Here is a 57,671-nt window from a genome sequence, read left to right on the forward strand (position 1 = left end):
AGGGATTCTAAGCGCGGATCTCAGGGCCTGCCTGCAGTCGGAGGAGGCAAATTTTGACGCGTGTGCTATTTTGCCCGGACCTCGGCTGCGCGTCGCACCGCAGTCTCTGTCGGGTGGTGGACGATTCAGCAATCCGGGGGCAGTGCGGTCGGAATCGCCCTAAGTGTTTGCCGTTAGCCTACCGGCCATTAACCATGGCGGCAGGACGTGGCAACCGCTCGCGCTGCTGGTCGAGCGCCCTGGGCGGCATGGCGTGGGCGCAGCAAGAATGCGTACTTCTTTGCTGTTAACCCACTGTTGGGTTAGGCGGCAAGCAGCATCGCGAGAATCGCGGTATCAGGGTGGCTGATGGGGTCCACGCCGACCCTGCTGACCATCGATGTGATGGTGCCGTCCGCTTCGGCTTCAACCCAGGCGGCCCGGTGGTCGAGTCCCAGGTAAGGAAGTCCGGGTAGGAGTAGGCAGCCGGATGCGGCACCGCGGCACTCCGGGAGGGAAGGTGTCGTCTCGGCGGGCGGATGGAGCATCAGCAGTGCCGTCGGCTGGTGGTCGGCGAAGTATCCGGGTGGCACCGCGGCTTCGCCAACAACGGGGCCTTCGGCGAGAACCAGGCCGACCGTTCCCGGCTGTGGATGTTCTGGAAGTTCTTCGCGCGCCCCGAAGATGGTGGTGGTTGCCAGCAAGCCGGGCAGTGAGGCCACCCGCACGGCGACCATCAGTAGCTGGGCCCATTCCTTGGTGGAATCCGGCCACCGCCCGGAGACCACGAACCCCTTCAGTGCGCCGCCGGAATGGAACGGGGCAATTTCGACCGCTTGACCAGACCCGCTGTCCATGGCTGCCTCCGGGTGCTCAAACAACAATCCATCGATACGACAGTGGATCGCTGGTTCCAGGGTGCGGCAGTGGCGGGTTAGCACGCAAGAGTGCCCGAGTGCCAGAAGTGTCACGTGAGCCGAAAGTGGATTTCGGCTCGCGCAGCCGAAGTTCCGGTGGTAACGAGAACGGGGCGCCGCGCACAAGCGCGACGCCCCGTTGCCTTCAAACGCGAGATCAGCCGAAGATCAGACCATTGGTCTTCGTGGTGGCAGCAGCGAAGCGCTCCTGCACGTCGGCCCAGTTGACGACGTTCCAGAAGGCCTTGACGTAGTCCGCCTTGACGTTCTTGTACTGCAGGTAGAAGGCGTGCTCCCACATGTCGACCTGCAGCAGCGGGATGATGCCGAGCGGCACGTTGGCCTGCTGGTCGTACAGCTGGAAGGTCAGCAGCCGGCCGCCGAGGCTGTCGTAGCCGAGCACTGCCCAGCCCGAGCCCTGCAGGCCGTTGGCGGCCGCGGTGAACTGCGCGCGGAACTTGTCGAACGAACCGAACTGATCGTCGATCGCCTGTGCGAGCTCGCCCGTCGGCTTGTCGCCACCGTTGGGGGACAGGTTCTTCCACCAGATCGAGTGGTTGACGTGGCCGCCGAGGTGGAAGGCCAGGTTCTTCTCGTTCAGGAAGATCGCGGCGTGGTCGTCTCCGGCCCGCGCCTCCTCGAGCTTGGCCACCGCATCGTTGACGCCCTTGACGTAGGCCGCGTGGTGCTTGCTGTGGTGGATTTCGTTGATCTGACCGGAGATGTGCGGCTCCAGAGCGCCGTAGTCGTAGTCCAGTTCCGGCAAGGTGTACTCAGCCACAGGATTCCTTCCTTAGATGATCGCGTGCGGGATCAACGACCCTAGTCGGGGTTCGTCCACAGATCCGAGACCACATTGCTCCATCGCTGCGCGCACCGCAAGGACACCCCCGTAACAGGGGTGGGATCGACGCCCGTTGGGGCTTTAGACCAGAACGATCAGAACAAGCACCAGCAGCAGGACCAGCGAGATGATGCCGGCGCGGATGCAGGCGACCAGTTGGCTGTTGGTGCGGGATGGGAAAGCGGAATGCCACTCCGGCGATGCGCCCGAACCTGGACGCAACGGATGTGCCGCCATTGCATGCTCCCTGACCTGCCAGAACAATCCTGAGTTCCCGACTTCGAGCGGAGTGAGGATTGTCACAACCGGATGTTGTGACGCCGATCATAACCATTTGCCGGCGGGACGGGGAAATCGGGCGCCATCGGCGGCGGGTCGGGTCCGCGGCTCCAAAAGTACTTAGCTCGACAAGCTTTTTCGCTCAGTCAGCGTGTCGGCCTGTTGATCAATCGGGTGGAGCGGCCACTCGTTTATCCCCAGTCAATTACGGGTTTGGTGCGCTACCGCCGGTACGGGCGTCCGCGGGCGGGCCGCTGCCCTGTGGATGAACCTGTGGAAACTGTGGATAGTTCGGCGATTGCTGTGGTGGCGTGCCGTGGTGGCGTGAGTGCCGCCCATGCCAGCATGTACCCATGGACGATGTGCACGTGCCACAGATTGACGTCGATCAGTTGCCCGCCGAGTTCGACTCGACCGCGGTCCTGCTCGACGTACGCGAAGACGACGAGTGGGCCCGTGGCCATGCCTCCGGGGCGCAGCACATCCCGATGAGCGAGGTGCCTGCCCGATTGGGCGAGATCGACGGTGACGCCACGCTGTACGTCATCTGCCACGCCGGTGGCCGATCGCTGAAGGTCTCGCACTACCTGGCGCGCAACGGGTTCGAACCGACGAACGTCAGCGGCGGGATGCTGGCCTGGGCCGGGTCCGGTCGCACCGTTGTCACCGACGACGGCGCCCCCGGCGCCGTCTGACGGCCCGTAGGCTGGTCCCGTGATCCAGGTCTGTTCCCGGTGCTCGACGCGTTGGAACGTGCGTGATCGCCAGCGCCAGTGGTGCCCGCGCTGCCGCGGCCCGCTGTTGGCGCCTGTCGCGCAACTGCCGGCCGCCGGGCAGGCGAAGTCGGCGCGCGGATACCGCTGGATCGCGGTGCGGCCCGGCCCGGCGCCGAAGCCGCGGCGGCACCAACCGCCGTTGGGGCCGACGCCCCATTACGACCACATCCCGCGCTGGGGCCTGACCGACGAGTTCACCGAACAGGACCCTGGGCAAGCCGTTGGGCCGGACGCATCGCATCGCGGACCGTCGACCGCGGTGGTGCAGACGGTCGCGGCCGTCACGATGATCGCGCTCGGGGCGGCGGCGCTGATGCACGTCGTGCGCTACATCCTGCTGCTGATCAACCGCACCGTGCTGCTCAATCCGTGGGTCGCGATCGCGGGCAGTTGGCTCGGCGTCGCGGCGAGCGTCGTCGCGTTGTTCACGGTGCTGGCGATGGCCATCGTGTTCACCAACTGGCTGATCGCCCGCCGCTCGGCGGCCTATCACCGGGCGGGCACTTCCGAGCCACGCCGGCGCTGGGTGCTGTGGGTGGGCTGCCTCGTCCCGGTGGTGAACATGTTCCTCGCGCCGGTGTTCGTCACCGAGATGGCGACGGCCGAGAACCGCATGAACACGTTGCGTCGCCCGATCGGCATCTGGTGGGCGATCTGGGCCGTTTCCGGTCTCGTCGTCGCGTGGTCCATCTGGGGCATGTTCGCGACCGATCCGCAGGGCATCGCCGACAGCACCGAGGTGACGATCATCGCGTACCTGATGGGCATGCTGGCGCTGGCGATGGTCCTGCGCGTCTATCACGCCTTCGAGCGGACGCAGGCCGACGCACCCGCACGGCGCTGGGTCGTCGCGGGCGCCGAGGAAATCGTCGGGAAAGCGGAGGCATCGGCCGCGGATTCGTCCGTTCCGGTTGAGGCCGCGCCGGAGGAACCGGCAGCATAGGACCATGGCCTCGGACGGGCAGGACGGCACACTCGGTCACCCATTCGTGGTGGCACACCGTGGCGCGTCGGCCGAGCGGCCCGAGCACACGCTGGCGGCCTATCAGCTGGCCCTGAGCCAGGGCGCGGACGGCCTCGAATGCGATGTCCGGCTGACCCGCGACGGGCACCTGGTGTGTGTGCACGACCGCAAGGTGGATCGCACGTCCAACGGCACCGGGCTGGTGAGCGAGATGAGCCTGGCGCAGCTTCGCGAATTGGATTACGGCGCATGGCATTCGAGCCGGGCCGACGGCGGTCAGAGTTCGGCCGGCCTGCTCACCCTCGACGAGCTGATCCGGCTGGCGCTGGACTGGGCCCGCCCGGTGAAGCTGTTCATCGAGACGAAGCATCCGGTGCGGTACGGCGCGCTGGTCGAGAGCAAGGTGCTTGCCCTGCTGCACCGGTACGGCATCGCCGCGCCGGCCTCCGCGGATCTCGCTCGCGCCGTGGTGATCTCGTTCTCGGCGGCCGCGGTATGGCGGATCCGCCGCGCCGCGCCGATGCTGCCGACGGTGTTACTCGGCGAGACGTCGCGGTACTTGGGTGGCAGCGCGGCGACGACCGTCGGCGCGACGGCGGTGGGGCCGTCGATCACGACGCTGCGCGAGCATCCCGAACTGGTCGACCACGCCGCCGCGCACGGGCGTGCGCTGTACTGCTGGACCGTCGACCACTACGAGGACGTGCGCTATTGCGCGGATCTCGGCGTCGGCTGGATCGCCACCAATCACCCGGGCCGGACCAAGGACTGGTTGCAGAACGGGCTGACGGGCGCGGGCCGGGACGCCGGCCAGGACGCCGAAGGCTAGAGATTGCCGCCGGCGGCTTCGGGAGCGGTCGGGTCGACGGCGCCGGCACCGGCGAGCTCGCGGGCGACGAAATCCTCGAGGTTGAACAGGTTGTCGCCGGCCCGGTCGGCGATCTTCACCAGCGTGGTGATGGTCGCGACCTCTTCGACCTGCTCCTTGAGGAACCACTGCATGAACTGCTCGCCGAGGTAGTCGCCCTCTTCGCGGGCCACGCTGGCCAGCCGGCTGATCTGCTCGGTGACGACGCGTTCCTGCGCCAGGGCGAGCTTGAGGGCGTCGGTCGGCGACGTGAAGGCGTTGCGCACCGGATCGACGCCGGGAATCTCGACCTCGATGTCGCGGTCGAGCAGATACTTCACCAGCATCATGGCGTGATTGCGCTCCTCGACGGCCTGCGCATAGAAGTGCTTGGCCAGCTGCGGGAGGTCTTCTCCATCGAAGTAAACAGCGACCGCAATGTATTGCTGAGAGGCGCCGAATTCGCTCCGGATCTGTTCCTGGAGGAGTTGGTGGAATTTCGTCTCGAGGCGCGTCACTTCGGTCATGGAATTCAAGATAATGCAGGTCAAAGGGCCTTGTCATGCAAGGTCAACCTAATTCAGGAAAGGATATCCTTACCCGGTGTGACGGGCGCAATATATTCAAATTCGAATTGCTGAATAGGAATAAAGGTAAGCCTTGGCTGGCGTCGGCGGAATTACGGTGAGTGCAGCCAGCCCAGATGGCGCGCCGCCAATGCGTAGCCGACGAATGCCACCGTGTCGATCACGCCGTGCCCGATGATGAGCGGCCACAACCGGCCGGTGCGCCGCCAGGTGTACCCGAACACCAGCCCCATCACGATGTTCCCGAGTCCGGCGCCGAACCCCTGGTACAGGTGATAGCAGCCGCGCAGCAGCGCCGACAGCGCCAGCGACTTGGTCGCCGAGACGTCCAATTGGCGCAATCGGGTCAGCAGGAATCCGACGACGATGATCTCCTCGGCCCAGGCGTTGGCGAACGCCATGAGCAGCAGCACCGGAATGCGCCACCAGGTGTCGCCGAGCGTGCTCGGCACGACGTCGACGCCGATGCCCAGGGCCCGGCCGACCACGTACAGCCCGAGTCCGGGCAGGCCGATCAGCGCGGCGAGCCCCAGGCCGCCCAGCAGATCGGGGCGCCACCGGAAACGACCAAGCCCGATCGCCGCGGGCCGGAAGCCGGTGCGCCACAACAGATACAGGGCCAGGGCGCCCCAGCCGACCAAGGTGAAGACCGGGCTGAGATTGAGCAGGAAGTCGATGAAGTCGATCGGGGAGCGCCGGTGGTTGAGCGCCACCTTCTGCCCGGACAGCCCGAGGATGACGGCCTCGGCCAGGCTGACCACGGCCGTGTAGGCCGACAGCCCGAACGTCACCGCCAGGACCACGGCGACCTCGATGCGCAGTGCGCGTCGTTCGGTGTGGTCCTGCTGCGGTCCGGTCATCGCAGCAACGGTAACCGCGCTTGTCTAATGCTCTTCGCGCAAGCGGCTCATCGGTGCGCTCAGAGCTTGCGCGCGCGCAGCCCGTTGAGGAATGGGCAGCCCATCAGTGTGCGGATGGCCTGGCTGAGGCCGGTGACGTCGTCGACGGGCTTGCTGAACGGCAGCCGGACGTCGTGGTCGCCGTCTTCGCGTTCGATGCGCAGCTGTACGCCGTAGCGGTCCAGGCCCAGCGGGCGCACGTGGCCGTGGCGCAGGGTGATCGGCAGCCGGCTGGCGAGCCGGTCGACCATGTCGCGGTGTGCGCTTTCCATGTGTTGCACCCAGTGCGATTCCATGGCGCAGAACGGATCGGGACGAGCGTCCAGGAGTGCGCCGACGGGCACGGATTCGGCGCCGGTGGCGTCGGCCACCACGACGGACTCGATCTCGAGACGGACCAACACGTACGGCGTGTCGGTTTCATCGTGGCCGGCGCCATTTACCTGGAGCAAGGCGGGATGAGGGTTCTCGGAGGCGACCAGGTCGAGCATGGCCGGGACGCGTGCCGCGGGTACGTCGTAGAGGCGACCGCGGAACCAGACCAGGGAGCGCACCCGTTCGCGCAGCGGCAGGGCGGCCAGGTCGGTCAGCTCCAGCATGGCGGCGACCCCGCCGGCTCCAGCGGCGGTGACGGTGGCGGCGAGCAGTCCGGTGGCGGGCACGGTCAGGACGACGGAGCCGTCGGCCAGCAGGTGGTGCACCGGTGCGGTCGTCGGGGTGACGCCGTCGGCGGCCAGCGTCGCGTCGGCGGCCCGGGTGCACGCGCTGCGGACACGTTCGGCCGTGGTCGGTGCTGCGATTGTCGTCGTGAGGTCGCGCATGTCCCGCCTTCGCTAGTAAGTGAGGTAAGCCTAAGTTAACCATCGGCGGGTGTTGGCGCAAGGCCTATCGAAAGGCCCGCGTCGCGGGCTCTGGCGGGCGGGCAGCCAGTAGGGTTGCGGCGTGGCACGCATCGCCTATCTCGGGCCGCAAGGCACTTTCACTGAAGCGGCCATGCTGCAGCTGGTCGCCGGCGACCCGGATTTCGAACCGATCGCCTGTGACAGTTCGAGCGCGGCAGTGGAAGCCGTTCGCATGGGGGCCGCGGATTACGCGTGCGTGCCGATCGAGAACTCCATCGAGGGTTCGGTGCTGCCGACCATGGACAGCCTGTCGTCGGGCAGTGGAGTGCAGATCTTCGCCGAGCACACGCTCGACGTCTCGTTCAGCATCGTCGTCCGTCCGGGTGTGGCCGCCGACGCGGTGTCGACCGTCGCGGCGTTCCCCGTGGCCGCGGCCCAGGTGCGCCGCTGGCTGGCTGAACGGCTGCCGCACGTCACCCTGGTGCCCGCGATCTCGAATGCCGGTGCAGCGCAGCAGGTTTCCGAAGGTCTGGTGGATGCCGGGGTGAGCACCGCGCTGGCCGCCGTGCGGTGGGGGCTGGATTCGCTGGCCGACGGCGTGGTCGACGAACCCAATGCCAGAACACGTTTCGTGCTCGTCGGCCGTCCCGGCCCGCCGCCGCCGCGCACCGGTGCCGACCGGACGTCCGTCGTGCTGCGGCTGCGCAATGAACCGGGTGCCCTGGTGTCCGCGATGACCGAGTTCTCGATCCGGGACATCGATCTGACCCGCATCGAATCTCGGCCCACCAGAACGGAATTGGGCACCTACATCTTCTTCCTGGACTGCGTCGGGCACATCGACGACATACCGGTCGCCGAGGCGCTGAAGGCGCTGCACCGGCGGGTGGCCGAGGTGCGGTACCTGGGGTCGTGGCCGACCGGGGTGGCCGCCGGTGCCGCGCCGCCGGTCACCGATGAGGCGACACAGTGGTTGGCGGGGTTGAGAGAGGGGAACCGCGGATGAGCGGGCGCTTGGTATTGGTGCGGCACGGGCAGTCGGAGGCGAACGTCGCCAAACGGTTGGACACCCGGCCGCCGGGGGCGCCGCTGACGCAACTCGGTCATCAGCAGGCCCGCGATTTCGGGATCGACTGGGCGCATCCCGTTGGGCTGGTGGTGCATTCGGTGGCGGAGCGGGCCGTGCAGACGGCCGCCGACATCGCCGACGGCCTGGGTCTGGACCCGGTCGAGGTCCACGGCATCCACGAGGTGCAGGTGGGCGACCTGGAAGACCGGAGTGACGCCGACGCCATCGCGCAGTTCGACGCCGTCTACGACGAGTGGCAGCGCGGTGTTCTTGATGTCGCCATGCCGGGCGGTGAGACCGGTCTCGAAGTGCTGGACCGGTATCTGCCGGTGCTGACGCATCTGCGGGTGCGGTATCTGGACGACCGCGAGTGGGCGGGCGACATCCTGGTGGTGGGCCACGGTGCGGCCATCCGGCTGGTGGCCGCCCAAATGGCCGGTGTGGACGCCGATTTCGCGTCGGAGCATCATCTCGCCAATGCCGAGTGCGTGGTGCTGAGCCCGATCACCGACGGCCGGTGGAGCTGCGTGCAGTGGGGCTCGGTGCTGCCGCCGTTCTATCCGGGGCACGACCCCGAGGCGCCCGTCGCGGCCGACCCGATGGGCTGACTATCCCGCGGCGCGCAGGCCCACCGCGGGTTGTGCGCAGCCGCACGAGACCACGTCGCAATCGATGCGCAAAGTGTGCTCGGACTCCGGTAGCGCGCACGTCTCGTCGGTGCATTCGGCCGGCAGACCGGCGTGCACGATGACCGTGCCGTGGCAGTGCGCCAGCCCGTCCACGCAGTTGCGGCAGGCGGTGCTCATGGACTCTGTTGTAACACCGCGGTCCGACAAATTCGCGGTGCCGCGCTGTTCAGCCCCAGCCCAGCTCGTGCAATCGTTCGTCGTCGATGCCGAAGTGGTGGGCGATCTCGTGGATCACCGTGATGGCGACCTCATCGACGACCTGCTCCTCGGAGTCGCACATGTCGAGCAGGGCGTCGCGGTAGATCGAGATGGTATCGGGCAGTGCGCCCGCGTAGAAGGAATCCCGCTCGGTGAGCGCGACCCCTTCGTACAGCCCGAGGATGTCGGGGTCGTCCGGATTGCGCGGTTGCACCAGCACCACGACGTTGTCGAGCGCCGCGGCGAGCCGGGGCGGGATGAGATCGAGCGCGTCGGACACCAGCTCCTCGAACCGCTGCTGCCCCATGCGTACCGGCATGGCTACGGCGCGGCGGGTGCCGGCGCGGCCGGTCCAGGCGGCGCACCCGCGCCCACCGGTCCGGCCGGTGCCGCCGGCGCGGCGGGCTCGTCCTCGATCGGACCCTCCAGGGGAGCGCCGCTGCCGGGCACCGGCGGAGCGGGCGGCGGACCGTTGAGGAAGGTGTTGCCCTGCTGCTGTTGAGGCGTGCCAGGGGTGGTGTTGCCGTGCTGGTTCGAGGTGTCGGGCTGGCCCGGCATGTGCTGGTTGCCCTGCGGCGTCTGCGAGGTCTGCTGGCCGCGCTGGTTCTGCCCGGACTGATCGGACTGACCGGACTGCGAACCCTGCGACGACGACGATGACGACGATGACGACGAGCCCTGCGACGACGTGTCCACCGGCGGCTCGATGACCGGGATCGGCGGGAGGTTCAGCCGTTCCTCCGGGATGGCCGGCGGCGCGACGGGCGACTGCCCGTTGACCATCAGCGGTCCCTTGGCACTGTTGATCAGCGTCGACCAGCCGCCGTTGCCGAGCGACGTGCCGATACTGCACGACACCTGCCGGCTGCCGGCCGTCCAGCTGGGCAGCGCGATCGAGCTGTAGATCAGGGTCAGGGTGGTGCCCCGCAGCTGGACCGGAGCCAGGTAGGCATCGGTGGCCTTGGTGCACGCGTCCTTGATGTACCCCAGCTGGTCGGGCTCGGCGGGCAGAGCGTCGTGGTACTTGTCGGCCAGGTTGACCGCGCCGGTGACCTCCATGGCGTGCGGCGCCGAGCAGTCGACCGGGATGTCGATGGGCTGGTTGGTCGCCGGGTCGATGCCGAGGCAGGTGCCGGCCGGCCACACCTTCGACTGGTCGACGTCCGCGACCTTGCCCTTGTAGGCCAGTTGCTGGCTGTTCGGGCCGAGCAGCTGCAGACCGCACAGCATGCGGCGCTGCCCCTTGGTCTTCCAGGCCTTGTCGCCCGACCAGACCAGGCTCACCGCGAACTTGCCGTTCGGGTCGAAGCGCGGGCCGAGGTAGTCGCGCGCCGCGTTCTGGCACTGCTCCTGGCTGATCTGCTTGATCCGGGAGTCCGACGGCGGCGCCGCGTTGGGGCCGTATTCACTGCCCGGGAACGTCCGCATGTCCAGGGACTCGGCGACCTCGAAGCGGTGTTCGTTCTTGCAGTCGACGATCTCGACGGCGTCCGGCGAGCGCTCCGGCCAGTTCAGGCAGTCGCCGGGCTTGGCGTGGTCGAGGGTGTCGCTGACGCGGCCGGCGTTGACGCGTCCGGTGCTGAAGCCGAGCCCCGTCGGGCCGAGGGAGCCTTCGGGCAGGACGGTGAGGACGCCGGCGATGAGCAGTCCGCCGAGCGCGGTGAGGACGAGCGCACGTTGAGTCCCGGTGACATGCATGCCGTGCATGCGTTGTCGCCAGGTGGTCGTCGTCTTCGGCGCGTCTGGGGGTGTGTCCAGTCCCAGTTCGACCGCCGCGGGTGCGTCCAACATCGGTTCTATTGTGACAGCCGCTGCTGGACCTGTGACAAGAGTTGCAGTTGTACTGTTATGTGGTTGTGGCCGGGCCCAGCTAATGGCCCTCGACATTCCACGGTCGCGGTGAGAAAAGTAGTCTGACGCCCGTGATCGACCTCAAGCTGTTGCGCGAAGATCCAGACCGGGTGCGGGCATCGCAGCGGTCCCGTGGCGAAGACCCTGGCCTGGTGGATGCGCTGCTGGATGCTGACGCGGCCCGGCGCGCCGCCATCGCCGAGGCCGACACGGCGCGGGCCAACCAGAAAGCGGCGAGCAAGCTCGTCGGTGCGGCCTCTGCCGAAGAGCGGCCCGCCCTGTTGGAGAAGGCCAAGGAACTCTCCGCGGCGATCAAGGCCATCGAGGCCCGGCAGGCCGAGATGGAGGCGGCGTTCACCGCCGCGCACATGGCGATCGGCAACGTCATCATCGACGGCGTGCCCGCCGGCGGCGAGAGCGACTTCGAGGTGCTGGACATCGTCGGCACCCCGACGGCCATCGAGAACCCCAAGGACCACCTGGAACTGGGCGAGGCCATCGGCCTGCTCGACATGGAGCGCGGCGCCAAGGTGTCCGGCTCGCGGTTCTACTTCCTGACGGGCCAGGGCGCCCTGCTACAGCTCGGGCTGCTGCAGCTCGCCGTCCGGCTGGCCACCGAGAACGGGTTCACGCTGATGATCCCGCCGGTGCTGGTGCGCCCAGAAATCATGCGCGGCACCGGATTCCTGGGCGCGCACGCCGATGAGATCTACCGCCTCGAAGCCGACGACATGTACCTCGTCGGGACCTCGGAGGTGCCGTTGGCCGGTTACCACTCCGACGAGATCCTCGACCTGTCCGAGGGGCCGCTGCGGTACGCCGGCTGGTCGTCGTGCTTCCGCCGGGAAGCCGGCAGCTACGGCAAGGACACCCGCGGCATCATCCGCGTGCACCAGTTCGACAAGGTCGAGGCCTTCATCTACTGCAAGCCCGAAGACGCCGAGGCCGAGCACCAGAAGCTGCTCGCCTGGCAGCGTCAGATGCTGGCCATGATCGAGGTGCCCTACCGCGTGATCGACGTCGCGGCAGGCGATCTCGGCTCGTCGGCAGCGCGTAAGTACGACTGCGAGGCGTGGGTGCCGACGCAGCAGGCCTACCGCGAGCTGACGTCGACCTCGAACTGCACCACGTTCCAGGCCCGGCGGCTCTCGACCCGCTACCGCGACGAGAACGGCAAGCCGCAGACGGCGGCCACCCTCAACGGCACCCTCGCCACCACCCGCTGGCTGGTGGCGATCCTGGAGAACCACCAGCAGCCCGACGGCAGCGTCCGGGTACCCGAAGCCCTGGTGCCGTACGTCGGCACTTCGGTGTTACAGCCGAAGTAGAAACCACGTCGGCGGGGGCATGACGGTGGAATACCCGGTGCGGGTGGCGGTGCTCGGTCCGGTGCAGGCGTGGGTCGGTGACGATCCGGTGGACCTGGGTGCGCGGATGCAGCGGGCGCTGCTGGCCCGGTTGGTCGCCGCGCGCGGCCACACGGTGTCCGTCGACCGGCTCATCCACGACCTCTGGGAAGGCGAACCGCCACCGAAGGCACTGTCGGCGTTGCAGGTCTACGTCTCGCATCTGCGCCGCGTGCTCGAACCCGGCCGGCAGCGCCGGGCGCCGGCCCGCATCCTGGTCAGCGCCGCGCCCGGGTACTGCCTGCGGTTGCCGGACAACGCCGTCGACTCCTGGCGTTTCGAAGCGAAAGTCACTGCCGCACAAGAGGAATCGGATTCAAGAAACCGTGTGCAACTGCTCGACGAGGCACTCGCGGGCTGGGCGGGCGAGCCGTTCGCGGGGGCCGGTGACGCCCTGTGGGCGGCGCCGGAGGTCTCGCGGCTGACCGAACTCCGGCTGGCGGCGGTGGAAAGCCAGGCCGCCGCACTCGTCGACCTCGCCCGGTACAGCAGCGCCATCGCGGCGCTGGAAGGGCACGTCGCCGAGCATCCGGGGCGCGAAGGGGCCGCCGCAGTCCTGGCGACCGGGCTGTACCGGACCGGGCGGCAGGCGAATGCGCTCGAAGTGCTGCGGCGCACCCGCGAGCACCTCATCGACGAGCTCGGTCTCGAACCGGGCCGGGCCCTGCGCGATCTCGAGCGCGACATCCTGCGCCAGGCCGATCATCTGGAACCGTCGCGGCCCGCGCCGGTGCGGTCGACGACGCCGGCGGCCCCGGAGACCGCGCCGCGTGCACCCGTGGGTCACGTCGCGTACGGCCGGGCCGAAGAGCTCGCGGCGATCGCCGCCACCGCCCGTGGCGTCGCCGCGGGTGCCAGTGCGGTGCTGTGGATCGGCGGCGAAGCGGGCTCCGGGAAGACCACGCTGGCAGCGGCCGCCGCGGCCCGGTTGCGGGCGGCCGGCTGGCGGACGGTGCACGGCCGGTGCCAGGAGGTCCATGGCGCGCCCGCAGGCTGGGCGTGGACCGAGGTGCTCCGCGAGCTGGTTGATTCGACCGACCACGACCGGCAGGCGCTGGCTCCGCTGCTGCACGACGGGGCCGCCGCCGAGCAGGGCACGTTCTGGCTGGGACAGGCGGTGGCCGACGCGCTCGGCACCGTCGCCGACGACCAGCCCCTGGCCGTCGTACTCGATGACCTGCACCGCACCGACGGCCTGACGCTGGAGCTGCTGCGGCTGGTGGCCGACCGTATTCAGGACCGCCGCGTGCTGGTCATGGCGACGTACCGCCCGTCGGAGGATCGCGGCGAGCTGGAGGTGGCCCGGGCGGCTCTGACGGTGCATACGTCCGCGCATCTGATCCTCGGCGGTTTGGACGCCGCGGCCACCGCTGCCGTCGCCGCCGATTGCGGACTGACGACCAGCGGCGAGGCCCTGCGCCTGCTGCGGGAACGCACCGGTGGCAATCCATTGTTCGTGCGCGAACTGGCCCGGCTGATGGCCGCCGAGGGGCCGGACGCGGTGTGGGCGTCGGTGCCGGTGGGGGTGCGCGACGTGCTGCGGCGCCGGCTGGCCCGGTTGCCCGGCCCGACGGTCACCGCCCTGCGGCAGGCCGCCGTGCTGGGCCGCGACATCGACGTCGAGCTGCTGGCCGAGCTGGGTCGCAGCGACCCCGACGATCTGCTCGACGCGCTGGAACCGGCCGTCCTGCTGGGCCTGCTCGACGAGCCGTCGCCGGGCCGGCTGCAATTCGCGCACGGGCTGGTCCGCGACACCCTCTACGAGGACACCTCGAAGCTGCGCCGGTCCCGGTTGCACGGCGCCGCGCTGGAGCTGCTGCGCGCACCCGGCCGCTCGGTCGACCAAGCTGCCCTGGCTCACCACGCCGTCGCCTCGGCGACTGCCGAAACCGCCTCGGCGGCAGCAGATTTTGCCACCGCCGCGGCGCGGGACGCCGGTTCGGTCGGGGCCCACGCGGAAGCCGCCCGGCAGTGGCGCGCCGCGGTCCAGATGCGCGAACTCGCGGCCAGCCGACAGCTGGCGCCGAGCGTGGCAATGCTGGATCAGGACATCGAGGTCCGCTGCGGACTGATCGCCGCGCTGGCGCAGTCCGGCGACGCCGTCACCGCGCGCAGCGAGATGAAGTGCGCGCTGCAGCTGGTCTCCGGCCGGTCGCGCGACGACCTGGTGGTGCGCATCCTGACCGCGTGGGACACCCCGCTCGTGTGGCGCGACCGCGAGTACGACGAATCCGACGGTCAGATGATCGGACTGTTGCGCCACGTGCTGGCCGGCGACGTTGCCGCCGCGGACCGCATCCGGCTGCTCAAAGCGCTCTACGTCGAGTTGGAGGGCAGCGACCCGGACGGTGCGCTGGCGGCCAGCACCGAGATGCTTGCGCTGGCGCGGCAGGTGTACGCCGACGATCCCGGGGCGGGCCGCCTGCTGTGCACGGCGCTCAACGTCCACGCGTTCTGTGCCCTCGGACCCGACCTCGACACCGAGCGCGACGTGCTCGCCGCCGAACTGCTGCAGACCGCCGAAGCCGCCGAGCAGGCCGACTACCAGGCGGTGGCGCACTGGCTGCTGTCGCTGGCGGCCGGCAACCGCTGCGATCTGGCGACGGCCAAGCGCCACGTCGACCTCGCGGTGGCGCGCGCGAGCACCGGTCAGCTGGTCCACCTGCTGGGCGTGCTGGGCCTGTTCCGCGCCCGGATGTACCTGCTGGCCGGCCGCCTGGACGAGGCGGTGAGCGCCTACACCGACCTGGCCGCACGCATGGCCGAGAACGGCGCCGCCAACGGCGCCAAGCTGGCCATGGTGGGCCGGACGACGGGCGAATTCTGCCTCGGCGACCTCGGCACACTGGCCGACGAATTGCTGTTCTTCTACCGGGAGATTTCCGTCGCCGCGCTGGACGCGGCGGTGCTGGCGCTGGTCGCGCGGGGCCGCGAGGCCGAGGCCCGGGAGCTGTGGCCGGACCGAAAGCCCATCGAGCGGGCCTATTTCTGGGTGCCGTTCACCGTGCTGCGGGTCAATGCCGCGGTGGCGATGGGTGACATTGACGAGGTGCGGGCCCGCTCGGCCGAACTGGCGCGCTACTCCGGCAGCATCGCCGGGCTCGGGGTCGACGGGTTGATGGTCGGCCCCGTCGACGACGCGCTGGCCGCGGCCGCCGACGTGCTGGACCGGCCCGACGAGGCCCGCGACTTCCGCAAGGCCGCCGAAACGCTGCGGGACCGGCTGGCGGCCGAAGCCCGCAGCTTCATCGACTAGTCAGCCAGGGCCTCGAGTCGGCTCTCTGCGAGGTCGCCGAAGACCGCGCGCATCACGCGCCGGTGCCGCAGCGCCAGCACCGCCAGGAATGCCCGCAGCCCGATGCCCAGTTGTCCTGCCATCGAGGCCCGTTCGTCGTCGGTCATCACCGCGAGCGAACGCGGACCGTCGAACGACATCCGGCTGCCGGCGCGCGCGGCCGCCTCCACCGCTTCCCAGTCCGCGACCGACACGTGCTCGGTGATCAGCGGGAACAGGTCCAGTTCCTCGTCGTTGATGTGCTCGGTCAGCAGCGCGGTGAGTTCCGCCAGCTCGAAGGCCATCAAGAACGCGACCTTGCGGTCACCGTTCGACAGCCGGAACGCGGCGGCGCGGGCACGCAGCTGGTCCAGGCGCGGGTCGAGCGCGGCGTGGTCGTCGGTGAGCTCGCTCAGGTCCAGGTGATCGCCCACGCTGGCCTGGATCACCGGCCACAGCACGGTGTCCTCGGTGCTGTGATGGTGATGGATGGAGTCGCACAACATCTCGATGTACTGCGAGATGGCGCGGGCCCGGGCGGGCGTGCAGATCACGTCCCGGTCGCGCACCGCCTTGGCCAGCTCGGTGAGACGGACCAGGTCGACGAGCATGGCGCGGTGCGCCAGCGTGATGCCCAGCAGATCGGGCTTGGGTTCGTCGGGTTGGCGGGGTGCGACGGTGACGGTACGGACGGAGGTGGGCACAGCGGACTCCTTGTGATCAGGTTGGTGCACAGCCTGGTGCCCGTGACTTAAGCGCGACTTGGTTGTGGCTTGTCGGGGCTGGTCGCGGCCGAAGTAGGGTGGCTGCCATGATCGATCTCGACCTGGACGACATGCGTGGCTGGTTCGGCTTCGGGGTGGCGGGCAACTTCGCCGGGCACCTCGAACAGGCCGGGGAGGCAGTCGATTTCGTCAACGTCAGGTCGGAGGGCGGGGCGCCCAAGGGCATTTTCCCGTGGTACGCGCCGGGCAGTGACACGTTCCTCGGTGAGTTCCCGCTGTCGACGGACGCCGTCCAGCTGCCCGTCAGTGACACCCCGCTGAATCTGCAGATCGAACCCGAGGTCGGGCTGGCGTGTGAGGTGTCATGGTCGGGCGACCGGGTGGTCGGGCTGCGGCCGTTCGCGCTGGGCGCGTTCAACGACTGCTCGATCCGCCGGCCCAATGCCCCGAAGATCAGTCACAAGAAGAACTGGGGTCCGGCGTCCAAGGGCGTGGCCCCGCAGTTCTTCGAGATCAGCGACCTGAGCCCCGACGGCCCGACGTCGTCGCTGCGGCTGGCCAGCTTCCTGGACGACGGCACCGGCACTGAGCACGCGTACGGCCAGGACAGCCCGTTGCTGGGCTACTCCTACTACGGCACGCAGCTGCTGGACTGGATCGTCGACCGGCTGGCCAACCAGAAGGGTTCCGACGACACGCCTCTGGAGGATGTGGGCGCCCTGATGGTGGCCAGCGGGCACCCGACGCGCCTGCTCGTCGGCATCGGCGCGACGCGCTACACCGAGCTGGGGGAGTCCACCTACCTCAAGCCGGGCGACCAGGCCATCGTGCGCGTGTACGACACCGCCTCCGACGACGCCTCGGTGCTGCGGCAGACGGTGCGGGCCGCGCAGTAGCTCGGTTTACCGTCCCGAATTGGGCGTAGCATTGGTGCACGTCGGGGCCATCGGCCGGAGGTATCCATGATGCTCAACTCGACCCGCTCGTTCGTCATCACGTCGGCGGCAATTCTGGCGTTCAGCGGCAGCAGTGCTGTCGCCGCAGCCGATCCCCCCGCTCCAGGTACCCCGTGCGGCGGGGACAAGGTGATCACGTCCATCAACACCTGCGAGCCGCTCAACTCGTCCTGCACCGGCTACGACGGGATGCTCATCGGCCGCGTCGCCGCCGACGGGCGGTGCGTGATTCCCGGGCTCGCCGGCACCAGCTGGTAACGGCGACTGTCAGCGGCCTGCTTGTTCCTTCAGCAACACGTCGAGCGTCGCCAGAAACTCCCTGGGTCGCAACGGGGTACAGGCCGGCGCCGGAGTGGTGCCGACGACGTCGAGGGTCACCAGCGTCGACTTGATGGGCCGCCAGATGTCCAGCGGCAGCCAGCGCCGCGGATCGGTGCCGCCCCAGATCAGGAACCGATCCATGATGAATCCGAGTGATTCGGACTTGTATCCGCGGATCGCGCTCAGTGGGATGATCTTCGACGTGCCCGATGGGAAGTGGTAGCGGCGCAACGTGATCGCCTGCCGGTCCAGGAAAATCTGGCCGTCGTCGTAGTGCGCGTCCGAGCGAGCGCCGGAGTGGGCGCTGGTCACCGTTTGGCGCTCCGCAATTCGTGACCCTTGGAGGTCAGGCAGCGGCCGTTGTCGAGGTTCCACTGCCAGCCATGCAGGTTGCAGGTCAGGGTGTTGCCCTCGACGATGCCGAACTTCGACAGGTCGGCCTTCAGGTGCGGACAGCGGCGCTGAATCTCGTAGCCGCCCAGGTCGATTGACGCCGATGTGTCGTGCGCCTCGGCGAACCAGCCGTCGGCGTAGGCGATGCGCTCGTCGGTCAGGCACTTGAAGAACGTGTAGAGGTATTCGTTGTAGCCGCCGACTCGCCACGCCTGGAAGCGGGTGGACAGGAAGATGGTGTTGACCCAGTCCGGTTCGTCATCGCGCAGCACGGTCCGCACCAGCTCGGGCGCGATGCCGAAGCCGTAGCGGAACTTCTCGTCCGGAATTGCTTCCCGCACAGCGCGTTTCGGAAAGTCCAGGACGACGGTCTCGGTACCGATTCGCAATTCCACGGGGTAGCCGATGCCGTCGCAGATCTGGTCGCTCTGCACCATGATCGGCTCGAACTTGGCCCGCAGCGGCTCCAGCAGCGAATCGCCGGAAGCCGGTGCCCACGCAGCCTTTTCGGCGGCCAGCACCGGTGCCATGCGCTGGGCGTAGGCCTCGATGTACTCGGCCTTGCCGGTGGTGAAGATCGCTTCGGCCTCGGCGTCGGGGATCGGGTGCGTCAGCGAGTCCAGCGTCGAACCGGTGAACGAGGCCACCGTGCCCGGGATCATCAGCAGCCCGCGGTCGTGGCCGTGCCGGCGCAGCTGGTCCAGGAACACCGCCTGGTCCGGGAAGATGTTGGCCGGATCGTCGTGATCGTCGTTGAGCCAACGCAATTCGGGATCCAGGAAGCACGGCGGACCGGCCGACGGCACCACCCAGGTGGCCCCGACCTGCGCGATGTACTGGCGGGAGCGGTCCATCTGCCGCTGCCGCTTCTGGGTGCCGAAGGCCTCCTTGGCCCGGGCCGGCATGTCGTAGACCATCGGGTACCAGATGGCGCCCGAGTACTGCAGCATGTGCACGTCGACGTCGCCGAACTCGGCGGCCACCATGTCCAGGTCGATCGGGCGGGCGTCGTTCATGTTGAACGCGACGGTCTCGCCGTCGGAGACCACCAGGCCCGAGTCGCCGATCGGGCCGTCCGCGGGGGCGCGCAGGGCGATGATCATCACGTCCAGGTCGCCCTTCGGGCCGCTGACGCGGTGCTTCACCGAATCGGTGGTCTCGTAGAACGTGTGGAAGCCGAGGGCCTCGAGCTCACGGCGCAGGTCCGGCACCGGGTAGTCCGGCAGCAGCACCGTCGCGTCCTTGTTGACGTGGGCGCGCAGGTGCTCCGGATCGAAGTGGTCCTTGTGCAGGTGGCTGACGTACAGGTAGTCGCAGTCGCCGAGCGCGTCCCAGTCCAGCCGGCTGTTGTCCGGGAACGGGAACCACGACGCGAAGTAGGCAGGGTTCACCCACGGGTCGCACAGAATGCTGCCCGCAGCGGTATCGATCCGAAATCCGGCGTGTCCAACGCTTGTGACCTGCACAAATGCCCCTTTTGGCGGTGGAGAGTTCGCCAGCGAGTCTAACTGGATTCCGGCGCGTCCCAGAGCGCGCGGTAGTAGTCGATGCGTGCGTCGTCCCGCGTCACCCCGTAGGCGTCCAGCAGGGCGGCCTCGTAGTTGCCGGGGTAGTTCCAGTCCAGGGACATGGTGGCGATGGCCAGGTCGGCCCACCGGTCGGCCACCCCGAGGTCCCCGATGTCGACGTGCCCGACGAAGGCGCCGTCGTCGCTGATCAGGGTGTTCGGTGAGCAGGCGTCACCGTGGCAGACCACGAGCCGGTCCGGATCGGGGACGTCCACGACCCAGGACGGACGTCCGAAGGGGCAGTCCTCGACCGGCAGCGCGTCGTGCATGGCGCGCAGGCCCGCGCCGATCGCGCGGGCCGCGGTCTCGGGATCGTCGGACCACCGCGGGTCGACGGCGGAGCGACCGGGCAGGCCCGCGGTGTGCAGCCAGCCCGCGCCCTCGCCGAGCACGATCGGCACTGCGATGTACTTCCCGGCCCAGCGCAGCCGGACCGCTTCGTCGGTCAGCAGCGGCGCGTGCTCGGCCGGGTAGGTCTTCACGTACTCGTCGCCGGCGCCGATGGCGAACGTCACGCCACCGAGTTCGTTCTCCCACACCGCGGTCACGGGACGGCCGACGGCTAGCGTGTCGACGACGTCGGGAATCGGTACGGGGCCGCTCGGGAAGGTCACCCCTACAGCCTGGCCTACCTTTGTAGGCGCGGTACCGACGGTCCGCACTAGGCTGATGCTCGTGGAACCGGTATATGGCACGGCAATCAAGCTGGCGCGCACGGTGTGGCGCGTGCAGGGCTTGAAGTTCACCGTCACGGGCACAGAGAACCTGCCGGTCAGTGGCGGTGCGGTGGTCGCCATCAACCACACCAGCTACTTCGACTTCACCTTCGCCGGGTTGCCCGCAGTCCTGCAGAAGCGGGGCCGCAAGGTGCGGTTCATGGCGAAGAAGGAAGTCTTCGACAACAAGTACGGCGGATGGCTGATGCGCAAGATGCGCCACATCCCCGTCGACCGCGGCAGTGGCGCCGACTCGTACTCCGAGGCGGTCAAGCAACTCAAACTCGGCGAGCTCGTGGGCGTTTATCCGGAAGCCACGATCAGCCGCAGCTTCGAGATCAAGGCATTCAAATCGGGCGCGGCGCGGATGGCCATCGAGGCCGACGTGCCGATCGTGCCGCACATCATCTGGGGTGCCCAGCGGATCTGGACCAAGGGCCATCCGCGCAACATGCGCCGCCCCAAGGTGCCCATCCACATCCATGTCGGTGAGCCCATCTATCCGACGCTGCCCGCGGCCGAGTTGACCGCGCTGCTGCACGCCCGCATGCAGCACCTGCTGTCGGAAGTTCAGGACGCGTACGGAGAGCACCCGGCCGGCGAATTCTGGGTGCCGCACCGGTTGGGTGGCGGGGCGCCGACGCTGGCCGAGGCCGACCAGATGGATCTCGACGAAGCCCGCGAGAAAGCGGCCCGCCGGGCGGCGCGGCAGGCGGAAGGGGCGCCGGAGTAGCGCCATGGAGCCAGTCTTCCGCGGCATCGAGATTGCCGCCAAGGCGGCGGTTGCCGCCACCGGGACTCGGATCACTTACCAAGGGCTGGAACACATTCCGGACACCGGTGGCGCGGTGATCGCGATCAACCACACCGGTTACGTCGACTTCCTGCCGGTAGGGCTGGCCGCCACGCATCGGAAGCGCCGGGTTCGCTTCATGCTCAAGGCCGAGGTGCAGCAGGTGCCGATGGGCAATTTCCTGGTCAAACGGGCAGGGCTCATCCCGGTCGACCGCAGTTCCGGCGGTGACGCGTATCCGGTCGCCGTGGAGCGGCTGCGCGCCGGGGAACTGGTCGGGGTGTATCCGGAAGCCACGATCAGCCGCAGTTTCGAGCTCAAGGAGTTCAAGACCGGGGTGGCGCGGATGGCGCTCGATGCGCAGGTGCCGATCATTCCCGTGATCGTCTGGGGCGTGCACCGGGTGTGGACCAAGGACCACCCGAAGCGGTTGGGACGCAAGAAGATTCCGGTCATCGTTCGGGTGGGTGCGCCGATCCTGGCGACCGGTCCGGTCGCCGAGGTGATGGCGATACTGCAGCAGACCATGACCGATCAGCTGCACACGGCGCAGGAGGAATACCCGCACCCCGAAGGTGCGTATTGGGTGCCGCGCCGACTGGGCGGCAGCGCCCCGACGCCTGAGGAGGCCGAATTGCTGGAGAAGGCCGAACGGGCCCGTCGGGAAGCCGAGGGCCGGTGATGCTGCCCGCTCTGATCGCCACCGACGTCGACGGCACCCTGCTCGACACCCATGAGCGGGTGACGCCGCGGACCCGCGCCGCCGTGCAGGCCGCGGTCGCGAACGGGGCCCGATTCGTGCTCGCCACCGGCCGGCCGCCGCGCTGGATTCCGCCGGTGGTGGAGGGCCTCGGGTTTGCCCCGATGGCGGTGTGCGCCAACGGTGCCGTGGTCTACGACGCCGCGACCGATCGCGTCGTCTCGGCGCACACCCTGTCGCCGGACGCGCTGGGCGAGCTGGCCGAAATCGCCGCCCGGGTGATCCCGGGCGTCGGGCTGGCGGTCGAGCGCGTGGGCCGTACCGCATTCGACGAGTCGATACCCCAGTTCGCGAGTTCGCCTGGCTACGAACACGCCTGGCACAACCCCGACAACACCGAGGTCTCGGTCGAGGACATGCTGAGCGTGCCCGCGGTGAAGCTGTTGATCCGCAAGGCCGGCGCGCACAGCGCCGATCTGGCGGCGGCGCTGGCGCCGCACGTCGGCCTCGCCGGCGACCTGACCTACTCGACCAACAACGGGCTCATCGAAGTGGTGCCGCTGGGTGTCAGCAAGGCCACCGGCGTCGCCGAGGTCATCCGCCCGCTGGGGATCACCGCCGAGGACGTCGTGACCTTCGGCGACATGCCCAATGACGTCCCGATGCTGACCTGGGCCGGGCTCGGGGTGGCGATGGGCAATGCGCATCCGGAAGCCAAGGCGGCCGCCGACGAGGTCACCACGACCAACAGCGACGACGGCGTCGCGCGGGTGCTCGAACGCTGGTGGCTGTAGCCCTAGCTCTGCATCTCGATCCGGCTGAACCGCTCGAGCTGCACCGGCTCCTGCTGCGGTAGCGACGGAAGTTCTTGTGGCACACCGTCGATGACGCGGGTGACGGTCCCGTGCTCGCGGTCGAAGTTGAGGGTGCCGTGCTGGAAGTTCTGCACGATCCACTGCGGTTCGGGAATCTCCCCGCTGGTCGGCAGTCCGAGGGCGCCGCGTTCGAAACCCAGTGCGCCCCAGGCGTCGTAGAGGGATCCGGTCAGCGGCTGGGCGCCGGTGGCGGGCGACCAGTACATGGCGCCGTGGTCGAAGGTCGCGTAGCGGGTGTGGCCGTCGGCCGCGGCCTCCGGTGAGGTGGCGACGCCGAGGGGGCTGGCCGCCCCGCCCATGGCCTGCCACTTGTCGAAGATGGCGCCGCCGCGCAGCATGTCCATGGCGCTCAGGGCACCCGGTGGGGCGGTGACAGATGCTGCGATGTCCCGCAATTCGCCCATGGCGGCGTAGGCGGCGTTGCCCGGGCAGTCGGTGTTGCCGACGTCGCGGTGGGTGAAGATGGTCGGCAGGGTCGGCGTCGCGCCTGCGGGGAAGTGGGTGAAGGTGCCGCCGCCCGAGGTCAGCACCACGCTGCCCAGGGGATTGACGTGGTCCAGACTCAGCCGCCAGCCGATCAGCCGGCCGGTCATCTTCAGCTGCAGCGGGGTCGGGGGCACGACGTCGAAGTCACCGAGCATGGCCACGCCCCAGGTGTCCACGTTGAATCCGCCGGTGTGCGACCCCTCGACGGGCCTCGTCATCCCGCCGAAGCGGCCTTCGAAAACCTGACCGTATTTGTCGACGAGCGCGTTGTAAGCGATGTCGCACCAACCCAATTCGCGGGTGTGGTACTCGTAGATCGAGCGGACGATACCCGCAGAATCCTCCGGTGCGTAGTCGTTGCTGCCGGCGGTGTGGTGCACGATCGCGGCACGCACGCCCGGGTCGTACACCGGCTGGCCGCAGCGGACGCCCTCGTTGGCGCCCCACTGAGCGCGGCTGATGATGTTCGGCGGCTGGTTCGGTGCCGACACCGCGGTCGGCTGGAACTGGACGTCGGCCGGCGCCTCCGGCGGGCTGATGAGCACCGCTTTCATGCTGGGGCCCAACGGCTTTTCGACATCGACGGGGCGGTACCCCAGTCCGGGACCCTGCGGTCGGTTGGCGTCCGGCGGTGTGGCGGCCGCTTCGGCGGGCCGGGTCACCGCGATCTGGACGGTTGTGGTGCGGCCGACGAACACGGGCTCGGTGCCGCGAGTGGTGGCGCGGGCCTCGCCGACGCCGTCAGGTGCCTCGACTTCGTACCAGGGCCCCCAGGACCCGTCGGCTTTCTGGGCGCGCACGCGGGCCGAGGTGCCGGTGAAGTCCGATGCGGTGAGCGCGACCAGGGAGAACGGGGTGTCCTGATGGATTTCCCGGACGGTCTGTCCGCCTCCGACACCGGCCAGTGGCTGCGTGCGCAGCTCCGGCGCCGACGGCTTGTCGTCCGTCAGGCCCGGGATGCCGGGGATACCGCTGACGGCCAACGGCACCATCACGACGGTCGCCGCCAGGGCGGACAACAGTATTGACGGTGCGGGTCGACGGCGCGGCACAGCGCGAATGTTACGTATGTGCCGGGTGTTACCAGTGTTTCGACACGGGTTACTGGGCTGTCAATTCTCTGCGATGCGCCGCAACGGCACCGCAGAGCCGTGGGGCTTCTGCGGTGCCGTCTTGGTTACAGGTCTTCAGTTGTGTGACGGGATGTCAGACCGCGGGGGCCGGCAATGCCGGTGCGGCCGCTGCGGCTGCCGCGGGGGCGGCCTGAGCGGACTTCACCGCGGAGGTGATGGCCGGCATGACCATGCCCTTGAGCAGGTCGATCGCCTGGGTCGCGCCCAGCTGGTTGGCCGCGCTGGTCAGATCGCTGATCAGCCCGCCGCCGCCGCTGCTCGGAGCTGCGCCGAGGCCGAGGCCGTCGCCGCCACCCAGTCCGACGGACGGGTCACCGAGGATCGGGTAGCTGCCGCCCAGTCCCTGGCCCGGACCGAGGCCCAGGCTGGCGTTGGGATCGGTCATCGGCATCCCTGCCGTGCCGAGCCCTGCCGGGTTCGCGCTGATCGACGGCGTCGTCAGGCCGGTGGCGTTGAGACCGGGAGCCGTCAGCCCGGGCGTGCTCACGCTCGGGAGGGTGGCGCCCTGGGTCGTCAGGCCGGCGCTGGGCAGGCCGCCCAGTCCCGGGGTCAGCGCTGACGGGCTGGTGGTGCCCAGGCCGGCAGGCGGGGTGAGGCCCGGTGCGGTCAGTCCGGTCGGCGGGGTCAGACCAGGTGCGGTCAGTCCGGTCGACGGGGTGGTGCCCAGGCCAGGGGTCAGGCCGGCCGGCGCCGTGAGCCCACCCGGCGCCGTGAGGCCGGCCGGCGGCGTCAGGCCCGGGGTGCTCAGGCCGGGGGTCAGGCCCGGAGAGCTCAGTCCCGGGGTCAGGCTGGTCTGCGGCGACAGTCCGGTCAGGGGGCTGGTGGAGGCGCCGGCGCCACCCATGAGGTTCGGCAGGTTGACGCCGAACTGGGACAGGCCCTGCGACAGCGCGGACATGACCTCGTTGGGGAGGTCGGTGACCAGCGCAGCCTGGACGAATTCGCGGTGCTGCGGAGTCGGGGTTGCCGGGGTCATCTGGGCGACCGCCACGAGTGCGATCGGACTTGCGACGGCCACGGCGGCGACTGCGCTCATGGCTGTCGAGAGCTTGCGTCGACGTCGGTTAGGCACGGAAGTCTCCTCGGGTCGTGTGGGGCACGGCTCGAGCTGGCTTGCCGAGTCGTCGGTACTGACGGATTCGATGTTAAAGCTGTGATTGGTGGGATTAGAGTGACGATGCGGAATCGTGAGCGAATTGCGACCGGCCCGCGCACTGGCTGGGCCGACAGGGTGTTTTCGGGCCGAACGGCCTCTGTCGGATACCCTGAACGCCGATGACCTCCGCTGATTCCCGGGGCGCTGTGACCCAGTCCTCCGGCCCATATGACCTCATCGTCGTCGGCTCCGGATTCTTCGGCCTGACGATTGCCGAGCGCGCGGCAACCCAACTCGACAAGCGGGTGCTGGTCGTCGAGCGCCGGCACCACCTCGGCGGCAACGCCTACTCAGAAGCCGAGCCGGAAACCGGCATCGAGGTGCACAAGTACGGTGCCCATCTGTTCCACAACTCCAATCAGCGGGTGTGGGACTACGTGCGGCAGTTCACCGACTTCACCGGCTACCAGCACCGCGTCTTTGCCATGTACGACGGCCAGGCCTACCAGTTCCCGATGGGGCTGGGTCTGGTGTCGCAGTTCTTCGGGCGCTACTTCAGCCCGGAGCAGGCCCGCGCCCTGATCGCCGAGCAGTCCGCCGAGATCAACACCGACGATGCGCAGAACCTTGAAGAGAAGGCCATCTCGCTCATCGGCCGGCCGCTCTACGAGGCCTTCGTCAAGGGCTACACGGCCAAGCAGTGGCAGACCGATCCGAAGGACCTGCCCGCGTCGATCATCAGCCGCCTGCCGGTGCGCTACAACTTCGACAACCGCTACTTCAACGACACCTACGAGGGTCTGCCGGTCGACGGCTACACCGCCTGGCTGCAGAACATGGCCGCCGACGAGCGCATCGACGTGGTGCTGAACACCGACTGGTTCGACGTGCGGGACTCGCTGCGCGCCGAGAGCCCCGACGCCCCGGTGCTGTACACGGGTCCGCTCGACCGTTACTTCGACTACTCCGAGGGCCGGCTGGGCTGGCGCACCTTGGACTTCGAGATGGAAGTCCTGCCCATCGGTGACTTCCAGGGCACCCCGGTGATGAACTACAACGACCCCGACGTGCCGTTCACCCGGATCCACGAGTTCCGGCACTTCCACCCCGAGCGGGAGTACCCGACCGACAAGACCGTCATCATGCGGGAGTTCTCGCGCTTTGCGGGCGACGACGACGAGCCGTACTACCCGATCAACACCGATTCGGATCGCGCGATCCTGGCCGCCTACCGCGCCAGGGCCAAGGCCGAGACCGATGAGAACCGCGTGCTGTTCGGTGGCCGCCTCGGCACCTACCAATACCTCGACATGCACATGGCCATCGCCAGTGCGCTGAACATGTACGACAACGTCCTGATGCCGCACCTGCGTGACGGCGCGGCCCTCGGCGACGCCGTTGCAGAAAGTAGCTGAAAAACCATGAGCGACATTCCGTCCGGCGCGCTGGCGTCGGGACAGTCCCGCGCCGTGAGCCTGCTGTCTCGGGTCATCCTGCCCCGGCCGGGTGAGCCCCTCGACGTCCGCAAGCTGTACATCGAGGAGTCGTCCACCAACGCCCGGCGCGCGCACGCCCCGACCCGCACCACGCTGGAAATCGGTGGGGAGTCCGAGGTTTCGTTCGCCACCTATTTCAACGCCTTCCCGGCCAGCTACTGGCGCCGCTGGTCGATCCTGACCTCGGTGGTGCTGCGCGTCGAGCTGACCGGCAGCGCCCGCGTCGACGTCTACCGGTCGAAGGCGACCGGCGCGCGAATCACCGTGGGCGGCAGTGAAATTGCCAGTGGCGAGGACGGCCTCCCGGCAGTGGTCGAGTTCGAGATCGGCTTGGAGCCGTTCGAGGACGGTGGCTGGATCTGGTTCGACATCACCACCGACAGTGCGGTGACGGTGCACAACGCCGGGTGGTACGCACCGGTGGAAGCACCCGGGCGGGCGAACATCACGATCGGCATCCCCACCTTCAACCGCCCGGCGGACGCCGTCAACGCACTCGCGGCGCTGACCTCGGATCCGTTGGTGGACCAGGTGATCGGTGCGGTCATCGTGTCCGATCAGGGCGCCAACAAGGTCAAGGACCACCCCGACTTCGCGACCGCGGCAGCCCCGCTGGCCGACCGGTTGTCCATCCACAACCAGCCGAACCTCGGTGGCTCCGGCGGCTACAGCCGGGTGATGTACGAGGCGCTGAAACACACTGACTGCGAACAGATTCTGTTCATGGACGACGACATCCGCGTCGAGCCCGACTCCATCCTGCGGGCGCTGGCGTTCAACCGGTTCGCCAAGACGCCGACCCTGGTCGGCGGCCAGATGCTCAACCTGCAGGAGCCCTCGCACCTGCACGTCATGGGTGAGATGGTCGACGCGGCGAACTTCATGTGGACGCACGCCATCAATGCCGAGTACGACCACAACTTCGCGAAGTACCCTCTCGCCGACGAGGAGGAGTACCGCAGCAAGATCCTGCACCGCCGCATCGACGTCGACTACAACGGCTGGTGGATGTGCATGATCCCGCGCGCGGTGGCCGAGGAACTCGGCCAGCCGTTGCCGCTCTTCATCAAGTGGGACGACGCGGATTACGGGCTGCGCGCGGGTGAGCACGGCTACCCGACGGTGACCCTCCCCGGCGCGGCGATCTGGCACATGGCGTGGAGCGACAAGGACGACGCCATCGACTGGCAGGCGTACTTCCACCTGCGCAACCGCCTCGTGGTCGCGGCGCTGCACTGGGACGGCAACATCCGTGGCCTGGTTGCGAGCCACTTCAAGGCGACTGTCAAACACCTTCTGTGCCTTGAGTATTCGACGGTGGCGATCCAGAACCGGGCCATGGACGACTTCCTCGCCGGGCCGGACAACCTGTTCACCATCCTCGAGTCCGCGCTGCCCGAGGTGCGCGCCATGCGTGCCGAGTACCCGGACGCGGTGGTGCTGGAAAGCGCGACCACGCTGCCCGCGCCGTCGGACAAGAAGTGGCGCCGGAAGGTCAAGATTCCCACCAGCTTGCCCGCCATCGCGGTCCGGCTGACCCGCGGTGTCGTGAACCAGCTCAAGCCGCACGATCCGGAACACCATGTGCGGCCGCAGATCAACGTTGCGACGCAGGATGCGCGCTGGTTCTCGCTGTGCATGGTCGACGGTGTCACCGTCACCACCGCCGACGGCCGCGGCGTGGTCTACCGGCAGCGCGACCGCGAGAAGATGTTCGAGTTGCTGCGTGAGTCGCTCAAGCGCCAGGTGCTGTTGGCCCGCAAGTTCAACCGCATGCGTCGGGTGTACCGCAACGCACTGCCGGAGCTGACGAGCAAGGAGCGGTGGGAGTCCGTGCTGCTGGCCTCGCAAACCGAATCGGCCGGTGTCAGATGAGCCTCGAAGGTATCGAGGGCGATGACGCCCCTGGTGCTCCGCACGGTGAGGACGCGATCCTGGTCGGCGTGCAGTCAGCGCTGACCGGGCGTCCCGGGGTGCTCGCCGGCGCCCGCGTGCTGTCGTACTTCGGTGAGCACAGCCTCGGCTGGTTCGCCGTCTGCGGCCTGGGCGCGGTGCTGCAGCCGCAGCGTCGCCGGGCCTGGGTGACGGCCGGTGTCGGCACCTTCCTGGCCCATGCGGCCGCCGTGCTGATCAAACGCGTGGTCAAGCGGGAGCGCCCGCAGCACCCGGCCATCGCCGTCAACGTCGGCACCCCGAGCCGGCTGAGCTTCCCGTCGGCGCATGCGACGTCGACCGCTGCGGCCGCGATCCTCATCGGCCGGGCCACGGGCCTGCCGCTGCCGTGGTTCCTGGTGCCACCGATGGCGTTGTCGCGGCTGGTGCTCGGCGTGCACTATCCCACTGACGTGCTGACCGGTGTCGTGGTGGGAACCGCGGTCGCCGAATCAGTTGGCGCGATTTCCGAGCGAACTGCAAAGCGCGAACCAAAGGCTGGGGCATGACCGAAGTGACGCAGGAGCTGGGGCCGCCGAAGAACCTGGCCGCCGGCCTCGTCAAGGCGCTGCGGCCGCGCCAGTGGGTGAAGAACGTCCTGGTGTTGGTCGCACCTCTGGCGGCCCTTGGCGGCGGGGCGCACTACAGCTACGCCGATGTGCTCAAGCACGTCGGCGTCGCGTTCGTGGTGTTCTGCATGGCCGCGTCGTGCATCTACCTGATCAACGATGCCCGCGATGTGGAAGCAGACCGCCTGCACCCGACCAAGCAGTACCGGCCGATCGCGGCCGGTGTGGTTCCGGTGACCATGGCCTATGGACTGGCCGCGGCACTGGGTGTGGGCTCGCTGGCCATCTCGTGGTGGCTCACGCCCAGCCTGGCGATCGTCATGGCGGTCTATATCGCGTCCCAGCTGGCCTACTGCTTCGGCCTGAAACATCAAGCGGTGCTGGACATCTGCATCAACGCCTCCGGGTTCCCGCTCCGTGGTATCGCCGGTGGTGTCGCCGCCGGGATCCCGCTGTCCAAGTGGTTCCTGCTGGTGTTCGCGTTCGGCTCGCTGTTCATGTCGGCCGGAAAGCGTTACGCCGAACTGCAACTCGCCGAACGCACCGGGGCCAAGATCCGCAAGGCGCTGGAGTCGTACACCAGCAGCTACCTGCGGTTCGTCTGGACGTTGTCCGCGACCGCCGTGGTGCTCTGCTACGGCCTGTGGGCCTTCGAGGGCAACAAGGGCCCGTGGTTCGCGGTGTCGATGGTGCCGTTCACCATCGCGATCCTGCGCTACGCCGTCGACGTCGACAGCGGCGCGGCGGGTGAACCCGAGGAGATCGTGCTGAACGACCGGGTGTTGCAGCTGCTGGGCGTGGCCCTGGTCGCAACACTCGTCGCCGCGATTCTGCCCGGACTGATCCGGTGAGTGACTCGCCCGCCCAGCAATTGCTGCGCGGGCCGGTCTTTCCGTATGGCCGGGCCGCGCGGATCAGCCTGTGGCTGAGCGTCGCGGTGTCTGCCGCCCTGTTCGGTTGGGGCGCCTGGCAGCGCCGGTGGATCGCGGACGACGGCCTGATCGTGCTGCGCACGGTGCGAAACCTGTTGGTCGGCAACGGCCCCGTCTTCAACGCCGGTGAGCGCGTCGAGTCCAACACCTCGACGCTGTGGACCTATCTGGTCACCCTCGGCGCCTGGATCGGCGGCTCGGTGCAGCTCGAGTACGTGGCCCTGGCGCTGGCCCTGACGTTGAGTGTGGCCGGCCTGGTCTTCGCGATGCTCGGCACCGGCCGGCTGTACGCCCCCGGGCTGCGGGGCCGTCGTGCACTGCTGGTCCCGGCCGGCGCCCTGGTCTACATGGCGGTGCCGCCGGCGCGTGACTTCGCCACGTCGGGCCTGGAGAACGGCCTGATCATGGCCTACCTCGGACTGCTCTGGTGGATGCTGGTGTGCTGGGGTCAGGGCCCGATTGCTCCTCGCGTCCGCGGTGCGGTGCGCGCGCCCGGCGCCGACGACCGCGAAGCCGACGCCAACGTCACCAGCGCCCGGTTCGACGGTGCGCTGGCCTGCCTGGCCGGGCTGTCGGTCCTGGTACGCCCCGAGTTGGCGCTGATCGGCGGGGTGGCGCTGGTCATGCAGCTGGTCGCCGCCCGCGGCCGCCGTCGGCGGCTCATCATCGTGGTGGCCGGTGGTCTGCTGCCGATCGGCTACGAGATCTTCCGCATGGGCTATTACGGCCTGCTGGTGCCGATCACCGCCCTGGCCAAGGACGCCACCGGATCCAAGTGGCAGCAGGGATTCGTCTACCTCAGCAACTTCAACGGGCCGTACTTGTTGTGGGTCCCGGCGGTGCTGACCGCGGCGCTCGCGATTGTGTTGTTCGTCACTCACAGCCGGCCGTGGTGGGGCCAGGCGGCACCGCGCGGCTACAGCACCTTGGCCCGTCGGGTCCAAAGTCCCACCGCGGTAGTGATTTTCATGGTGGGCAGTGGTCTGGTGCAGGGGCTGTACTGGATCCGCCAGGGCGGCGACTTCATGCATGGCCGCGTGCTCTTGGTACCGCTGTTCTGCCTGGTCACGCCTGTTGCGGTGATTCCGATCGTGCTTCCTGACGGCAAGAACATCGCCCGCGAGGTCGGCTACGCGCTGGCCGGTACGACGACGGCCCTGTGGCTGGCGGTCGTCGGCTGGTCGCTGTGGGCGGCCAACTCGCCGGGCCTCGGATCCGACGCCACGCGGGTGACCTACTCCGGCATCGTCGACGAGCGGCGCTTCTACTCGCAGGCCACCGGCCACGCGCACCCGCTGACGGCCGCGGACTATCTGGACTACCCGCGGATGCGGGCGGTGCTCGCGGCCATCGACAACACCCCGGTCGGTGCGCTGCTGCTGCCGTCGGGCAATTACGACCAGTGGGACGTGGTGCCGGCGATGCCGCCCCCGGTGCCGGACCCGACGTTTCCGGCGCCGCCCAACTGGTTCGAAAAAGGGCCGCACACAGTCTTTTTCACCAACCTGGGCATGATGGGTATGAACCTGCCGCTCGAGGTCCGGGTGATCGACCAGATCGGGCTGGCCAATCCGCTGGCCGCCCACACGGCGCGGCTGGACGATGCGCGCATCGGTCACGACAAGGAGCTGTTCCCGGACTGGGCGGTGGCCGAGGGCCCGTTCCTGCGGAAGCCACCGTGGATTCCGACGTATCTGGACCAGGACTGGGTGGCGCAGGCGGCGGTCGCCCTGACGTGCCCGGAGACCGAGACGATGCTGAGTTCGGTACGGGCTCCGATGGGCGTCCACCGGTTCATGTCAAATCTGGTACACGCGTTCACTTTTACGCGTTACCGGATTGATCGCGTGCCGTTATACGAGCTGTATCGCTGCAAGCTCGATGTGCCTCCGAGGCTGTCGACCCCTTACACTGGCTTACCGGCTACCGGGCCGTAGTTTCGGCGCATGAGCGCTGTCACGGCCTGAAGCGTAGGTAACGCCGGGGAACCATGCGGCGATAACCACTCGGGCGACTGCGCCCGGCCTGATCGTCACCTCAACGGCAGAGGCGGTGGTGAGGGTTGTCCGTACGCCGTCATTGGAAATATTAGGGAGCGGTATGAGTTTCGTTGGGAAGATGCGGTCCATGGCCAAGGCCATGCCGCGCCGGATGGCGGTTGCGGCCGTTGCCGCGGCTGCGCTGCCCGGTCTCGTCGGTGTTGTCGGTGAAACGGCGACTGCAGGGGCTTTCTCGCGTCCCGGTCTGCCGGTTGAGTACCTGCAGGTTCCGTCTGCGGCCATGGGTCGCGACATCAAGATCCAGTTCCAGAGCGGTGGCGCCAACTCGCCCGCCGTCTACATGCTTGACGGTCTGCGTGCGCAGGACGACTACAACGGCTGGGACATCAACACCGCCGCGTTCGAGTGGTACAACGGCTCGGGCCTGTCGATGGTCATGCCGGTCGGTGGCCAGTCCAGCTTCTACAGCGACTGGTACAAGCCGGCTTGCGGCAAGGCCGGTTGCTCCACCTACAAGTGGGAGACCTTCCTGACCCAGGAGCTGCCCGCTTACCTGCAGGCCAACAAGTCGGTCAAGCCGACCGGTGGCGCTGCGATCGGTCTGTCGATGGCCGGTTCGGCCGCGATGACCCTCGCGATCTACCACCCGCAGCAGTTCATCTACGCGGGCTCGATGTCGGGCTTCCTGAACCTGTCCGAGGGCTGGTGGCCCTTCCTGGTCAACATCTCGATGGGTGACGCCGGTGGCTACAAGGCCGACGACATGTGGGGCTCGACGGGCTCCCCGGACAACGCCTGGAAGCGCAACGACCCGTTCGTGAACATCGCGACGCTGGTTGCCAACAACACCCGCCTGTGGGTCTACTGCGGCGATGGCAACCCGAGCGACCTCGGCGGCAACAACGTGCCGGCCAAGTTCCTCGAGGGCCTGACCATCCGCACCAACCGGACCTTCCAGGAGACCTACCTGGCTGCCGGTGGCACCAACGGTGTGTTCAACTTCCCCAACAGCGGTACCCACGACTGGGGCTACTGGGGCCAGCAGCTGCAGGCCATGAAGCCTGACCTGCAGCGTGTGCTGGGTGCTTCGGGACAGGCGTAAGCCCTGATCCTGAGGTAAATCCTCCGGCAACAACTCGCACTGGCGGCGGCGACCTTCACAGGTCGTCGCCGCCAGTCGTTTGTCTCGAGGTAGACGCATATCACCCCAGCCGCTGGCAACGTTCCCTCCCATTGTTCGGTCACCATCTGTCGAGGTGATGTGGTTCACTACAACGCGGGTTCAGACGCTCGGACGACACACGACAGGTGAGGTTGGTTATGGGGCTGCAGGCAATGCGGGGGATGTTCCGGACGATGGCCGCCACCGCGGCTGCTGTGGTGCTCGCCGGCGGCATGCTGACGGGCGCCGGGACCGCCCACGCTGCGGGTGTGGAGACGTTGATGGTGCCCTCTGCCGCGATGGGCCGGGATATCCCGGTGTCGTTCCAGGCCGGCGGTCCGCACGCGGTCTTCCTCCTCGATGCCTTCAACGCCGGCCCGGATGTCAGCAACTGGGTCACCGCCGGCAATGCCATGGGCACGCTGGCAGGTAAGGGCATCTCTGTCGTGGCCCCGGCCGGTGGCGCGTTCAGCTTCTACACCAACTGGGAGCAGGACGGCTCCAAGCAGTGGGAGACCTTCCTGAGCCAGGAGCTCCCGGACTATCTGGCCGCCACCAAGGGTCTGGCCCCGAACGGCCACGGTGTGGTCGGTGCGGCCCAGGGCGGCACCGCCGCGTTGTCGCTGGCCGAGTTCCACCCCGACCGGTTCCGCTTCGCCGGCTCGCTCTCGGGCTTCCTGACCCCGTCGTCGACGACGTTCAACGGCGCGATCACCGCCGGGATGCGGGAGTTCGGTGGCGTGGACACCTACGGCATGTGGGGCGCCCCGCAGCTGGGCCGCTGGAAGTGGCACGACCCCGATGTGCACGTCAGCCTGCTGAACCAGAACAACACCCGGATCTGGGTGTTCAGCCCGTCGACTGTGACCTGCAGTGACCCGGCGGCCATGATCGGCTACTGCGACCAGGCTCAGGGCAGCAACCGGGCGTTCTACGCGCATTACCGCAGCGTCGGCGGCCACAACGGGCACTTCGACTTCCCGGACGGCCCGCAGCACGACTGGGGCAGCTGGAGCGGTCAGCTCGGCGCCATGTCGGGCGAGTTGGTGAGCGTCATCCGCTAGCTCGCACCGGAGTGATCTTGCCGACGGAACCAGTCGGCGTGACCTCGACGTGACGAGCGCTGAGTACATTCGGATCGCAACCGGATCGACTCTGCAAGCGGGAGAACCTCACACCACATGGCCACCAACAATCGGCGTCGCCGCCACCGCATCCTTGCCATCGCCGCGGCGGGCGCTGTAGCACTGCTGGTCATCGTGGTCGCCTTCGCGATCGTGGTGTGGCTGCGTCAGCCGGGCGAGATTCCCGGGCCTCCAACGGCGCTGCCGCCCACCTCAGGACCGACCTCAGGGCCCACGACGAAGCCGTCCAAGCCGCGGCCGGCTTACCAGTCGGCCGATTGCCCCGATGTACAGCTGATTTCGATCCCGGGTACCTGGGAGTCGTCGCGGGTGCTCGACCCGCTGAACCCGACGCCGTCGTTCCCGATCGCGCTGCTGCTGAACGTGAGCAATCCGCTCGGCCAGGATTTCGGTGCCGACCGGCTGGCCCAGTACACGGTGCCCTACACCGCGCAGTTCCATAACCCGCTGGCCGCGGACAACCAGATGTCGTACAACGACAGCCGCGAAGAGGGCAAGAAGAAGGCCGTAGAGCAGATAGCAGCGACCAACGAGAAATGCCCGCTGACCAGCTTCGTGATCATCGGCTTCTCGCAGGGCGCGGTCATCGCCGGAGACATCGCCAGTGACATCGGCAACGGGCGCGGTCCCATCGACCAGGACCTGGTGCTCGGCGTGACGCTGATCGCCGACGGCCGGCGCCAGCCCAACGTCGGCAAGGACGTCGGCCCGAACCCGCCGGGGCAGGGCGCCGAGATCACGCTGCACGAACTGCCGCTCGGGATGCTCGGCCTGAACATGACGGGACCGCGCGTCGGTGGCTTCGGTGAGCTCAACGACCGGGTCAACGAGATCTGCGGAAAGGGCGACCTGATCTGCGCCGCGCCGACCGAGGCGTTCAACGTCGTCAACCTGCCCAGCACGCTCGCCACCCTGTCCGGCAGCGCCGCGGGACCGGTGCACGCGCTGTACAACACCCCGCAGTTCTGGACCCTCGACGGCCAGACCTCGACACAGTGGACGCTGGACTGGGCCAAGCAGTTGGTGGACAACGCGCCGCATCCCAAACACGGCTGACATCACAGGTTGGCTACTGGCGAGTACAAAATCGGTGGGGTGATTTGGCCTGCGAATACGCGTCACCTAACATTAAGAGATAGCTAAGAGCACGGCCTTATCATTGACCGGTGCATCTTGGGGTGGCATATCGCTACTGCCCGGTACCATTTGCCGGGATTTGGCGTGACTGGCCGCACACGACGTAGCCAGCGCGGCAGGCTGTGACAGGAGATTTTGATGGCGTTCCACAACCCGTTCATCAAGAACGGGAAGATCAGCTTCCCGGACAACGCGAGCATCGTCGGACACGTCGAGCGCTGGGCGAAGGTCCGTGGTGGCCGACTGGCGTTCCGGTTCCTGGACTTCTCCACCGAGCGCGACGGCGTCGCCCGCGACCTGAACTGGGCCGAGTTCAGCGCCCGCAACAAGGCGGTGGCCGCGCGCCTGCAGCAGGTCACCCAGGTCGGCGACCGCGTCGCGATCCTGTGCCCGCAGAACCTGGACTACCTCGTCGCGATGTACGGCGCCATGTACGCCGGCCGCATCGCCGTGCCGCTGTTCGACCCGTCCGAGCCGGGCCACGTCGGCCGCCTGCATGCGGTCCTGGACGACTGCAAGCCGTCGGCCATCCTGACCACCACGGCTGCTGCCGAAGGCGTGCGCAAATTCTTCCGCAGCCGCCCGGCCAACGAGCGTCCGCGCGTCATCGCGGTCGACGCGGTGCCGGAAGAGGTCGCTGCCACCTGGATCCCGTTCGACGACATCGACGAGAACACCGTCGCCTACCTGCAGTACACCTCGGGCTCGACCCGCATCCCGACCGGCGTGCAGATCACCCACATGAACCTGGCCACCAACGTGGTCCAGGTCGTCGACGCGCTGGAGGGCGAAGAGGGCGACCGCGGCCTGTCCTGGCTGCCGTTCTTCCACGACATGGGTCTGATCACCGCGCTGATCGCGCCGATGATCGGGCACAGCTTCACCTTCATGACGCCCGCGGCCTTCGTGCGCCGGCCGGAGCGCTGGATCCGTGAGATGGCCCGCAAGGACACCGACACCGGTGGCGTCATCTCGGTGGCCCCGAACTTCGCCTTCGATCACGCCGCGGCCCGCGGTGTGCCGAAGGAAGGCCCCGGCTCCATCGATTTGTCCAACGTCAAGGCCGTGCTGAACGGCAGCGAGCCGATCTCGGCCGCGACCGTGCGCCGGTTCAACGAGGCCTTCGGCCCGTTCGGCTTCCCGTCCAAGGCCATCAAGCCCTCGTACGGCCTGGCCGAGGCCACGCTGATGGTGTCGACGACCCCATCCGCCGCGGAGCCGACCATTGTGTCGGTGGACCGCGACTGCCTCAACACCGGCACCTTCGTGGTGGTCCCGGACGACTCGCCGAAGGCGGTCGCCCAGGCCGGTGCCGGCAAGATCGGTGTGGACGAGTGGGCCGTCATCGTGGACGCCGAGACCGCCACCGAGCTGCCCGACGGCCAGATCGGCGAGATCTGGATCAGCGGCGCCAACATGGGCACCGGCTACTGGGGCAAGCCCGAAGAGACCATCGAGACCTTCCAGAACACCCTCAAGTCGCGCACCAGCCCGTCGCACGCCGAGGGTGCGGAGGACAGTGCCACCTGGGTGCGCACCGGCGACTACGGCGCCTACCACGACGGCGAGCTGTACATCACCGGCCGCGTCAAGGACCTGGTCATCGTCGACGGTCGTAACCACTACCCGCAGGACCTCGAGTACTCGGCGCAGGAGGCCAGCAAGGCACTGCGCGTCGGCTACGTGGCGGCGTTCTCGGTGCCGGCCAACCAGCTGCCCGACGAGGTCTTCGCCGACGCGCACTCCGGCCTCAAGCGCGACAAAGACGACACCTCCGAACAGCTGGTCATCGTCGGCGAGCGCGCCGCCGGTGCCCACAAGTTGGAGATTCAGCCGATCATCGACGACATCCGCGCGGCCATCGCGGTGCGCCACGGCGTCACCGTGCGCGACGTGGTGCTGACCGCGGCCGGCGCCATCCCGCGTACCTCCAGCGGCAAGATCGGCCGCCGCGCCACCCGTTCGGCTTACCTGGACGGCACGCTGCGCAGCGGCAAGGTGGCCAACGCGTTCCCCGACGATCTGAACTGAACTCCTCTATCCCGGGCCCGAACCATCCCGTCCGGCGGCGAAAGTGAACAGTGAAAATGACTGACACCGAAGACAATTCGAACGAACTCGACACTTCGCCGCAGGAGGGTGACAGCGCGCCTGTGTCGCGCGCCAACGGCATGTCCGTGCCGGAGGTGCGTGACTGGCTGCGCAACGCGGTCGCGAAGGCCACCGGTCAGTCGCCGGACTCGATCGACGAGAGCACCCCGCTGGTCGAACTCGGCCTGTCCTCGCGCGACGGCGTGGCCATGGCCAGCGATCTCGAGGACCTCACCGGGGTCACGCTGAATGCGACGGTGTTGTTCCGGCACCCGACCATCGAGACGCTGGCGCAGGTGATCGTCGAGGGCGAGCCGGAGGTGGACACCGCCGCCGCGAACGCCGAGGACTGGTCCCGCGACGCCGACGACGACGCGATGAACATCGCGGTCGTCGGTCTGGCCACCCGCTTCCCGGGTGACATGAACACCCCCGACGAGATGTGGCAGGCGCTGCTGGAAGGCCGCGACGCCATCACCGATCTGCCCGAGGGCCGCTGGGAAGAGTTCCTGGCCGAGCCGCGGATCGCCGAACGCGTGGCGCAGGCCCGCACCCGCGGTGGGTACCTGTCGGACATCAAGGGCTTCGACGCCGAGTTCTTCGCGCTGGCCAAGATGGAAGCCGACAACATCGATCCGCAGCAGCGGATGGCGCTCGAATTGACCTGGGAAGCACTGGAATTCGCCCGCATCCCGGCGTCGGCGCTGCGCGGTGAGGCGGTCGGTGTATTCGTCGGCAGCTCGACCAACGACTACAGCTTCCTGTCGGTCTCCGACCCGTCGATCACGCACCCGTACGCCATCACCGGCACCGCGAGCTCCATCATCGCCAACCGGGTTTCGTATTTCTTCGACTTCCGCGGGCCGTCGATGACCATCGACACCGCGTGTTCCTCGTCGCTCGTCGCGATGCACGAGGGCGTGAAGGCGCTGCGCTCCGGCGAGGCCGACGTCGTCGTGGCCGGTGGCGTCAACGCCCTGGTGACCCCGATGGTGACGGTCGGCTTCGACATGGTCGGCGGCGTCCTGGCGCCGGACGGCCGCATCAAGTCGTTCAGCTCGGACGCCGACGGCTACGCCCGTTCCGAGGGCGGCGGCATGGTCGTGCTCAAGCGCGTCGCCGACGCCCGCCGCGACGGTGACGAGATTCTCGCCATCATCGCCGGTTCGGCCATCAACCACGACGGCCGCTCCAACGGCATGCTGGCCCCCAACCCTGATGCTCAGGAAGCGGTGCTGCGCAAGGCCTACAAGGACGCCGGCATCGACCCCAAGACCGTCGACTACATCGAGGCGCACGGCACCGGCACCATCCTGGGTGACCCGATCGAGGCCGACGCGCTCGGCCGCGTCGTGGGCCGTGGCCGCGCCGCCGACAAGCCGGTGCTGCTGGGTGCTGTGAAATCCAATGTGGGACACCTGGAGTCGGCCGCGGGCGCGGCGAGCGTCGCGAAGATGACGCTGGCGCTGTACCACGACAAGCTGCCCGCCTCGATCAACTACGCGGGCCCCAACCCGTACATCGACTTCGACAAGGAAAACCTCAAGGTCAACGCCGAGCTGTCGGACTGGCCGCGCTACAGCGGTCACGCCGTCGCCGGGGTGTCCGGTTTCGGTTTCGGTGGCGCCAACGCCCACCTGGTCATGCGCCAGGTGCTGCCCAGCGACCTCGTCGAGCCGGAGCCCAAAGAGGTTGTGGCTGAGGAAAAGTCGTCGGATGACGCCAATGCCGTGTACGTCGGCGGCGTCAAGATGGACGAGTACGGCGAGTTCATCGACGATGAAGACGACAAGCGTGGCGACGCGGATTTCTACGGCTACGAGACCGACGACGAGCCCGAGCTCCCCGGTCTGACCGAGCGGGCGCTGGAGCTCATTGAAATTGAGCGGGCGGCTGTCGAGACGGCCGAGCCCGTCAAGCGCATTGTGCCGCTGGCGGTTTCGGGCTTCCTGACCTCGCGCAAGAAGTCCGCTGCTGCTGAGCTGGCGGACTGGATCGACAGCGAGGCGGGCCGGTCCTATTCGCTGGAGTCCATCGGTCGCTCGCTGTCGCGGCGTAACCACGGCCGTTCGCGCGCAGTGATTTTGGCGCACGACCACGACGAAGCGGTCAAGGGTCTGCGTGCGCTGGCCGAGGGCAAGCAGAACCCGCTGGTGCTGGCCGCCGATGGCCCCGTCACCAACGGCCCGGTGTGGGTGCTGGCCGGATTCGGTGCGCAGCACCGCAAGATGGGCAAGAGCCTGTACCTGAACGATCCGATCTTCGCGGAGTGGATCAACAAGGTCGACGCCCACATCCAGGACGAGCGCGGCTACTCAGTTGTCGAGCTGATCCTCGATGACGCCATCGACTACACCAACGAGACCTGCGAATACCCCATCGAGGTCGTCCAGACGGTGATCTTCGCCCTGCAGATCGCGCTCGGCGAGCTGCTGAAGGCGCACGGTGCGAAACCCGGTGCGGTGGTTGGCCAGTCGCTCGGCGAAGCGGCAGCGGCGTACTTCTCCGGTGGCCTCTCGCTGGCCGACGCCACCCGCACGATCTGCTCGCGCGCCCACCTCATGGGTGAGGGCGAGGCCATGCTGTTCGGCGAGTACATCCGCCTGATGGCTCTGGTCGAGTACTCGGCCGAGGAGATCAAGACGGTCTTCGCCGACTTCCCGGGCCTCGAGGTGTGCGTCTACGCCGCCCCGACCCAGACCGTCATCGGCGGCCCGCCGGAGCAGGTCGACGCGATCATCGCCCGGGCCGAAGCCGAGGGCAAGTTCGCCCGCAAGATGCAGACCAAGGGCGCCAGCCACACGCAGCAGATGGACCCGCTGCTCGGCGAGCTGTTGGCGGAAATCCAGGGCATCGAGCCGCAGCCGCTGGCCACCGGCTACTACTCGACGGTCCACGAGGGCAGCTTCCTGCGTGCCGGCAGCGACCCGATCCACGATGTCGAGTACTGGAAGAAGGGGCTGCGCCACAGCGTCTACTTCACCCACGGCATCCGCAACGCTGTGGACAACGGGCACACCACGTTCCTGGAGCTGGCCCCGAATCCGGTGGCGCTCATGCAGGTTGGGCTCACCACGATGTCGGCCGGTCTGCACGACGGTCAGCTGATCCCGACCCTCGCCCGCAAGCAGGACGAGGTCGACTCCATGACCAACGCCATGGCTCAGCTGTTCGTGCACGGCCATGACCTGGACTTCCGGACGCTGTTCTCGCCCGCCGAGGATCCGGCGACCGACTACGCGCCGATCCCGCCGACGCGCTTCAAGCGCAAGCCGCACTGGCTGGATGCGCACTTCACCGCCGACAGCTCGGCCATCGCGCCGGGTAGCCATGTCGCGACGCCGGACGGCCGCCACGTGTGGGAGTACGGCCCGCGCGGCGAGGTCGACGCTGCCGCGCTGTCTGCGTTGGTGAAAGCCGCTGCGGCACAGGTGCTTCCGGACGCCCGAGTGGCTGCCTTCGAGCAGCGCGCCATTCCGGGCGAGGGTGCCCGCCTGGTCACCACGCTGACCCGCCACCCCGGCGGCGGCACGGTGCAGGTGCACGCCCGCATGGGCGAGTCCTTCACCCTCGTCTACGACGCGGTCGTCAGCCGCGGCGGTGACGGCGCGGCTCTGCCGGTCGCGCTCGGCGGTACGGCGCTGCCCGCGGCCGTCGGCGCTGCGGTGGCCGAAACCGCCGTTGCCGCACCGGAACCCGTCGAAGATGACGCCGCCATCCTGCAGGACGATCTGACTGCAGGCGCGGGCCTGGCCGCCGGCTTCAAGAAGTGGTCGCCGGATTCCGGCGAGACCATCGCGGACCGGTTGGGTGCCATCGTCGGTGGCGCCATGGGCTACGAGCCCGAGGACCTGCCGTGGGAGGTGCCGCTGATCGAGCTGGGTCTGGACTCGCTGATGGCGGTCCGGATCAAGAACCGCGTCGAGTACGACTTCGACCTGCCGCCGATCCAGTTGACCGCGGTCCGCGACGCCAACCTGTATGCGGTGCAGAAGCTGATCGAGTACGCGATCGAGCACCGCGACGAGGTTGACCAGCTTGCCGAGGCGCAGAAGGGGCAGAGCTCCGAGGAGATCGCCGCCGCACAGGCCGAAATGCTGGGTGGCGCAACGACCGTCGCCGAGCTGGAGGCCAAACTGGCCGAGGCAGGCCATCCCCTGGCTGCCAAGGACGAGGCGAAGCCGGCAGTCGAGATCGCCACGGATGCCGCTGCCGCGCTGGAGATTCCGGCGCCGCCCACGAACCCGTCCGGCCCGGCCGTCCCGCCGCCGCCGACGAACCCGTCGGGACCCGCCGGCGCGAGCCAGGCGACCGCGGCTGCGGCTGCGGCCAAGGTGCTCACGCAGGAGGCGGTCACCGAGGCGCTGGGCGCTGACGTGCCACCGCGCGACGCGGCTGAGCGGGTCACCTTCGCGACGTGGGCGATCGTCACCGGCAAGTCGCCCGGCGGCATCTTCAACGAGCTGCCCGCCGTCGACGATGCGGTCGCCACCAAGCTGTCCGAGCGGCTCTCCGAGCGCGCCGAGGGCATCGTGACGGTCGAGCAGGTGCGCTCGGCCAAGACGATCGAGCAGCTGTCCACGATCGTGCGTGATCAGCTGGAGGACGGCGTGGTCGACGGGTTCGTCCGTACGCTGCGGCCGGCGAAGGAGGGTGGCCCTGCGGTGCCACTGTTCGTCTTCCACCCTGCCGGTGGATCGACGGTGGTCTACGAGCCGCTGTTGAAGCGCCTGCCGGAGGACATCCCGGTCTACGGCATCGAGCGCGTCGAGGGTTCCATCGAGGAGCGCGCTGCCGAGTACGTGCCCAAGCTGCTGGCGATGCACAAGGGCCCGTTCGTCCTGGCCGGCTGGTCGCTGGGTGGGGCGCTGGCCTACGCGTGCGCGATCGGCCTCAAGCAGGCAGGCGCCGACGTCCGGTACGTCGGGTTGATCGACTGTGTCCGGCCCGGTGTGCCGATCGACAAGACCCAGGCCGGCATGCGGGCACGCTGGGATCGGTACGCCCGCTTCGCCGAGCGCACCTTCAACGTCGAGGTTCCGGAGATTCCGTACGAGGAACTGGAGAAGCTCGACGATGAGGGCCAGGTGAAGTTCGTGCTGGACATCGTCGCGCAGAGCGGAGTCCAGATTCCTGGCGGAATCATCGAGCACCAGCGCACGTCGTATCTCGACAACCGCGCGCTGGACACCATCGACATCCAGCCGTACGACGGCCATGTCGTGCTCTACATGGCTGACCGCTACCACGACGACGCGATCGTGTTCGAACCCGCATATGCCACCCGCCAGCCTGACGGCGGCTGGGGTGAGTTCGCCTCCGGTTTGGAGGTCGTGAATATCGGCGGCGAGCACATCCAGGCGATTGACGAGCCGTACATTGCCAAGGTGGGGGCGCACATGAGCCAAGCCATCAACGAGATCCAGGCCGGGAAGTAGTAGGAGAACCGTGACCGAAGTTACCGAAACGCGCAGCCCTTCCACCACGGCTGAGAAGCTCGCCGAGCTTCGCGAAAAGCTGGAGCGGGCAGCCGATCCCGGCGACGAGAAGGCCAAGGCGCGCCGCGACAAGAAGGGCATCCCTTCGGCTCGCGCCCGCATCCACGCGCTCGTCGACCCGGGCAGCTTCTTCGAGATCGGCGCGCTGGCCAAGACGCCCGGCGACCCGAACGCGTTGTACGGAGACGGTGTGGTGACCGGCCACGCCACCATCGACGGCCGCCCGGTCGCGGTCTTCAGTCACGACCAGACGGTGTTCCAGGGCTCGGTCGGCGAGATGTTCGGCCGCAAGGTCGCCAAGCTCATGGAGTGGGTGGCCATGGTCGGCTGCCCGATCATCGGCATCAATGACTCCGCCGGCGCCCGCATCCAGGACGCTGTGACGTCGCTGGCGTGGTACGCCGAGCTGGGCCGCCGGCACGAGATGCTCCGCGGCACCGTGCCGGAGATCTCGATCATCCTGGGCAAGTGCGCCGGTGGTGCGGTGTATTCGCCGATCCAGACCGACCTGCTGGTGGCGGTCCGCGACCAGGGCTACATGTTCATCACCGGGCCGGACGTCATCAAGGACGTCACCGGCGAGGACGTCTCCTTCGACGAGCTCGGTGGCGCGGACGTCCAGGCTCAGCGCGGCAACATCCACAAGGTGGTGGAGGACGAAGCGGCCGCCTTCCAGTACGTCCGTGACTACCTGAGCTTCCTGCCGGCCAACACCTGGGACTCGCCGCCGATCGTCAACCCGGGGCTGGAGCCCGAGCTCACCCCGAGCGACTTCGAGCTGGACAAGATCGTGCCGGACGCCGACAACGCCGGCTACGACATGCACGACATCCTGCTCCGCATGTTCGACGACGGCGACATCTTCGAGATCGCCGACCAGCGCGCTCCGGAGATGATCACCGCGTTCGCGCGGGTCGACGGCCGGCCGGTCGGCGTCATCGCGAACCAGCCGCTGTTCATGGCGGGTGCGATCGGTAACGAGGCCTCCGACAAGGCGGCCGGGTTCATCCGGTTCTGCGACTCCTTCAACCTGCCTTTGGTTTTCGTCGTCGACACCCCGGGCGCGCTGCCCGGTGTCGCCGAGGAGACCGGCGGCATCATCAAGCGCGGTGGCCGCTTCTTCAACGCCATCGTCGAGGCCGACGTGCCGAAGGTGACGTTCGTGATCCGCAAGGCCTACGGCGGTGGCTATGCGGTCATGGGTTCGAAGCAGCTCACGGCTGACCTGAACTTCGCCTGGCCCACTGCCCGTATCGCGGTGATCGGCGCGCAGGGCGCGGCGCAGCTGCTGGTGAAGCGCTTCCCCGATCCGACGGCGCCTGAGGTGCTGAAGATCAAGGCAGACTTCATCGAGGGCTACAACGCCAACTTGGCGATCCCGTGGACGGCGGCAGAGCGCGGTTACATCGACGCGGTCATCCAGCCGCACGAGTCCCGGCTGCTGCTGCGCAAGTCGCTGAAGTTGTTGCGCGACAAGCAGAAGCACGACCGCATTGCCCGCAAGCACGGCCTGACCCCGCTGTAATTTCGTCGGACACCCTGTGACCGAGCCGGCGGGCAGCCCCCAGAATTCTGCGGTGCTGCTCGTCGCCGGGGTGGCGGCGACGGTGGCCGGTGGCGCGGTCGCGGTCTACCGCGGCGCGGAGCGGCTGCCGGTCGTCGGAGATCTGTTGCGGCGCACGCAATCCGACCTGGTGGCGCGCGGTGAGCGGTCCTTGGGGCCCATCAAGGCGCTGATCGCCGACGTCGCCGCCCAGGTCGTCGAGCTCGTCCTCGATGAGCTTGACCTCAACGAATTGGTGCGTCAGCGTGTCGATCTGGTCGGGCTGGCAAACGAAGTGATCGACGGCATCGATCTGCAGTCCGTCATCCGGGAGTCCACCGACACGATGACCAACGAAGTCATGTCGGACGTCCGTACTCAGGGGGAGCGGGCGGACGACGCGATCTCCGGATTCGTCGACCGGTTGCTGGGCCGGGACCGCCCATGAGTGACCGGCCCGCCGGGATCGTCAGCCGAGGTGTGGCTGCCGTCATCGACCTGATGGTGGTCGGCGCGTTGCTCGGCCTGATCTACGGCGGACTACGCCTGTGCGAGTTCATGTTTCGCCCCGTCATGTTCCACGTTCCGACGTTGTCCTTCGTCTATTCGACAGCGGCGACGTGCGTCGTCTCGGTGCTGTATCTCACCGGGTGCTGGGTGGTGTCGGGTAGTACGGTGGGCGCGGTGGTGATGGGTCTGCGGGTCACCGGTCTGCGCCGGGAACGGCTGGCTCCGCTTCGGGCTCTGCTACGCGCCGTGGCCTGTGTGCTGTTCCCGGTGGGATTGCTGTGGGTGGTGGTGGACCGGCGCCGAAGGTCGTTGCAGGACATAATTTTTCGTACCAAGGTGGTTTACGCATGGCAGTGACGGAATCGAGTCCCGACGACAGTGTGCTGCCGCCGGTTTCGCCGCGGGTGCGCCGGGCCTTCTGGTGGCTGGAGCGCTTCGCACCGGCGATCGGTGCGCGCTGGGCAACCGAATTGTGGTGCACGGTGCCGGATGTCGACCTGAGCACCAAGATGCCGCCCGGTCTGCCGGACAGCACGCCGCTGGAAGCGTCGTGGGATGGGCACCGCATCGCCGGACAATCGTGGGGCTCGGGTCCGCTGGTTTACCTGGTGCACGGATGGGGCGGGTGCCGTGCGCACATGGCGGTGTTCGTCAAACCCCTTGTCGCGGCGGGTTATCGGGTCATCGCATTCGACCTCCCCAGCCACCACGAGTCGGAGCCGGGGGCGCTGGCGCCGGGGCGTACCACCATCGTCGAGTGTGCGGAAGCGGTGCGGGCCGTCATCGCGAAGCACGGTCCGGCGCACGCCGTCATCGGTCATTCGCTGGGGGCGAAGGCGGCGGCGTTGGCAGCCGCGCGGGGCGCCGCGGCCGATCGGTTGGTATTCCTGGCGCCGATGGGCGATTTCACTTGGTATCTGGATGTTTTCGCCGAACGGCACAACTTCGGTCGGCGGATCCGGGACCGCCTGCACCGGCGGCTGGACCGCAGGATCGGAATGCCATTGCTGGACACCGACATCATCGCGTCGGCGGAGCACGCAGGGGACCGGCCGCTGCTGCTCATCCACGACCCCGACGATCCGGACAGCCCCTACTCCTCCAGCACGGACATCGCGCAGGTCTGGCCCGACGCGCGGCTGGAGACCACGAAGGGTCTGGGCCGGCTGGCGCACTACCGGATTCTGCGGCACCGCCCGGCGATCGTCTCCGGCGTCGACTTCATCGGAGCGCCGTAGCGGTTACAGCGAACGCGCGATGATCGACTTCATGACCTCGTTGGCGCCGGCGTAGATGCGCTGCACGCGGGCATCCTCGTACATGCGGGCGATCAGGTATTCGCGCATGTAGCCGTAACCGCCATGCAGCTGCACGCAACGATCGATGACCTCGCACTGCTTGTCGGTCAGCCAGTACTTGATCATCGCGGCGTCGACGGGGTCGAGCTCACCGCGTAGATGGTCCTCGACGCAACGGTCCAGGAAAACCTGGCAGGTCCGCGAGATGGTCTGGCATTCGGCGAGTTCGAAGGCGGTGTTCTGGAACTCGAAAAGGCTGTGGCCGAAGGCTTGTCGGGCCTTGGTGTACGCGACCGTCTCTTCGACCGCGCGTTCCATCGCGCCACTGGCCTGCGCGCCGATGATGAGGCGCTCCTGGGCGAGTTGGGTCATCAGCTGCGCGAACCCTTGGCCCTCGGTGCTGCCCAGCAGGTTGGTGACGGGGACCCGCACGTCGGTGAAGGACAGTTCGGAGGTGTCGGCCCCGTGCTGGCCGACCTTGTCCAGGACACGGCCGACGGTGAAGCCGGGGCTGTCGCGCAGGTCGACGATGAGCAGGGACACGCCTTTGGCGCCGGCTTTGGGGTCGGTCTTGACCGCGAGGACGATCATGTCGGCGGACGAGCCGTTGGTGATGAAGGTCTTGGATCCGTTGACGACGTAGTGGTCGCCGTCGCGCAGCGCGGTGGTCGCGATGGCCTTGAGATCGGACCCGGCGCCGGGCTCGGTCATGCCGATGGCGCCGAGAATGTCGCCGGTGGCCATGCCGGGCAACCAGGTTTGCTTCTGTTCCTCGTTGCCGTATTCGAGGATGTAGTGCGCGACGATGCCGCTGTGCACCGAGATGCCGAGCGCGAAGTCACCGGAGCGGCCCTGGGCTTCGAACACCGCGAGGTCGTGGGCGAAGTTGCCGCCCCCGCCGCCGTATTGTTCGGGGACCGAGCACAACAGGAGGCCGAGCTGTCCCGCGGTGCGCCAGACGTCGCGGTCGACGCGGCGGTCGGTGTCCCAGCGGTCGGCGTGGGCGACGACCTCCCGTTCGAAGAAGTCGCGGGCCAGGTCGGAGACCGCCTGCACCTCGTCGTCGTACCAGGATGGCCGCCGGTTGTTGCTCATGGCCTCGATTATGCCGAGGCGGGGACCCGCTGGACCTTGTGGGATCTGCCGAATGGGAGCCTTCGCCACAGTGCCCCGGACCCGACGGGCATTGTTACCGCGCTGATAAGAAATCCGGGTCGCACGGCCTCGGCAATGTGACGGGCGACGCATTCCGCCGCCCGGCGTTTGCCCTGATCAACGGATCGCCGCAGGTAGAACCCGCGATGTCGAGATGCCGAATATTTCGCCGCATGACGGCCCTGTTAACGCGGTCGCACAGGTCCTGAACAGGGCTCGTGCGTTCTTTTGACAGCCGTCTGACCGGTCCTAGCCTCATGTTCCAACGGCTCGAAAGGAGGGCTTTGTGGCCGAGTCGGCTGGAAGTCAAGCCACCGCCAAATCATCGCCTCCGGCGATGGCCGGCGACGCGCTGCTGCGATTGTCCAAGTACTTTCACCGCGGGGAAATCTCCGGTGACCAACGCTCCATTCACAAGGTCGGCGGGCGGTCAGCGGACGATTTCTATCGCGACCGTTGGGCGCACGACAAGGTGGTGCGCTCCACCCACGGCGTCAACTGCACGGGCTCGTGCTCGTGGAAGATCTACGTCAAGGACGGCGTGATCACCTGGGAGTCGCAACAAACCGACTATCCGTCGATCGGCGCCGACAAGCCCGAATACGAGCCGCGCGGTTGTCCCCGCGGTGCGTCGTTCTCCTGGTACACGTATTCGCCTGCGCGCGTGCGGTATCCGTACGTCCGCGGCCTGTTGCTCGACTACTACCGCGAAGCCAAGGAGCGGCTGCAGGACCCGGTGCTGGCGTGGGCGGACGTCGTCGAGGATCCCGTGAAGGCCAAGGCCTACAAGTCTGCCCGCGGTCGCGGTGGTTTCGTGCGCGCCGAATGGTGGGAGGCCGCCGAGATCGCCGCGGCAGCGCACGTCTACACCGTCAAGACCTACGGCCCGGACCGCGTCGCCGGCTTCTCGCCGATTCCCGCCATGTCGATGGTGAGCCATGCCGTTGGAGCACGGTTCATTTCGCTCATGGGTGGCTCGATGCTCTCGTTCTACGACTGGTACGCCGACCTGCCGGTGGCATCACCCCAGGTCTTCGGTGACCAGACCGACGTACCCGAATCCGCCGACTGGTTCGACGCCGGCTACCTCATCATGTGGGGTTCCAACGTCCCGGTGACGCGCACGCCCGACGCCCACTACATGACCGAGGCGCGGTACCGCGGCCAGAAAGTCGTTGTGGTGTCGCCGGATTACGCGGACAACACCAAGTTCGCCGACGAATGGCTGCCGGCCAACCCGGGCACGGACGCCGCACTGGCCATGTCGATGGGTCACGTCATCCTCAAGGAGTTCTTCCTGGAGAAGAACACCCCGTACTTCACCGACTACGTGAAGAAGTACACCGACCTGCCGTTCCTGGTTTCGCTGACCGAGCGCGACGGCCGGTTGGTACCCGGAAAGTTCCTCACCGCAGCGGATCTCGGTGGCGAGTACGCGGACACCGAAGCCGCGGTATCCAAGCCGGTCCTGCTCGACGCCGACGGCACCCCGGTGGTGCCCAATGGGTCCCTGGGCCATCGCTTCACCGCCTCCGGTGAAGGCAAATGGAACCTGGACCTGCAGGGGGTGGACCCCCTCCTCACACTGCACGGTGGCGCCAACGACGCCGCTACCGTTGCACTACCGCGATTCGACACCGACCAACCCGGTGTCCTGGAGCGCGGTGTGCCGACCAGAATCGTTGCGGGACATCGTGTCACCACGGTCTTCGACCTGATGCTGGCGCAGTACGGCGTGGCCCGTGACGGCCTGCCGGGCACCTGGCCCACCGGCTATGACGACGCCACCGAGCCGTACACGCCGGCGTGGCAGGAGGCCATCACCGGCGTGCCGGCGCAGGCAGCGGAGCGCATCGCCCGCGAATTCGCCGACAACGCAGAGCGTTCCAAGGGGCGCTCGATGATCCTGATGGGTGCCGGCACCAACCACTGGTTCCACTCCGACCAGATCTACCGGACGTTCCTGTCCCTGGTGATTCTGACCGGCTGCCAGGGCGTCAACGGTGGCGGCTGGGCCCACTACGTCGGCCAGGAGAAGTGCCGGCCGGTAACAGGCTGGGGCACATTGGCATTCGGGCTCGACTGGCAGCGCTCGCCGCGCCAGATGCAGGGCACCGTGTTCTGGTACCTGGCCACCGACCAGTGGCGCTACGACCGATTCACCACCGAGCCAATGACGTCACCGCTCGCCACCGGAACGCTGGCGCGCCGGACCGCGGCCGACAACATCGCTCTCGCCAGCCGACTGGGTTGGATGCCGAGTTACCCGACGTTCAACCGCAATCCGCTGGATCTGGCCGACGAGGCCGACCGGCTCGGCAAGGACGCGGCGCAGCATGTCTTGGACGGCCTGAAGTCCGGGCATCTGCAATTCGCCTGCGAGGACCCCGACGCCCCGGAGAACTTCCCGCGTTGCCTGACGGTGTGGCGGTCCAATCTGCTGGGCTCGTCGGCAAAGGGCAACGAGTACTTCCTCAAGCACCTGCTGGGTGCCGACAACAACGTCGCGGCGAGCGACGAGGATGGGGTGCACCCTCAGGAGGTGCGCTGGCGCGACGAGGCCCCAGCGGGCAAGCTGGATCTATTGCTGTCCTTGGACTTCCGCAACACCAGCACGACGCTGTACTCGGACATCGTGCTGCCGGCCGCGACGTGGTACGAGAAGCACGACCTCTCGAGCACCGACATGCACCCGTTCGTGCACGCGTTCTCCCCGGCGATCTCGCCGCCGTGGGAGACCAAGACCGACTTCGACGCCTTCCACCGGATCGCCCGCGGCTTCTCCTGGCTCGCCGAGAAGCACCTCGGCAAGCGCAAAGACATCGTCGCGATGCCGCTGCAGCACGACAGCTCCGATGCCACCGCCCAGCCCGGCGGAAAGGTGCTGGACTGGAAAGCCGGTGAATGCGAGCCGATTCCGGGCAAGACCATGCCGCGCCTGGTGACAGTCGAACGTGACTACCCGGCACTGGCCGACAAGATGGCCGCACTCGGCCCGCTGGTGGAAACCCTCGGCCTGACGGTCAAGGGCGTCACCACTCATCCCGACGAGGAGGTCGAGTACCTGCGCGGCATGAACGGCGTGCCGGCCCGTGGCGTGGCCGCGGGCCGGCCGTCGCTGGCCAAGGACACCCATGCGGCCGAAGCCATCCTGGCGCTGTCGGGTACGACCAACGGACGCCTGGCGGTGGAGGGCTTCGAAGCCCTGCAGCGCCGCACCGGAACCGAACTCGTCGACCTGGCAGCGGAGAACGAAGGAAAGCGAATCACCTTCGCGGATACGCAGTCCCGGCCCATGCCGGTCAACACCTCGCCAGAGTGGTCGGGGTCGGAGACCGGCGGCCGCCGGTACTCGCCGTTCACGATCAACACCGAACGGCTCAAGCCGTGGCACACCCTCACCGGACGCCAGCACTTCTATCTCGACCACGACTGGATGGACGAGATGGGCGAGCAGCTGCCGACGTTCCGTCCGCCGCTGGATATGACGGCACTGTTCGACGAGCCCGTCGTAGGTGCTACAACCGGTGACGCGACCAGTCGTTCCATCACGGTCCGCTACCTGACCCCGCACTCGAAGTGGTCGATCCACTCGGCGTACCAGGACAACCTGTACATGCTCACGCTTTCCCGTGGTGGGCAGGCGATCTGGATGTCGGATGTCGACGCCGCCAAGATCGGGGTCAAGGACAACGACTGGATCGAGTGCACCAACCGCAACGGTGTGGTGAATGCCCGCGCGATCGTCAGCCACCGGATGCCCGAGGGGCTGGTCTTCATGTACCACGCCCAGGACAAGGCGGTCGACGTGCCGCGTACCGAGAAGACCGGCAAGCGCGGCGGTATCCACAACGCTCTGACCCGCATCATGATCAAGCCCACTCACTTGATCGGCGGCTATGCCCAGCAGTCCTTTGCGCTGAACTACCACGGCCCCACGGGAAATCAGCGCGACGAGGTGACGACGATCCGTCGCCGTTCGCAAGAAGTGGAGTACTGACATGAGAGTCATGGCACAACTTGCGATGGTGATGAACCTCGACAAGTGCATCGGCTGCCACACCTGCAGTGTCACCTGCAAGCAGGCATGGACCAACCGCAGCGGTGTCGAGTACGTCTGGTTCAACAACGTGGAAACCCGTCCCGGACAGGGCTATCCACGTCAGTACCAGGACCAGGAACGCTGGAAGGGTGGCTGGACGCTCAACAAGCGCGGCAAGCTCACGCTGAAGTCGGGTTCCCGGTTCAAGCGGCTGCTGAACATCTTCGCCAACCCGGACCTGCCCACGGTCAGCGACTACTACGACCCGTGGACCTACGACTACGAGAACCTGCTGTCGTCCCCGTTGATGGACACCACGCCCGTGGCGCGGCCGAAGTCGCTGATCACCGGGGAGGACACCAAGGTCACCTGGGGCGCGAACTGGGACGACGACCTCGGTGGCGGCCCCGAGCAGGTAGGCCGGGATCCGTTGCTGGCCAAGGTCGAAGAGGTCAGCCAGAAGGTCAAGCTCGAATTCGAGCAGACCTTCATGTTCTACCTGCCACGGATTTGCGAGCACTGTCTGAACCCGGCGTGTGCCGCCGCATGCCCGTCCGGCGCCATCTACAAGCGCGCCGAGGACGGCATCGTGCTGGTCGATCAGGACAAGTGCCGCGGCTGGCGGCAGTGCGTCACCGGGTGCCCCTACAAGAAGATCTACTTCAATCACAAGACCGGCAAGGCCGAGAAGTGCACCTTCTGCTATCCCCGTGTCGAGGTGGGCATCCCCACCGTGTGTTCCGAGACCTGCGTGGGCCGGCTGCGGTACATCGGCGTCATGCTCTACGACGCCGACAAGGTGCTGGAAGCAGCATCGGTCACCAACGACCAGGACCTGTACCCGTCGCAGCTCGGCGTGTTCCTCAACCCGCATGACCCGCGGGTGATCGCCGAGGCCGAGCGCGCCGGCATCTCGCCGGAATGGATTGAGGCCGCGCAGAATTCGCCGGTCTACAAGCTGATCGTCGACTACCAGGTAGCGCTGCCGCTGCACCCGGAGTACCGCACCATGCCGATGGTCTGGTACGTCCCGCCACTGTCTCCGGTGGTCGACATCCTCAAGGAGACCGGCCACGACGGCGAGAACAAGAACAACCTGTTCGGTGCCATCGACACCCTGCGCATCCCCATCGAGTACCTGGCCGAGCTGTTCACCGCGGGCGAGGTCGGGCCGGTCCGGGCGTCGCTGCAGCGGTTGGCGGCGATGCGCGCCTACATGCGGTCGGCCAACCTCGGCGAGGAGTTCGACGAGACCATCCCCGAGTCGGTGCGCCTCACCGGCGAGGAGATCGAGTCGATGTACCGACTGCTGGCCATCGCCAAATACCAAGACCGGTACGTCATTCCGAGCGGTGCGGGCTCCGACGCGCACCGGCTGGACGCGATCGCGACCGGCTGCAGCCTCGACGGTGACGGTGGTCCGGGTATGACGGCCTTCGACACGATGGCCGACAAGTTCCACCTGGTCGACACCAACAGCGCTGTGCCCAAGGATGATCCGAAGCGGGTCAACCTGCTGAACTGGGACGGCCGCAGCCCCGACGGGCTGGTGCCGACCCGATGAAGCTCCTGTCCATCGGGCGCCGGACGGCGACCGGTCCCGACCTCTCCGACCACCAGCAGCGCCTGGTGTGGCGCGTGACGGCGCTGTTGCTCGACTACCCGACCACTCAAACCTGCGCGCTCACCGACGAATTGGCGGTGGCAGCAGAGACCTTGCCCGAGCCGATCCGCACGCAGGTGACCGACTTCCTCCGGTACTTCTGCGAGACCGATGCAACCGAACGCGCCTGCCGGTACGTCGAGACGTTCGATATGCGCCGGCGGGCCAGCCTGCACCTGACGTACTACGCCTACGGTGACACCCGGAAGCGGGGGATGGCGTTGCTGCGATTCAAGCACGCCTACCGGCAGGCGGACATCACCATCGGCGACGAAGAGCTGCCCGACTACCTTCCGCTGGTGCTCGAATTCGCCGCCACCGTCGACCAGGCGCGTGGTGAGCGACTGCTGGCCGAGCACGTACCGGTGCTCGAGCTGCTACGACTTTCCCTGCAGGAGAGCAATTCTCCGTATTCCGGGTTGCTGGCCGCGGTTCTCGCGACCTTGCCGCCGATCAACACCGCCGACCGCCGGCGGATCACCGAACTCGCCGCCGACGGCCCGCCCGACGAAGACGTCGGCCTGGACCCGTTCGGCATGGATCCGATGATGATGGATCCGGCCATGACCGGAGGCCGACGATGACGAACCTCTTGTGGATGACGCTGCCGTACATCGCCTTCACGTCGTTCGTGCTGGGCCACATCTGGCGGTACCGGACCGACCAATTCGGTTGGACCACAAGGTCGTCGCAGATCTACGAAAGCCGGTTGCTTCGGCTGGGCAGCCCGCTGTTCCACTTCGGGATCCTCGGTGTGCTGGGCGGACACGTTGTCGGCCTGCTGATTCCGGAGTCGTGGACCTCGGCGATCGGGATTTCCGAACACACCTACCACCTGATGGCGATCGGCATGGGCGCCCCGGCGGGGTTCGCGGTGATCGCGGGGGCCGCCATCCTGCTGTACCGCCGGGTCACGGTGCCCGCGGTGCGTGGTGCCACCACGGTCAGTGACAAGCTCATGTATCTGCTACTGGTCGGCGCCCTGGTGACCGGCATGGTCAACACCCTGGGCAACGTGGTGTCGGCCTACAACTACCGGGAGACGGTGTCCCCTTGGCTGCGTAGCCTTTTCACGCCGCACCCGACGCCCGAACTGATGGCGACGGCGCCATTGTCCTTCCAGGTGCACGTCATCATCGTCCTGACGCTCTTCGCCATCTGGCCCTACACGCGGCTGGTGCACATGTTCAGCGCCCCGATCGGCTACTTGGTGCGGCCGTATGTGGTGTACCGGAGCCGGGATCCGCAGCGCGGCAGCAACAGTCGGTACGCGAAGGCCTGGGTGACGCCGCAGGCGCCGCCACCCCGTAACCGCTGGGTGTGAGCTGTATCTCTTCACAGCCCCGCTGCGTGACAGGTGAGTGAATCTTCACGATCGGGACATCACCGAGCGCCTGTGGGAAACATGTAATTTCTAGATTTGCAGCATGTTTCGATCGCGAACCATCACCGACTGGGATCCGGAAGACATCGTTGCCTGGGAAGCCGGCAACAAGAACGTCGCACGGCGGAACCTGCTGTGGTCGGTGATCGCAGAGCATATCGGCCTGTCGATCTGGACCATGTGGTCGGTCATGGTGTTGTTCATGCCGCAGTCGGTGTACGGCTTCACGGCCGGTGACAAGTTCCTGCTGGCGGCCACCGCGACGCTCGTCGGCGGTTGCCTGCGTATCCCGTACACGATGGCGACCGCGACCTTCGGCGGCCGCAACTGGACCGTCTTCTCCGCGCTCGTACTCCTGATTCCGACGCTGGGCAGCATGTGGCTGCTGGCGCACCCCGGACTGCCGTTGTGGCCATACCTGTTGTGCGCGGCCCTCGCCGGCCTCGGTGGCGGCAACTTCGCGTCGTCGATGACCAACATCAATGCGTTCTACCCGCAGCGACTCAAGGGCTGGGCGCTCGGAATCAACGCCGGCGGAGGCAATCTCGGTGTGCCGGCCATCCAGGTCGTGGGCCTGCTGGTGATCGCCGTCGCCGGTAACCGCGCGCCCTACTGGGTGTGCGCGATCTACCTGGTGCTGCTGGCCGTCGCGGCGGTCGGTGCTGCGTTGTTCATGAACAACCTCGCGCAGCACCGAATCGATGCCTCCGCAATGCGTTCCATTCTCACCGTGGCAGACACCTGGGCCGTCGCGTTCCTGTACATCGGCACCTTCGGATCCTTCATCGGCTTCTCGTTTGCCTTCAGCCAGATCCTGCAGATCAACTTCGTCGCCGGTGGTCAGAGTGCGGCGCAAGCGGCATTGCATGCGGCCCAGATCGCCTTCGTGGGACCACTTCTCGGCTCGATCGCGCGGGTCTACGGCGGCAAACTCGCCGATCGTATCGGCGGTGCCCGGGTCACCATGGCGGCCTTCACCGGCATGATTCTCTTTGGTGCACTGCTGATTTCGGCGTCGACCTACCATGACCGCACCGGCGGCGCTGTCGACGCGGCCACGCTGACGTGCTTCATCGTCGGCTTCGTCGCGCTGTTCGTGCTGTCGGGCGTCGGCAACGGCTCCGTGTACAAGATGATCCCGTCGATCTTCGAGGCCCGTAGCCGCTCGCTGGTGGGCAGCGAGACCGACCGCCAGAACTGGTCCCGCGGTATGTCGGGCGCCCTCATCGGTTTCGCGGGCGCCATCGGCGCGCTCGGGGGAGTGGGCATCAACCTGGCACTGCGGCAGTCCTACCTGTCCAGTGGCTCGGCCACCGCCGCGTTCTGGATCTTCGTCACCTTCTACGTCGCGGCGCTGACCCTGACGTGGATGCGCTACATCCGCACCCCGCTTGCCACGGTCCCGGCCGTCCGGCACGCGGAGGCCGTCAGCGTCGCGTAGCTCTGGCTTCGTCGAGGAGGACCAAATGGTCGTGCCGCCCCTGTGCGAACGACCATTTGGTCCTTCTCGGCGTGATTATGCGGCCTTGCCCTAGCGTGGTTGGTGTGAATAAGCGCGGGGGCGTTGCAGTGATGTGCGTGGCGGCAGCTGTAGTCAGCCTCGCCGGCTGCGGGATCGGGACCATCGAGGGAACTCCGGTCACCGCGGAATTCGTGCAACCGGTGCCGCACCTCGATGTCAGTCCGGCCTGCACGCACGCGGCCGTGACGGTGGAGCAGTTCGCCGGCAAGTGGATGACGGGCAGCAGTGGACTGATCTACTTCGGGATGGACGGCTCGGCCCTCGTCCAGGAGCGGGCTGTGGGTAATCGGGGATCCTGGAGTTACCAGCCGCTCGGGCCCAACGGCCCGTGCGTGCTGCGGATGCGATGGACACTGGGCTTCGTGGCGGGCCAGCCGGACAAACCCATTCAGCCGCCGTCGGAATGGGTGCTGCAACCTGTGTCGGTGACGCCGACGGCATTCCACCTCAAGTCGGTCGACAAGCCCGGTGAGGCGGATACCCATTGGTGGCGTTGGAAGTAACCCGCCTCAAACGCCGAGTGGCCAGTTGCGACACAACTTTTCGCGGTGGATTCAAGGTTCTAGTGCAACAGCTCCCACTTGGGGAGTTGTTCGATGCCGTTTGTCCATTCGTCTGAGACGGTCCGTTTGTTCTGGGATCGTGTGCGTTCTGGTGAGTCAGCTGGCGATGCCGCGGTAGCGGTCGGTGTGGCTGCCAGGACGGGGTGGTGGTGGTTCGTCAAAGCTGGCGGGGTGAAACCGAACGTTGCTCGCGACGCGCCCCGGCGATACCGCCGGCTCAGTTTCCTTGAGCGCGAACAGATCGCGTTGGGCGTGGCCGCGCAGGAACCGGTCCGCTCCATCGCCACGCGGTTGGGCCGGGCGCCCTCGACGGTCAGCCGGGAAATCAAACGCAACTGATCCGCCCCGGTATGTCGGGAGGTTCTCTTATCTGAGTGCCTCCTCGGTCTGAGGGTGCCGCTGGCGATGGTAATAGAGCGCTTCGGCTCGGTCCGGCGTGAGGTCCTGGCAGTAGCCGTTGGGCCGCTGGCGGTTGTAGAAGGCGACCCATTCGGCGGTGGCGAGGGACAGCTCGGCGGCGCCGGGGTAGGGCGGTTGGTGGTCAATGAGCTCGGTCTTGTAGCTGCTGTTGATCGATTCGGCCAGGGCGTTGTCGAAACTATCGCCCACTGATCCGACTGACGGGAGAATCCCTTCGGCGGCCAACCGTTCGGTGAAGGCCACCGCAGTGTATTGAGATCCCGCATCGCTATGGTGAATGAGATCGTTCAATGTTGTTGCACCGGAACGCTTTCTAGCATCGACCGCGTGGTTGATCGCATCGGTCACCAGCTTCTGGGTCATCTCGGTGGCCACCTTCCAGCCGACAATCTTGCGGGCATAGACATCGATCACGAACGCGGTGTA

The 57,671-nt window shown here is 67.6% G+C and carries 50 protein-coding genes (1 of these 50 cut by a window edge); 33 read left to right on the forward strand and 17 right to left on the reverse strand.

Annotated features, from left to right (window positions below; translation table 11 throughout):
• Nucleotides 1–302 precede the first annotated feature (302 nt).
• The 3 genes from A7G45_RS07200 to A7G45_RS07210 all read right to left on the reverse strand — a co-directional run bounded on the left by A7G45_RS07200 (nt 303) and on the right by A7G45_RS07210 (nt 1,977).
• The gene (locus A7G45_RS07200; protein WP_260935301.1) at nt 303–836 is read right to left on the reverse strand and encodes a peptidase; all 534 of its coding nucleotides are present in this window, start codon (nt 834–836) and stop codon (nt 303–305) included.
• A gap of 217 nt (nt 837–1,053) precedes the next feature.
• Nucleotides 1,054–1,677 (reverse strand): superoxide dismutase, encoded by a 624-nt coding sequence (locus A7G45_RS07205; RefSeq protein WP_043402473.1) that lies wholly within the window; start codon nt 1,675–1,677, stop codon nt 1,054–1,056.
• Nucleotides 1,678–1,821: 144 nt separating this feature from the next.
• Nucleotides 1,822–1,977 carry a hypothetical protein gene (locus A7G45_RS07210; protein WP_260935305.1) on the reverse strand — a complete coding sequence of 52 codons (156 nt, stop codon included), beginning with the start codon at nt 1,975–1,977 and terminating at the stop codon, nt 1,822–1,824.
• A gap of 395 nt (nt 1,978–2,372) precedes the next feature.
• Between A7G45_RS07210 and A7G45_RS07215 the strand changes: the two genes are divergently transcribed.
• Genes A7G45_RS07215 through A7G45_RS07225 form a run of 3 tightly spaced genes read left to right on the forward strand, consistent with a single transcriptional unit; the run spans nt 2,373 to nt 4,588 of the window.
• Nucleotides 2,373–2,714: a rhodanese-like domain-containing protein gene (locus A7G45_RS07215; protein ID WP_260935307.1), complete on the forward strand. Its 342-nt coding sequence runs from the start codon at nt 2,373–2,375 to the stop codon at nt 2,712–2,714.
• A 58-nt stretch (nt 2,715–2,772) separates the two neighbouring features.
• The gene (locus tag A7G45_RS07220) at nt 2,773–3,738 is read left to right on the forward strand and encodes a DUF4328 domain-containing protein (protein WP_308204033.1); all 966 of its coding nucleotides are present in this window, start codon (nt 2,773–2,775) and stop codon (nt 3,736–3,738) included.
• 4 nt (nt 3,739–3,742) lie between these two features.
• On the forward strand, nt 3,743–4,588 hold the full coding sequence (locus A7G45_RS07225) for a glycerophosphodiester phosphodiesterase (RefSeq protein WP_260935310.1): 846 nt from the start codon (nt 3,743–3,745) through the stop codon (nt 4,586–4,588).
• On the opposite strand, the gene A7G45_RS07230 is transcribed toward A7G45_RS07225, so the two are convergent.
• From A7G45_RS07230 to A7G45_RS07240, 3 genes are all read right to left on the reverse strand, one after another.
• Nucleotides 4,585–5,133 (reverse strand): ferritin, encoded by a 549-nt coding sequence (locus tag A7G45_RS07230; protein ID WP_043402482.1) that lies wholly within the window; start codon nt 5,131–5,133, stop codon nt 4,585–4,587. The two genes, A7G45_RS07225 and A7G45_RS07230, sit on opposite strands and share 4 nt — an antisense overlap.
• A 152-nt stretch (nt 5,134–5,285) precedes the next feature.
• Complete coding sequence (locus tag A7G45_RS07235) at nt 5,286–6,053, reverse strand: CPBP family intramembrane glutamic endopeptidase (RefSeq protein ID WP_260935313.1); 768 nt, start codon at nt 6,051–6,053, stop codon at nt 5,286–5,288.
• Nucleotides 6,054–6,112: 59 nt separating this feature from the next.
• Complete coding sequence (locus A7G45_RS07240) at nt 6,113–6,913, reverse strand: DUF2470 domain-containing protein (protein ID WP_260935316.1); 801 nt, start codon at nt 6,911–6,913, stop codon at nt 6,113–6,115.
• Nucleotides 6,914–7,034: 121 nt separating this feature from the next.
• Between A7G45_RS07240 and pheA the strand changes: the two genes are divergently transcribed.
• Nucleotides 7,035–7,940 carry a prephenate dehydratase gene (gene pheA, locus A7G45_RS07245; protein ID WP_260935317.1) on the forward strand — a complete coding sequence of 302 codons (906 nt, stop codon included), beginning with the start codon at nt 7,035–7,037 and terminating at the stop codon, nt 7,938–7,940.
• On the forward strand, nt 7,937–8,611 hold the full coding sequence (locus tag A7G45_RS07250; protein WP_260935319.1) for a histidine phosphatase family protein: 675 nt from the start codon (nt 7,937–7,939) through the stop codon (nt 8,609–8,611). The genes pheA and A7G45_RS07250 overlap by 4 nt, the downstream gene beginning before the upstream one ends.
• Here the strand turns inward: A7G45_RS07250 and A7G45_RS07255 are convergent, their stop codons facing one another.
• Genes A7G45_RS07255 through A7G45_RS07265 form a run of 3 tightly spaced genes read right to left on the reverse strand, consistent with a single transcriptional unit; the run spans nt 8,612 to nt 10,690 of the window.
• On the reverse strand, nt 8,612–8,809 hold the full coding sequence (locus A7G45_RS07255) for a hypothetical protein (RefSeq protein WP_043985809.1): 198 nt from the start codon (nt 8,807–8,809) through the stop codon (nt 8,612–8,614).
• Between the two features lie 49 nt (nt 8,810–8,858).
• Entirely contained in the window at nt 8,859–9,209 is a 351-nt protein-coding gene (locus A7G45_RS07260) for a metallopeptidase family protein (RefSeq protein WP_043402495.1), read from the reverse strand.
• Between the two features lie 2 nt (nt 9,210–9,211).
• On the reverse strand, nt 9,212–10,690 hold the full coding sequence (locus A7G45_RS07265; protein WP_260938040.1) for a septum formation family protein: 1,479 nt from the start codon (nt 10,688–10,690) through the stop codon (nt 9,212–9,214).
• 122 nt (nt 10,691–10,812) lie between these two features.
• Between A7G45_RS07265 and serS the strand changes: the two genes are divergently transcribed.
• Both serS and A7G45_RS07275 read left to right on the forward strand, forming a co-directional pair.
• Nucleotides 10,813–12,069 (forward strand): serine--tRNA ligase, encoded by a 1,257-nt coding sequence (serS, locus tag A7G45_RS07270; protein ID WP_043402498.1) that lies wholly within the window; start codon nt 10,813–10,815, stop codon nt 12,067–12,069.
• A 19-nt stretch (nt 12,070–12,088) separates the two neighbouring features.
• Nucleotides 12,089–15,403, forward strand: coding sequence for an ATP-binding protein (locus A7G45_RS07275; protein ID WP_260935323.1), 3,315 nt, complete (start codon nt 12,089–12,091; stop codon nt 15,401–15,403).
• Here A7G45_RS07275 and A7G45_RS07280 read toward each other — a convergent pair.
• A complete protein-coding gene (locus tag A7G45_RS07280) occupies nt 15,400–16,125 on the reverse strand; it encodes a hemerythrin domain-containing protein (protein WP_043402504.1) in 726 nt (241 codons plus the stop codon). The genes A7G45_RS07275 and A7G45_RS07280 overlap by 4 nt on opposite strands.
• 107 nt (nt 16,126–16,232) lie before the next feature.
• Between A7G45_RS07280 and A7G45_RS07285 the strand changes: the two genes are divergently transcribed.
• Nucleotides 16,233–17,042, forward strand: a complete 810-nt coding sequence (locus A7G45_RS07285; protein WP_043985807.1) for a DUF5718 family protein — start codon at nt 16,233–16,235, stop codon at nt 17,040–17,042.
• Between the two features lie 66 nt (nt 17,043–17,108).
• Nucleotides 17,109–17,360: a hypothetical protein gene (locus A7G45_RS07290; RefSeq protein ID WP_260935327.1), complete on the forward strand. Its 252-nt coding sequence runs from the start codon at nt 17,109–17,111 to the stop codon at nt 17,358–17,360.
• Between the two features lie 9 nt (nt 17,361–17,369).
• On the opposite strand, the gene A7G45_RS07295 is transcribed toward A7G45_RS07290, so the two are convergent.
• The 3 genes from A7G45_RS07295 to A7G45_RS07305 are packed head-to-tail and all read right to left on the reverse strand — an operon-like array spanning nt 17,370 to nt 19,998.
• The gene (locus tag A7G45_RS07295; RefSeq protein ID WP_051955334.1) at nt 17,370–17,735 is read right to left on the reverse strand and encodes a hypothetical protein; all 366 of its coding nucleotides are present in this window, start codon (nt 17,733–17,735) and stop codon (nt 17,370–17,372) included.
• Complete coding sequence (locus A7G45_RS07300; RefSeq protein WP_260935330.1) at nt 17,732–19,282, reverse strand: Rieske 2Fe-2S domain-containing protein; 1,551 nt, start codon at nt 19,280–19,282, stop codon at nt 17,732–17,734. Before A7G45_RS07300 ends, A7G45_RS07295 begins: the two co-directional genes overlap by 4 nt.
• 38 nt (nt 19,283–19,320) lie before the next feature.
• Nucleotides 19,321–19,998 carry an aminoglycoside 3'-phosphotransferase gene (locus A7G45_RS07305; RefSeq protein WP_260935332.1) on the reverse strand — a complete coding sequence of 226 codons (678 nt, stop codon included), beginning with the start codon at nt 19,996–19,998 and terminating at the stop codon, nt 19,321–19,323.
• 61 nt (nt 19,999–20,059) lie between these two features.
• Here A7G45_RS07305 and A7G45_RS07310 point away from each other — a divergent pair, with 61 nt between their 5' ends.
• The 3 genes from A7G45_RS07310 to A7G45_RS07320 are packed head-to-tail and all read left to right on the forward strand — an operon-like array spanning nt 20,060 to nt 22,387.
• A complete protein-coding gene (locus tag A7G45_RS07310) occupies nt 20,060–20,833 on the forward strand; it encodes a lysophospholipid acyltransferase family protein (protein ID WP_043402933.1) in 774 nt (257 codons plus the stop codon).
• 4 nt (nt 20,834–20,837) lie between these two features.
• Complete coding sequence (locus tag A7G45_RS07315; RefSeq protein WP_260935333.1) at nt 20,838–21,575, forward strand: lysophospholipid acyltransferase family protein; 738 nt, start codon at nt 20,838–20,840, stop codon at nt 21,573–21,575.
• Nucleotides 21,575–22,387 (forward strand): HAD family hydrolase, encoded by an 813-nt coding sequence (locus A7G45_RS07320; protein ID WP_260935335.1) that lies wholly within the window; start codon nt 21,575–21,577, stop codon nt 22,385–22,387. The genes A7G45_RS07315 and A7G45_RS07320 overlap by 1 nt, the downstream gene beginning before the upstream one ends.
• Before the next feature lie 2 nt (nt 22,388–22,389).
• Here the strand turns inward: A7G45_RS07320 and A7G45_RS07325 are convergent, their stop codons facing one another.
• Together A7G45_RS07325 and A7G45_RS07330 are read right to left on the reverse strand one after the other, a co-directional pair.
• Nucleotides 22,390–24,006 carry an N-acetylmuramoyl-L-alanine amidase gene (locus A7G45_RS07325; protein WP_260935337.1) on the reverse strand — a complete coding sequence of 539 codons (1,617 nt, stop codon included), beginning with the start codon at nt 24,004–24,006 and terminating at the stop codon, nt 22,390–22,392.
• Between the two features lie 154 nt (nt 24,007–24,160).
• Entirely contained in the window at nt 24,161–25,159 is a 999-nt protein-coding gene (locus tag A7G45_RS07330) for a hypothetical protein (RefSeq protein ID WP_260935339.1), read from the reverse strand.
• A gap of 203 nt (nt 25,160–25,362) precedes the next feature.
• On the opposite strand from A7G45_RS07330, the gene glf reads away from it, so the two are divergent.
• From glf to A7G45_RS07400, 14 genes are all read left to right on the forward strand, one after another.
• Nucleotides 25,363–26,598, forward strand: a complete 1,236-nt coding sequence (gene glf / locus A7G45_RS07335) for a UDP-galactopyranose mutase (protein WP_043985801.1) — start codon at nt 25,363–25,365, stop codon at nt 26,596–26,598.
• Nucleotides 26,599–26,604: 6 nt separating this feature from the next.
• Nucleotides 26,605–28,554 (forward strand): glycosyltransferase, encoded by a 1,950-nt coding sequence (locus A7G45_RS07340; protein ID WP_043402532.1) that lies wholly within the window; start codon nt 26,605–26,607, stop codon nt 28,552–28,554.
• Nucleotides 28,551–29,120, forward strand: coding sequence for a phosphatase PAP2 family protein (locus A7G45_RS07345; RefSeq protein ID WP_043985800.1), 570 nt, complete (start codon nt 28,551–28,553; stop codon nt 29,118–29,120). The genes A7G45_RS07340 and A7G45_RS07345 overlap by 4 nt, the downstream gene beginning before the upstream one ends.
• Nucleotides 29,117–30,031 carry a decaprenyl-phosphate phosphoribosyltransferase gene (locus A7G45_RS07350; protein WP_043985798.1) on the forward strand — a complete coding sequence of 305 codons (915 nt, stop codon included), beginning with the start codon at nt 29,117–29,119 and terminating at the stop codon, nt 30,029–30,031. Before A7G45_RS07345 ends, A7G45_RS07350 begins: the two co-directional genes overlap by 4 nt.
• Nucleotides 30,028–32,049 (forward strand): terminal beta-(1->2)-arabinofuranosyltransferase, encoded by a 2,022-nt coding sequence (gene zomB / locus A7G45_RS07355; RefSeq protein ID WP_110797015.1) that lies wholly within the window; start codon nt 30,028–30,030, stop codon nt 32,047–32,049. The genes A7G45_RS07350 and zomB overlap by 4 nt, the downstream gene beginning before the upstream one ends.
• A 163-nt stretch (nt 32,050–32,212) precedes the next feature.
• A complete protein-coding gene (locus tag A7G45_RS07360; RefSeq protein ID WP_043985797.1) occupies nt 32,213–33,214 on the forward strand; it encodes an esterase family protein in 1,002 nt (333 codons plus the stop codon).
• Nucleotides 33,215–33,447: 233 nt separating this feature from the next.
• Nucleotides 33,448–34,338, forward strand: coding sequence for an alpha/beta hydrolase-fold protein (locus A7G45_RS07365; RefSeq protein WP_043402941.1), 891 nt, complete (start codon nt 33,448–33,450; stop codon nt 34,336–34,338).
• 117 nt (nt 34,339–34,455) lie between these two features.
• Nucleotides 34,456–35,475 carry a carboxylesterase Culp6 gene (gene culp6 / locus A7G45_RS07370; RefSeq protein ID WP_260935348.1) on the forward strand — a complete coding sequence of 340 codons (1,020 nt, stop codon included), beginning with the start codon at nt 34,456–34,458 and terminating at the stop codon, nt 35,473–35,475.
• Between the two features lie 219 nt (nt 35,476–35,694).
• Nucleotides 35,695–37,587 carry a long-chain-fatty-acid--AMP ligase FadD32 gene (gene fadD32, locus A7G45_RS07375; protein WP_043402540.1) on the forward strand — a complete coding sequence of 631 codons (1,893 nt, stop codon included), beginning with the start codon at nt 35,695–35,697 and terminating at the stop codon, nt 37,585–37,587.
• Nucleotides 37,588–37,643: 56 nt separating this feature from the next.
• Nucleotides 37,644–43,085, forward strand: coding sequence for a polyketide synthase Pks13 (pks13, locus tag A7G45_RS07380; RefSeq protein ID WP_260935350.1), 5,442 nt, complete (start codon nt 37,644–37,646; stop codon nt 43,083–43,085).
• A 10-nt stretch (nt 43,086–43,095) separates the two neighbouring features.
• On the forward strand, nt 43,096–44,670 hold the full coding sequence (locus tag A7G45_RS07385; RefSeq protein ID WP_260935351.1) for an acyl-CoA carboxylase subunit beta: 1,575 nt from the start codon (nt 43,096–43,098) through the stop codon (nt 44,668–44,670).
• Between the two features lie 16 nt (nt 44,671–44,686).
• Complete coding sequence (locus tag A7G45_RS07390; protein ID WP_260935353.1) at nt 44,687–45,136, forward strand: hypothetical protein; 450 nt, start codon at nt 44,687–44,689, stop codon at nt 45,134–45,136.
• Nucleotides 45,133–45,555, forward strand: coding sequence for an RDD family protein (locus A7G45_RS07395; RefSeq protein ID WP_043402551.1), 423 nt, complete (start codon nt 45,133–45,135; stop codon nt 45,553–45,555). The genes A7G45_RS07390 and A7G45_RS07395 overlap by 4 nt, the downstream gene beginning before the upstream one ends.
• Nucleotides 45,546–46,436: an alpha/beta fold hydrolase gene (locus A7G45_RS07400; protein WP_260935356.1), complete on the forward strand. Its 891-nt coding sequence runs from the start codon at nt 45,546–45,548 to the stop codon at nt 46,434–46,436. Before A7G45_RS07395 ends, A7G45_RS07400 begins: the two co-directional genes overlap by 10 nt.
• 3 nt (nt 46,437–46,439) lie before the next feature.
• Here A7G45_RS07400 and A7G45_RS07405 read toward each other — a convergent pair whose 3' ends face one another.
• Nucleotides 46,440–47,591, reverse strand: coding sequence for an acyl-CoA dehydrogenase family protein (locus tag A7G45_RS07405; RefSeq protein WP_260935358.1), 1,152 nt, complete (start codon nt 47,589–47,591; stop codon nt 46,440–46,442).
• A 397-nt stretch (nt 47,592–47,988) separates the two neighbouring features.
• On the opposite strand from A7G45_RS07405, the gene A7G45_RS07410 reads away from it, so the two are divergent.
• The 7 genes from A7G45_RS07410 to A7G45_RS32485 all read left to right on the forward strand — a co-directional run bounded on the left by A7G45_RS07410 (nt 47,989) and on the right by A7G45_RS32485 (nt 57,164).
• Entirely contained in the window at nt 47,989–51,651 is a 3,663-nt protein-coding gene (locus A7G45_RS07410; RefSeq protein WP_260938043.1) for a nitrate reductase subunit alpha, read from the forward strand.
• Nucleotides 51,652–51,661: 10 nt separating this feature from the next.
• Complete coding sequence (gene narH, locus A7G45_RS07415; protein ID WP_260935360.1) at nt 51,662–53,257, forward strand: nitrate reductase subunit beta; 1,596 nt, start codon at nt 51,662–51,664, stop codon at nt 53,255–53,257.
• Nucleotides 53,254–53,940, forward strand: coding sequence for a nitrate reductase molybdenum cofactor assembly chaperone (narJ, locus tag A7G45_RS07420; RefSeq protein WP_260935362.1), 687 nt, complete (start codon nt 53,254–53,256; stop codon nt 53,938–53,940). Before narH ends, narJ begins: the two co-directional genes overlap by 4 nt.
• A complete protein-coding gene (gene narI, locus A7G45_RS07425; protein ID WP_260935364.1) occupies nt 53,937–54,680 on the forward strand; it encodes a respiratory nitrate reductase subunit gamma in 744 nt (247 codons plus the stop codon). The genes narJ and narI overlap by 4 nt, the downstream gene beginning before the upstream one ends.
• Before the next feature lie 103 nt (nt 54,681–54,783).
• On the forward strand, nt 54,784–56,181 hold the full coding sequence (locus A7G45_RS07430; RefSeq protein ID WP_260935366.1) for a nitrate/nitrite transporter: 1,398 nt from the start codon (nt 54,784–54,786) through the stop codon (nt 56,179–56,181).
• A gap of 104 nt (nt 56,182–56,285) precedes the next feature.
• Complete coding sequence (locus A7G45_RS07435) at nt 56,286–56,765, forward strand: hypothetical protein (RefSeq protein ID WP_260935367.1); 480 nt, start codon at nt 56,286–56,288, stop codon at nt 56,763–56,765.
• Nucleotides 56,766–56,996: 231 nt separating this feature from the next.
• Complete coding sequence (locus A7G45_RS32485; protein WP_260935369.1) at nt 56,997–57,164, forward strand: helix-turn-helix domain-containing protein; 168 nt, start codon at nt 56,997–56,999, stop codon at nt 57,162–57,164.
• 27 nt (nt 57,165–57,191) lie between these two features.
• Here the strand turns inward: A7G45_RS32485 and A7G45_RS07445 are convergent.
• The gene (locus tag A7G45_RS07445) for an IS3 family transposase (RefSeq protein ID WP_260938045.1) occupies nt 57,192–57,671 on the reverse strand; it runs 746 nt beyond the window's last position. Within the gene, nt 57,192–57,671 belong to an annotated coding region that runs on past the window's edge; the region does not span the whole gene.

The sequence above is a fragment of the Mycolicibacterium llatzerense genome (assembly GCF_025331195.1).
Lineage (GTDB): Bacteria > Actinomycetota > Actinomycetes > Mycobacteriales > Mycobacteriaceae > Mycobacterium > Mycobacterium llatzerense.

What these genes read in the sequence shown, in the direction of transcription:
- A7G45_RS07200 (WP_260935301.1), bottom strand. Translation starts at nt 836, where the DNA reads ATGGACAGCGGGTCTGGTCAAGCGGTCGAAATTGCCCCGTTCCATTCC.
- A7G45_RS07210 (WP_260935305.1), bottom strand. Translation starts at nt 1,977, where the DNA reads ATGGCGGCACATCCGTTGCGTCCAGGTTCGGGCGCATCGCCGGAGTGG.
- A7G45_RS07215 (WP_260935307.1), top strand. Translation starts at nt 2,373, where the DNA reads ATGGACGATGTGCACGTGCCACAGATTGACGTCGATCAGTTGCCCGCC.
- A7G45_RS07225 (WP_260935310.1), top strand. Translation starts at nt 3,743, where the DNA reads ATGGCCTCGGACGGGCAGGACGGCACACTCGGTCACCCATTCGTGGTG.
- A7G45_RS07230 (WP_043402482.1), bottom strand. Translation starts at nt 5,133, where the DNA reads ATGACCGAAGTGACGCGCCTCGAGACGAAATTCCACCAACTCCTCCAG.
- A7G45_RS07235 (WP_260935313.1), bottom strand. Translation starts at nt 6,053, where the DNA reads ATGACCGGACCGCAGCAGGACCACACCGAACGACGCGCACTGCGCATC.
- A7G45_RS07240 (WP_260935316.1), bottom strand. Translation starts at nt 6,913, where the DNA reads ATGCGCGACCTCACGACGACAATCGCAGCACCGACCACGGCCGAACGT.
- A7G45_RS07250 (WP_260935319.1), top strand. Translation starts at nt 7,937, where the DNA reads ATGAGCGGGCGCTTGGTATTGGTGCGGCACGGGCAGTCGGAGGCGAAC.
- A7G45_RS07255 (WP_043985809.1), bottom strand. Translation starts at nt 8,809, where the DNA reads ATGAGCACCGCCTGCCGCAACTGCGTGGACGGGCTGGCGCACTGCCAC.
- A7G45_RS07260 (WP_043402495.1), bottom strand. Translation starts at nt 9,209, where the DNA reads ATGCCGGTACGCATGGGGCAGCAGCGGTTCGAGGAGCTGGTGTCCGAC.
- A7G45_RS07275 (WP_260935323.1), top strand. Translation starts at nt 12,089, where the DNA reads ATGACGGTGGAATACCCGGTGCGGGTGGCGGTGCTCGGTCCGGTGCAG.
- A7G45_RS07285 (WP_043985807.1), top strand. Translation starts at nt 16,233, where the DNA reads ATGATCGATCTCGACCTGGACGACATGCGTGGCTGGTTCGGCTTCGGG.
- A7G45_RS07290 (WP_260935327.1), top strand. Translation starts at nt 17,109, where the DNA reads ATGATGCTCAACTCGACCCGCTCGTTCGTCATCACGTCGGCGGCAATT.
- A7G45_RS07315 (WP_260935333.1), top strand. Translation starts at nt 20,838, where the DNA reads ATGGAGCCAGTCTTCCGCGGCATCGAGATTGCCGCCAAGGCGGCGGTT.
- A7G45_RS07320 (WP_260935335.1), top strand. Translation starts at nt 21,575, where the DNA reads ATGCTGCCCGCTCTGATCGCCACCGACGTCGACGGCACCCTGCTCGAC.
- glf (WP_043985801.1), top strand. Translation starts at nt 25,363, where the DNA reads ATGACCTCCGCTGATTCCCGGGGCGCTGTGACCCAGTCCTCCGGCCCA.
- A7G45_RS07340 (WP_043402532.1), top strand. Translation starts at nt 26,605, where the DNA reads ATGAGCGACATTCCGTCCGGCGCGCTGGCGTCGGGACAGTCCCGCGCC.
- A7G45_RS07345 (WP_043985800.1), top strand. Translation starts at nt 28,551, where the DNA reads ATGAGCCTCGAAGGTATCGAGGGCGATGACGCCCCTGGTGCTCCGCAC.
- A7G45_RS07350 (WP_043985798.1), top strand. Translation starts at nt 29,117, where the DNA reads ATGACCGAAGTGACGCAGGAGCTGGGGCCGCCGAAGAACCTGGCCGCC.
- A7G45_RS07360 (WP_043985797.1), top strand. Translation starts at nt 32,213, where the DNA reads ATGAGTTTCGTTGGGAAGATGCGGTCCATGGCCAAGGCCATGCCGCGC.
- A7G45_RS07365 (WP_043402941.1), top strand. Translation starts at nt 33,448, where the DNA reads ATGCGGGGGATGTTCCGGACGATGGCCGCCACCGCGGCTGCTGTGGTG.
- culp6 (WP_260935348.1), top strand. Translation starts at nt 34,456, where the DNA reads ATGGCCACCAACAATCGGCGTCGCCGCCACCGCATCCTTGCCATCGCC.
- fadD32 (WP_043402540.1), top strand. Translation starts at nt 35,695, where the DNA reads ATGGCGTTCCACAACCCGTTCATCAAGAACGGGAAGATCAGCTTCCCG.
- pks13 (WP_260935350.1), top strand. Translation starts at nt 37,644, where the DNA reads ATGACTGACACCGAAGACAATTCGAACGAACTCGACACTTCGCCGCAG.
- A7G45_RS07395 (WP_043402551.1), top strand. Translation starts at nt 45,133, where the DNA reads ATGAGTGACCGGCCCGCCGGGATCGTCAGCCGAGGTGTGGCTGCCGTC.
- A7G45_RS07400 (WP_260935356.1), top strand. Translation starts at nt 45,546, where the DNA reads ATGGCAGTGACGGAATCGAGTCCCGACGACAGTGTGCTGCCGCCGGTT.
- A7G45_RS07405 (WP_260935358.1), bottom strand. Translation starts at nt 47,591, where the DNA reads ATGAGCAACAACCGGCGGCCATCCTGGTACGACGACGAGGTGCAGGCG.
- A7G45_RS07410 (WP_260938043.1), top strand. Translation starts at nt 47,989, where the DNA reads ATGGCCGGCGACGCGCTGCTGCGATTGTCCAAGTACTTTCACCGCGGG.
- narH (WP_260935360.1), top strand. Translation starts at nt 51,662, where the DNA reads ATGGCACAACTTGCGATGGTGATGAACCTCGACAAGTGCATCGGCTGC.
- narJ (WP_260935362.1), top strand. Translation starts at nt 53,254, where the DNA reads ATGAAGCTCCTGTCCATCGGGCGCCGGACGGCGACCGGTCCCGACCTC.
- narI (WP_260935364.1), top strand. Translation starts at nt 53,937, where the DNA reads ATGACGAACCTCTTGTGGATGACGCTGCCGTACATCGCCTTCACGTCG.
- A7G45_RS07430 (WP_260935366.1), top strand. Translation starts at nt 54,784, where the DNA reads ATGTTTCGATCGCGAACCATCACCGACTGGGATCCGGAAGACATCGTT.